Source organism: Frondihabitans sp. PAMC 28766 (genome assembly GCF_001577365.1).
Lineage (GTDB): Bacteria > Actinomycetota > Actinomycetes > Actinomycetales > Microbacteriaceae > Frondihabitans.
In genome coordinates this window covers 3,117,336-3,172,916 of the sequence record NZ_CP014513.1, presented here as the reverse complement: position 1 = coordinate 3,172,916, position 55,581 = coordinate 3,117,336, and the positions used below count along the sequence as shown (strand labels likewise).

Genomic DNA, 55,581 nt, shown 5'->3' with positions numbered 1-55,581 from the left:
CGCTCGACGCCGACGACATCGACGGCCCGCGCGCCGCTTTCGACCTGCTCGTCGCCGCCGACCTCGACTTCGCCCCGGTGTTGCACCAGGGACACGTGATCGGCACCCTCAGCCGCAAGGGCGCCCTGCGCTCGAACCTCTACCGCCCCGCGGTCGACGAGGCCGGGCGCCTGCGCGTCGCCGCAGCACTCGGCGTCAACGGCGACGTGGCTGCCAAGGCCAAGGCTCTCGTCGCAGCCGGCGTCGACGTCCTGGTCCTCGATACGGCCCACGGGCACCAGGATGCGATGATCCGAGCCGTCTCGACGGTCGCGTCGCTGAAGCTCGGCATCCCGATCGTCGCCGGCAACGTCGTCACGGCCGAGGCCGTCCGTCAGCTGGTGGGTGCGGGCGCGACGATCATCAAGGTGGGCGTCGGCCCGGGCGCCATGTGCACGACCCGCATGATGACGGCCGTCGGCCGGCCGCAGTTCTCAGCCGTGCTCGAGACCGCCGAGGCGGCCAGAGCCCTGGGCGCCCACGTCTGGGCGGACGGCGGTGTGCGCTATCCCCGTGACGTCGCGCTGGCTCTGGCGGCGGGGGCGGCGAGCGTGATGATCGGATCCTGGTTCGCCGGCACCATCGAAGCTCCGGGCGAGCTCGTGGTCGATCCTGGCGGCGCGGTCTACAAAGAGAGTTGGGGCATGGCCTCGACCAAGGCCGTCCAGAGCCGCTTCGAACGCCTCGACCCGTACGAGCTGGCCCGCAAGACGCTCTTCGCCGAGGGCATCTCGTCGTCGAAGATCTATCTCGACCCGCTGCGCCCTTCGGTCGAAGACCTGCTCGACATGATCACCTCGGGCGTGCGCAGCTCGTTCACCTACGCCGGGGCTCGAAGCCTGGGCGAGTTCTCCGAGCGGGCCCTCGTCGGTATCCAGTCGGCGGCCGGGTACGAGGAGGGCAAGCCGCTCCCTGTCTCTTGGTAGAAGCCTCTCTGGAATCCATGCGGGTGTGCCCGTAAACTGATCGGACAATGGACGACCCTCCCCATACACCTGTCTCGCCCACCTCTCTCCTCCTCCTGTGGAGCGTTCGTCGATGAACGAGTGGATCCTGCTTGCGATCGGTCTCGTGCTGACCATCGGCACCGGCTTCTTCGTCGCCAGCGAGTTCTCGCTGGTCAACCTCGATCGCGCCGACCTCGAAGCCCGGCAGACTCGCGGTGAGAAGGGCCTCGCCACCTCCATCGGTGCGCTGAAGGTCACCTCGACGCACCTGTCGAGCGCGCAGCTCGGCATCACGCTGACGACGCTCCTCACCGGTTACACGATGGAGCCGGCCATCTCGACCCTGATCGAGGATCCCTTCCGGCAACTCGGCCTCGACCTCTCGGTCGTCGACGTGGCTGCCCCGATCGCGTCGATCGTGCTGGCGACGCTTCTGTCGATGATCATCGGCGAGCTCGTGCCGAAGAACTTCGCACTCGCCCTGCCCTTGCAGACCGCGCGGCTGGTCATGCCGTTCCAGGTCGGCTTCACTCGGGTCTTCAAGCCGGCGGTCGCCCTTCTCAACGGCACCGCCAACGTGGTGCTGCGAGCGATGGGCATCGAGCCCAAAGAAGAGCTCTCGGGCGCCCGCACCGCCGAAGAGCTGACGTCGCTGGTGCGCCGGTCGGCGTTCGAGGGCAGCCTCGATCTCGACACGGCGACCCTGCTGGCGCGCACGCTCGTCTTCAGCGAGCACACCGCCTCCGACGTCATGACGCCGCGCCCGCGGGTGACGAGCGTCGCGCGCACCGACTCCGCCGAGACGGTCCTCGAGCAGGCGAGGCGGACCGGCTATTCGCGCTTCCCGGTCACCGACGACGACATCGACGACATCGTCGGCCTCGTGCACGTCAAGCAGGCCGTCTCGGTGCCCCGCGAGAAGCGCGAGGCGGTTCCCGTGTCGGCCCTTCAGACCGAGGCGATCCGTGTCCCCGAGACGATGAAGCTCGACTCGCTGCTCGGCGCCGTCCGCGGCAAGGGCTACCAGATGGCAGTCGTCGTCGATGAGTACGGCGGAACAGCCGGTGTCGTCACCCTGGAAGACCTGATCGAAGAGCTCGTCGGCGAGGTGTCCGACGAGCACGACCGGTCGCGCGTCGACGTGGTGCGGTCGCGCGGCTGGCTGACCTTCCCCGGCCTCCTGCGGCCCGACGAGCTGCTCGAGCGCGCCGGCGTGCGCGTGCCCGAAGAGGGCCCCTACGAGACCGTCGGCGGCTATCTCATGAGCGAGCTCGGGCGCCTGCCCGTCGTCGGCGACATCGTGTCGACCGAGGCGGGGGAGTTCCGCGTCGAGCGGCTCGAGGGCCGGCGGATCGACCGCGTGCGGTTCACCCCGGTCGTCGACGAAGCAGCGGGCGCAGCCGAGGCGACGGTGCAGGATCCGGTGGGCCGACAAGACGCTGCGACCCGCCTGGCACACTCGGCCGAGGGGGTGCAGCGATGAGCGACTGGCTCGGAATCATCTGGCTCGTCGTGCTGCTGCTCGGCAACGGCTTCTTCGTCGGCGCCGAGTTCGCCGTCATCTCGGCCCGGCGCTCCTCGATCGAGCCGAAGGCCGAGCAGGGCAACCGCGCGGCCAAGACGACGCTGTTCGCGATGGAGCACGCGACGCTGATGCTGGCGACGAGTCAGCTCGGCGTCACCGTCTGCTCGCTGCTGATCCTGAACGTCTCCGAGCCCTCGATCCACCATCTGCTCGAAGGCCCGCTGCATTTGACGGGGTTGAGCTCAGGCGCGATCGAGACCGTCGGCTTCGTGATCACGTTGATCATCGTGTCGTTCTTACACGTGGTGTTCGGCGAGATGGTGCCGAAAAACCTCTCGTTCTCGGTGCCCGACCGCGCCGCCCTGCTGCTCGCGCCGCCTCTCGTCTTCATCGCTCGCATCCTGCGCGTCGTGATCGTCACGCTGAACTGGCTGACGAACGCCGTGGTGAAGGCGTTCGGCGTGACGCCGAAGAACGAGGCCACGAGCGCGTTCACGGTCGAAGAGGTGCAGACCATCGTCGCGCAGTCGCAACGCGAAGGCGTGCTGATGGACACCACCGGCACGTTGCGGGCAGCGTTCGAGTTCACCGAGAAGACGGTGGCCGACGTCGCTCTGGCGCTCGACCAGCTCGTGACACTCTCCGAGGCCGCGACCCCGGCCGAGGTCGAGCGGGCGGTCGCACAGAGCGGCTTCTCGCGGTACGTGCTCGTCGACGATGCCGGCGAGCCGACGGGTTACCTGCACCTCAAAGACGTGATCGACCTCGACATGAGCGAGTACTTCGAGCCGGTGCCTCCCAAGCGCATCCGCCAGCTCATCTCGATCTTCGAGGGCACCGAGCTCGAAGACGCCCTCGCGACTATGCGTCGAGCCGGCGTGCACGTCGCGCGCTCGTTCGACCCGGAGGGGACGACGCGCGGTGTGCTCTTCCTGGAGGACATCCTCGAGGAGCTCATCGGCGAAGTCCAGGACGCCACGCGCCGCCGCTAGCAGTCACCGAGCCTTACCAAAACGGCACGTCCTGACCTCCGTGGAGATCAGGACGTGCCGAAAAGGTGAGGCTACGGGGCTACGCGAACGAGGGGGCGTGGAAGGGTGCGCGGTGATACTGCTGCGGGTAGTAGTCGAGCTCGACGCCCAGCTCGAACGCGGCGCGCAACGCGAAGTGCGGGTCGCGAAGGAACTCGCGGCCGACGAACACCACGTCGGACTGCCCCGACGAGACGATGTCTTCGGCCTGCTGCGAGTCGATGATGAGGCCGACGGCGCCGGTCTCGACGTCGCCGTCGCGGCGCACGCTCGCGGCGAGCGGCACCTGGTAGCCGAGGCCGACCGGAATGACCGCGTTGGCGGCGATGCCACCCGACGAGATGTCGAAGAGGTCGGCGCCCGCGTCGCGGGCCCAGGATGCCACGGTGGCGGTCTCGTGCTCGTCCCAGCCGCCCTCGATCCAGTCGGTGGCCGAAAAGCGGACGATGATCGGGAACGACTCGCCGAGGGCCGCCCGGATGCCGCGGACGATGTCGAGCACGAGGCGGGCGCGGTTCTCGAGCGATCCGCCGTACTGGTCGGTGCGCTGGTTGCTGAGCGGCGACAGGAACTGGTGGATCAGGTAGCCGTGGGCGGCGTGCAGCTCGACGAAGTCGAAGCCCGCATCGCGCGAGCGGATCGCGCCGTCGACGAACGCCTGGACGACGCCCGCGACCTCGTCAGTGGTCAGCTCGCGGGGCACGTCGTAGCCCTCGAAGGCGATGGCCGACGGGGCGACGATGGGCCAGCCGTGCTCGGCCTCCGAGAGAGTGCCGTTCTGCGGCTCCCACGTGCGGGGGGTCGACGCCTTGCGACCGGCGTGAGCGAGCTGCACGCCGATCTTCGAGCCCTCGGCGTGGACGAAGTCGGTGATGGGGCGGAAGGCGTCGCGCTGGTCGTCATTCCAGATCCCGAGATCCTGAGGCGAGATGCGGCCCTCGGGCACGACGGCCGTGGCCTCGGTCACGATGCCGCCGGCGCCGCCGACGGCGAACGAGCCGAGGTGCACGAGGTGCCAGGGGGTGGGCACCCCGTCGCGCTTCTCGACGGAGTACTGGCACATGGCCGGCACCCAGAGGCGGTTGCGGAACTCGGTCTGACGCAGCGTGATTGGCGTGAAGAGCTGAGAGGTCATGACAACGACAACGCGTGTCTCGCAGAATGATTCCGGCTCGGTCTCCCGGGCCCGGATTCAGGAGGCGAGGGTCTCGAGAAAAACTCGCAGCTCGGGCGGCGACGTGAAGACGTGTCCGACGATGCCGAGCGCCTCGGCCCCTTCGACGTTGATCCGCTTGTTGTCGATGAACACCATCTCCTCCGGCGTGATGCCGAGTTCGGTCAGCACGTGCCGGTAGATCGTTTCGCTCGGTTTGAGGTCGTGCAGCTCGGCGCTGACGAAGACGTCGTCGAAAAGCGATCCGACGGGGGAGTAGCGGAGGGGCGCGCCATAGTCGAACCCGGCGTTGGACAGCACCGCGAGTCGGGTGCCGCCGGCCTTCAAGTCGGCGATGACGTCGATCGTGCCGGGCTCGGGGCGCAGCCAGGCGGGGAAGTCGGCGGCCCACAGCTCGTGCACGCGCGAGATCGGCCAGGTGGCCCCCGTGTCGGCCGCGATGGCGCCCCAGTAGTCGACGACCGACTGGCTGCCCTCGTCGAGGGCGTCGCGGTGCTTCTCGTAGCTCGCCCACAGGGCGGCCGACTCGACGCCGGCGAGCTCTTCGATCACCCGGCGATACTCGGGCGCGGGCGTACGACTGATGACCTCCCCATAGTCGAAGACGACCGTGCGGCCGGGGATCGAGAGCGGGCGGCGTGCGAGTGGTTCGGACATGAGAGCCACGCTAGCGGCACCCGCCTATCGTCGGAGCCATGACCGACTCTGCATCCTCGACGTTCACCACCTGGGCTCCCGCCGACGCGAGGGCCTGGATCGCCGTGCCGAAAGACGACGACGACAAGTACAGCCGCGGCGTGCTCGGCGTGGTGACGGGCTCCGACCAGTACCCGGGCGCGGCCGTGCTCGGCGTCGAGGCCGCGCTGCACACGGGAGTCGGCATGCTCCGCTACCTCGGCCCGTCTCGAGCCTCTGACTTCGTGCTGCACCGGCGCCCCGAGGCGGTCACGAGCCCGGGCCGTGTCCAGGCGTGGCTGCTCGGGTCGGGCATCGACCCCGACGCCCTCGACGGCGTGACCACGAACCGCTTCACCGAGGCCGCCGCATCCGGCCTGCCCATCGTGCTCGACGCGGGGGCGCTCTTCCTCCGCGAGCAGACCACGGGGCCGATCGTCGTGACGCCGCACTTCCGCGAGCTGGCCAAGGCGACAGGGCGAGAGGTCGCCGCCATCGCCGACGACCCGGCTTCGGCTGCGGCGCAGGTGGCCGAGCAGTGGGGCGCGACGGTGCTGCTCAAAGGGCACCGCACGTACGTCGCGTCGCCGGGAGGGGTGCGACTCGCCGCCGAGAGCGCGCCGTCCTGGCTGGCGACTGCCGGGGCCGGTGACGCGCTGGGTGGCATCCTAGGGGCGCTCGTCGCCACGCACAGTGACGAGATCGCGCACGATGCCGACGCCCTCGCTCGCATCGCCGCCACCGCCAGCGTCGTGCACGGCCTCGCCGCGGCGCGGGCCTCGGCCGGCGGCCCCATCACGGTACTGTCGCTGATCGACGCCGTACCCGCCACGATTGCGGCGCTGCTCTCGTAGCGCGCAGCTTTCCCGTCGCGAGCGACCGCTACCCTGGGCGCATGAACTCGCGAGGGCTCCGTACGGCCGCGCTCTGGCTCGCCTTCGCCGTCGTGCACGCATGGCTCTGGACGACGTCGTTCACTGGCCCGAACACTCCCCTCAACGACGTGACGACCGTCTATCACAACTGGGTGCAGGAGGGTACGCACGGCCTCGGCTGGGTCGGGGTCGACCAGACCTGGGTCTACCCGTCGGCGGCGCTCGCGCCCATGCTCCTCGCGGCCGTGTTCGGGCTGGCGCACTACTCGGTGACGTGGCTCGGTCTCGTCGTGATCCTCGATGGCATCGCTCTCGCCTACCTGACGCGCGGGGGCCGCGAGCGCCAGCCGCTCGGCTGGTGGTGGCTGGCCTTCATGGTGCTGCTCGGCCCGATCGCCGTCGGCCGACTCGACTCGATCAGCGTGCCGCTCGCACTCGTCGGGCTGTTGTACGCGGTGCGGAGGCCGGTCGTCGCGGGCATCCTGCTGGCTCTGGCCACCTGGATCAAAGTGTGGCCCGCGGCTCTCGTGGTCGCTGTCGTGATCGCGTCGAAGCGCAGGATCCCGGTTCTGGTCGCCGCCCTCGGCACGAGTGTCGTGATCGTGGCGGTCGTGCTGCTCTTCGGCGGCTCGCTTCGGGTGATCTTCGGCTTCGTCGGGCAGCAGGCCGGGCGCGGGCTGCAGATCGAGGCGCCCGTCACGACGTGGTGGCTCTGGCTCGAGGGCCTGCACGTGCCCGGCGTCAGGACGGCGTTCGACTACGGGTTGCTGACCTACCAGACGACCGGGCCCGGCACGGCCCTCGTCTCGCAGCTCATGACGCCGATCATGGCGGTCGTGCTGCTCGGCGTGATCCTGCTCGGGGTGCGCGCGATGCGCCGCGGGGCGCACTCCACCGCCGTGCTGGCGCCTCTCGCTCTGGCCCTCGTGACCGCTTTCATCGTCACGAACAAGGTGGGCTCGCCGCAGTACGAGACGTGGATCGCGGCCCCGATGATCCTGGGCCTGCTGCTTGCGCGCCGCGGGGGAGCCTCGTTCGTCGTGCCTGCGTCGATGGCCCTCGTCGTCGGCGGCCTGACTCAGGTGATCTACCCCTGGAACTACGACGCCCTCGTGTTCGCTCAGCCGTGGATGCTCGTGGTCGTGACGGCGCGCAACCTGCTGCTGGTCGGGCTGCTCGTCGTCGGTGTCGTGCAGCTCGTGCGACTCGGTTCGGTGCGGCAGGATGCAACGCGCCCGTCACCGGTCTCCTCGTCGGAGTCGGTGCCGACGGTGGCAGGATGAACCCATGCTCGTAGCCTTCAGCGTCTCGCCCAGCGGCGGCCCCCCGGCCGGCTCCGAACCCGACTCCGTCCACACCGCCGTCGCGGCAGCCGTGAAGGTCGTCCGCGACTCGGGGCTCCCCAACCGCACGACCTCGATGTTCACCGAGGTCGAGGGGGAGTGGGACGAGGTCATGGCCGTCGTCAAGGCGGCCACAGAGGCGGTCGCCCCCTTCGGCCGTCGCGTCTCGCTCGTGCTCAAGGCCGACATCCGCCCGGGCCACAGCGGCGAGCTCGACGGCAAGATCGAGCGCCTCGAGCGGGCCATCGACGAGTCCTGACCCGCGCGCGTTCGCTCTACCCCCGCCGGCGGCGTGGGCGCAATGCCTAGGCGTTGCGTGTCAGCCGGCGGCGAGGGTTCGAGTTGCGCGACGGGGGTGCCGGGCACGGTCGGCGAAGCCCTAGCATTGGCTGTGAGCTTCGGCGCGGCCGTTCGGCGGTGCTGCGAGCCCGATCGACTCGATGGAGAGCCGCAACCTGTTCGCCCCGAGTCGTGAAGGCCCCACCCCTGTGACCCAGACCGCCGCCCCGTTCCCCGGCAGGGGCGCCGCCCCGATCTCTGCGGCGCGACGCCGCTTCGCGCTCCTCTCGCTCGCCATGGGCGGTTTCGCCATCGGCGCGACCGAGTTCGTCGCGCTGGGGCTGCTGCCGAACATCGCTCGCGACCTCATGCCGGTCGCCTTCGCGCATTCGCCCGAGGATGCGACGGCGCACGCCGGCATCCTCGTCTCGGCGTACGCGCTGGGCGTGGTGGTGGGCGCGCCCACGATCGCGGCGACCACGTCGCATGTGCCGCGGAAGAAGCTGCTGCTGATCCTGCTGGCGGCGTTCGTGGTCGGAACCGTCGCGTCGGCGATCCTGCCCACCTTCGGTCTGGTCGTGCTGGCGCGGTTCGCAGCTGGCCTGCCGCACGGCGCCTATTTCGGTATTGCGGCTCTGGCGGCCGGCAACCTCATGGGGCCGGGCAACCGGGGCAAGGGCGTCGCGTTCGTCTTCACGGGCCTCACGGTCTCGAACATCGTCGGCGTGCCGCTGATCACGGCCCTGGGTCAGGCCGCCGGGTGGCGAGTCGCCTATTTCGTCGTGGCTGTGATCTTCGCACTGACGTTCGTCGCCGTGGCGTTCGCGCTGCCGCCGCAACCGGCCGAGCACGGAGCCTCGATCAAGCGTGAGCTCAGCGCGTTCTCGAAGCCGCAGGTGTGGCTCGTGATGGGCGTCGGGGCGATCGGCTTCGGCGGCTTCTTCGCGGTCGAGAGCTACATCTCCGCCGCCGTGACGCAGGGCGCAGGATCACCAGAGAGCGTCGTCCCGTTCGTCCTGGTGGTCGTCGGCATCGGGATGACGATCGGCAACCTCCTCGGTGGCTGGGGCGCTGACCGCAACATCGCCCGCACCATGTTCGCGGGCTTCGCGGGGCTCCTGATCGCCCTGGCCGGCTACGCCCTCACGGCTCACACGCTGCCAGGCATCTTCGTGTTCGCTTTCCTGCTCGGCTGCGCTGGGTCGGTCATCAGCCCTGCCATCCAGACCCGGCTGATGGTGGTCGCCGGCGACGCTCAGGTGATCGGCGCCGCGCTCAACCACTCGGCGTTCGACATCGGCAACAGCCTCGGCGCCTACCTCGGCGGCGTCGTGATCGCTGCGGGTCTCGGGGTCGGCGCGCCGGCCTGGGTGGGCTTCGGCCTCGCGATCCTGGGCGTCGCCCTGACCGTCGTCAGCTTCTCGCTCCAGAAGCGGTCACACCAGCGCGACGGCATCTCCGGCCCGTCGCCCACGACGCAGCCTGTTCCCATCGGCGGCCTCTGAGCGGGTGAAACCGCCACAGCCTTACCTTTTCGGCTGATCCTGACCGTCTGGACGATCAGGACGTGCCGAAAAGGTAAGGCTGACAGTGACGTACGGTTGTCGAGGGCCGGCTAGAAGCCGGAGGGCGCGGCGTCGTCCGTCTGCAGCAGGATGCCGTCCTGGATGGCGCGCTTCCGCAGGGCCACCTTGGTGCCCACGTCGAAGCCCGCGACGCGGTACTTCTCGCGGATGCGCTTGAGATAGCTCTTCGCGGTCTCTTCGGAGATGCCGAGCTGGTAGGCGACGGCCTTGACAGGCTCACCGCCGCCGTAGAGCGCCATGACGCGGCGCTCCTGGGCGGAGAGCTTCGGCACGCCGCCGACCTCGGCGGCATTGAGGGCCAGGTCGAGCTCGGCCGAGATGTACGACTCTCCGTTGGAGGCGGTGCGGATCGCCTCGACGATCATCTCGGCGTCCTCGCTCTTGACGAGGTAGCCGAGGGCGCCGGCCGCCAGGGCCTCGCGCACGACGTTGGGCTCGGAGTAGGTGCTCATCAGCACCGTCTTCACGCCCGCGGTCTTCAGCGTCGAGATCTTGAGCGAGATCGGCAGGTTGTCTTTGAGGTCGAGGTCGAGCAGCACGACGTCGACGGGGAACTCGGGGTGCGTCAGCAGCTCGGGCCACGAGGCGACCGCGCAGACCATCGAGATGTCGCTGGCGGCGCCGCGGATCCACTCGCTGAGAGCACCGAGGAGCATCTTGTGGTCGTCGACGAGGGCGAGGCGGATACGGCCTTCGGAATCAGGCACGGGTGTTCTCTCTTTCACTGAGGGCTGGGTGGTGCACAGTGTTGACCGAATCTTAGGAGTCTGCGGGGTTTTCGACGGAACACCGGATGGCGAGCCGCAGACTTCCGTCTTGGGACGACGTCGAATAGTCGCCGACGCGCTGCAGCGCGCTCCACGTCGCGGGGGTGACGCGGTTGCGGCGGATGCCAGTCGTCGTGACGTCGATCGGCACCTCGACGGTGCGCCCGGCCATCGAGGCGATCGAGTTCGACTGCACGACGGGGCCGAGCGTGAGGGTGACGCTGACGCCGGCGGCGCGCGTGCGACGATCCCCGAGCAGCAGCCAGACCGCCTGCAGGAGGCCGTCGCGCTGTTCGGGCGTGAGCAGGCCGGCGAGCGACGACGGGTCGGCGAGCTTGACCGCACGGCCGAGATATTCGGACTCGGTGACGGCGTGGTACAGCCAGGTCTCGCGACGGCCTTCGATGAGGTGCAGACGCAGCTCGGTCGCGAGCGAGGCGGCGGTGGAAGCGACCTGCGGCTCGAGAGGCAGCGGCACGTCTCCGGTGGCGACGCCGTCGAGCAGTTTCTCGGCGGCGAGGTCGAGGCGCGCCAGCTCGTCGCTGGCGAGCATGCCGACGGCGAAGCGGGGCTGCGACACGTTGCTCTGCACCAGCACGCGGTCGAGCTCGATCTGGATCATGCGCCGGAAGCCCTGCACGGCGAAGATGGCGATCGTGGCGGGCAGGATCGCGAGGCCGATCATCGACACCTGCTGGGGGAACGTCTTCGGAGTGATCGGAGTGGTCAGGATCACGGCGACCACGAACATGACGAAGAGCACGCTGGTGGCGATCACGAGCTCGCGGGCCGGCCGAAGCGTGATGAGGGGTAAAAGCCCGAACCCGACCGAGATGGACGCCGTCGCGTAGGCGCCGACGTTGTGCAGCGGCCAGATAGCGACGAAGTCGAGCACGACGACCACGGCGAGGGCCGCGCAGACGACGATCATCACCGTGCCGGTCAATCGCTCGCCCTGGATCGCCACGAGTGTGACGACACCGATGAAGACAGCGAGGTAGATCAGCCAGGCGACGATCGCGGGCGCTGCGACGGGATACGCCGACAGGTGCACGAGGAAGAAGATGAGGCCGTAGATGGCCTGGAGGGCGGTCACGGCGGCCGCGCCCATGCCGAGGTAGCCCGTGCCGAGCGTGGCGCCGGCCTGCTGGGCCTGGCGCAGTGAGCGGGCTCCGGTCGACGACGTCGGCAGGCCGCGGGCGGCCCGACGGTGGCGGGGCACTCCGAGGGTGTTCTCGTCGATGCTCATCGCGGTGCCTCCAGGACGACGGTGGTGCCGGCTCCCGGCGCGGAGAAGAGACGGGCGCCGCCGCCGACGTCGCGGAGGCGTTCGACCACGCTCTCCTTGAAGCCGAGTCGCTCTTCGGAGATGCCGTTCAGTTCGAATCCGACGCCGGCGTCGGTGACCATCGCGCGCACCATCGTCTCGTCGTGGATGATCGTGACGTGCGCCTCGGTGACGCCGGCGTGTCGGCGCACGTTCTCGAGGCATTCGGCGAGGGCGAGCAGGAAGGCGTCGAGCACGTTGGTGGGCAGCAGCACCTGGCCGGTGCCGTGCCAGCTGACCTCGAGCCCCATACGCCCGAAGCGCTGCTTGACCGACTCGAGGGTCTGGCCGAGAGGGCTCTCTTCGGCGGTCTCGAGGTTGTACTCGCCCGACTCCTGCGGCTGCGGCGTCGAGCCGAGGCGGAGGTGTCGGAGCAGTCGCGCGTCTTCTGCCGCCTGCGCCTGCAGTGCCTCCGGCGTGACGCCGAAGCCGGAGTGCGCGAGGAGGGTGAGCGTGGCGAGCACGGTGTCGTGCAGGAGGCGCGCACCCTGGCGACGCTGCGCTTCGGTCTCGGAGGCCTGCCGCTCGGCACGGTGGGCGTTGCCGATCGAGTAGATGCGGCGAGCGGCACGCGGCACGCTGTTGCCGATCCAGAAGCCGGCGACGAAGCAGAGCACCCAACCGAGCAGGACGGCAGCCACCTGCACGGTCAGCACCGAGTGCATCCCGACGATCACCATCGCGACGACGATGACCGCGGCGACGGCGGCCAGCACGACGCGCTTCTTGCTCGCAGAGAGCAGCAGGGCGAAGGATGCGACGGCACCGCCGACGAGCGGAATGACCGCAGTCGCGAGAGGGCCGTCGACGTGCCCGGGCAGGAGCGCGATGCCTCCCGCGATCAGACCCGAAGCAAGCCCTAAGACGACCCACAGCATGTTTCCACTTCGGCCGATCAGGATGAAGAAGACGATCATCACCAGGCCGAAAAGCGTGATAGCGGCCTGCCGAGGCAGGTCGGTCACACCGGGGTAGCCGATCGACACCAGAGACACGACGGTGCACGCGATTCCGAGAAAGCGCGTCGTCGTCCGCAGGAGACGATCGCGCTCCTGGGCGAAGAGATCCATCTGTGTCCTGGAGGGTCGAGAGGCGGCGTCGGTAGGGCGCCTAGACACATCGTTCCATAATCTGAGGCCGAAAGAGGCCGATAGCACCCAGATCCGTTGCCGATTATGGCTCGGAGGCCCCGAATTCAGCCTTCAAGCAGCGCTTGAAGGTGCTGGCCGACGTATTCGTTCTCGATCAAGAACCCGTCGTGACCGAATTCGCTCTCGATGACGACGGCGCCGGGGGTGTCGGCAAGGTACCGCGAGCCGGGGCGGAGGCCCTCGGCGATCCTGTGCTGATCGGCCGGAGGGAAGAGCCGGTCGCTGTCGATGGCGACGACGAGCGAGCGAGCCGTGATGCGCTGCAGCGCCGACTCGACACCGCCGCGGTCGCGGCCCAGGTCGTGCGAGTTCATGGCGGTGGCGAGCGTGATGTAGCTGTTGGCGTCGAAGCGGCGCGTGAACTTGTTGCCGTGGAAGTCGAGGTAGCTGGCCACCGCGAACCGGCCCTCGCCCACGAGGGGCGACAGCTCGGACTGCCAGCTGCGGCCGAAGCGGGCGTTGAGCTCGTCGGGCGAGCGGTAGTTGAGCAGGGCCATCCGACGCGCCAGTGCGAGGCCGCGGTACGGGCCCTCGCCGTCGGCGGCGTCGTAGTAGTCGCCGTCGGCGAAGAAGGGGTCCATGTGGATCGCTTCGATCTGCACCGTGTTGAGGGCGATCTGGTCGGCCGACGTGAAGGCGGTGGTCGAGAGGGCGGCGACGCGCTCGACACGATCAGGATGCATGACGGCCCACTCGAGCGCGTGCATCCCGCCCATCGACCCGCCGATGACGGCTGCGAAGCGGTCGATGCCCAGCCGACCGGCGAACGCCGCCTGCGCGGCCACCTGGTCGCGAATAGTCAGCACCGGGAATCGGGCGCCCCACTCGAGCCCGTCGGCGTCGAGGGTCGCGGGCCGGTCGAGCCCTGGCAGCCGCCGAGCATGTTGGGCGCCACGACGAACCATCGGTCGGTGTCGATCGCGAGGCCCTCGCCCACGATGCCGCCCCACCATCCTGCCGTCGTGTGCCCCGCGCCCGCATCGCCCACGACATGGCTATCGCCGGTCAGGGCGTGCAGGATCAGGACGACGTTCGAGTCGTCGGATGCCCGAGTGCCGAACGTCTCATAGGCGATGCGCGGCCGCTCGAGCACCACGCCGCTCTCGAGTGCGAGGTCGTCGAGCGTGACGAAGAGGCGATCGCCCGCGGGTCGCCCTCGCGCCAGGCGCCGGTGACGGGCGGTTTGCCGAGAAGCGCCTTGCGCGTGCGCTCGGTGACGACGCTCGACGGGACGGTGTCTTCAGAAGTCGTCTGCCAGTCCATGTTGTTCTCAGTGTGACAGGAGACGGGCCGCGACCGCCGCTGTGTTACACGGTGACCACGGCCCGTCTCGGGGAGCTTGCGCGACGGATGTCGTCGGCTCCTGGCGCCTAGCTGCTCTTGAGGAGCTTCTCGGTCGTGGCCTTGGCCGCAGCGAACCCCGCGTCGAGGTCGGCTTTGAGGTCGTCGATGTTCTCGAGGCCGACGGAGAGACGCACGAGACCGGGCGTGACGCCGGTCGTGAGCTGCTGCTCGGGGGTGAGCTGCGAGTGCGTCGTCGAGGCCGGGTGGATGACCAGCGAGCGGACATCGCCGATGTTGGCGAGGTGGCTGAACAGGCTGAGGCCGTCGACGAGAGCCTTGCCGGCATCGACGCCGCCCTTCAGCTCGAAGCTCAGCACCGCGCCGACGCCCTTCGGTGCGTACTTGTTGGCGGCGGCGTACCAGGGGCTCGTGGGGAGGCCGGCGTAGTAGACGGTCGAGACGTCGTCGCGGGCGTCGAGCCACTCGGCGATCTCCTGGGCGTTCTGCACGTGGCGCTCGATGCGGAGAGAGAGCGTCTCGATGCCCTGGATGAGCGAGAACGCGGTGTCGGCCGAGTTCGACGAGCCGAGGTCGCGCAGCAGCTGGACGCGCGCCTTGATGATGTAGGCGAGCGGATCGCCGACCGCGGTCGTGTAGCTGGCCCCGTGGTACGACGGGTCGGGCTCGGTCAGCTCGGGGAACTTCTCGACGTTCTTCGACCACTCGAATTTGCCGCCGTCGACGATGAGGCCGCCGATGACCGTGCCGTGGCCGCCGAGGAACTTCGTCGCCGAGTGCACGACGATGTCGGCACCGTGCTCGAAGGGGCGGATCAGGTAGGGCGTGGCGATCGTGTTGTCGACGATCAGCGGCACGCCGTTGTCGTGGGCGACGCCCGAGGCGAGCTCGATGTCGAGGATGTTGATCTTCGGGTTGCCGATCGTCTCGGCGAAGAACAGCTTCGTGTTCGGGCGGACCGCGCGGCGCCACTCGTCGGCGTCGTCCTGGTTCTCGACGAACGTGGTCTCGATGCCGAGCTTGGCGAGCGTGTACTTGAAGAGGTTGTACGTGCCGCCATAGATCGACGACGACGACACGATGTGGTCGCCGGCGCGAGCGATGTTGAGCACGGCGAGCGTCTCGGCAGCCTGGCCGGACGAGACCAGAAGTGCACCTGAACCACCTTCGAGCGCGGCGATGCGCTGCTCCACGACGTCGTGGGTGGGGTTCATGATGCGCGAGTAGATGTTGCCGAACTCGGCCAGGGCGAAGAGGTTCTTGGCCTGTTCGGCGCTCTCGAACACGTACGAGGTCGTCTTGTAGATCGGGGTGGCGCGAGCGTGGGTCGTCGGGTCGGGCTGAGCGCCGGCGTGGATCTGCTGCGTCTCGAACTTCCAGGCGGTCTGGTCGGTCATGGGGGCTCCTGACGTTGGGTTGCGCCGAGCCTAGGGACTCCGGCTCGGAGTCGGCCAGTGAGGCGGACATGCGGCGTAACCTCCGGGTGCCTGCGGTCTGCCGCGGCACCCGGCGGCGGCCATCCCACCTGCGGGCGGCGTGCCGCACCCTGCCGAGGCGAGGTGCGGCATGCCGAAGGATGGTGCGAGTTGCTGAACGGAGCCGAGGAGGAGGCACAGCGGCGGCCCGCCGTGCCTCCTGCGCTCAGGCCTCTCGAGTCGCGGCCCCTGCGCCGGCCGCGGCACCCGCCGGTTCGGCGGGGTCGCCGAAGTCGGGGATGGGCAGTCGCGCGCCGTGCTGCTTCGCCGACTCGTGCGCGACGATGCCTGGCAGCGTATAGCGGGCCGCGACCCACGCGTTCACCGGTGGCAGGGTCCCGTCGACGACGGCTCGGACGAAGTCGTCGACCAGGAAGTGGTGGCTGCCCTCGTGTCCGCTCGGAACCCCGCGGTACTCGTCGGGCAGGCGGCTGGTGTCCTGCACTTCGGCGTACCCCGAGACGAACGCGTCGCGAAGGGCAGGATCCACGTTGGCCAGTGCCGGGTCGTCGTGCGACAGCGTCGGCTTCGTCGTGATCTTGTCGCTGACGTCGATCACATCGTGCTTGTCCTGCCAGACGCTGACCGTCGCGAGCTGTTCGAAGCTCGCCTCGGTGCCGAAGAACCGGAAGCGCGATTCGCGGATCTGCGACGGGTACCCGACGCGACGCATCTCGTTGGTGCGCATCACGGCGCCGTTGTCGAGCTCGAACAGGGCGCTGGCGTTCGAGAAGTCGTTGCCGAACTGGCTGACCTCCTTGTCGAACACGCCGTCGCCGCGGTCGTCCGTGATGCCGATGCAGCTGACGCTGACAGCGTGCCCCGGGATGGCGCCGAGGACTCCGCCGATCGCGTGCGTCGGGTAGAGCATGGGCGGGTAGCTCGCCGTGGCCTTCCAGTTCTCGCCGCCCGAATACTGGTAGGCCGCGTAGAAGCCGAGGTCCATGTCGTGGACGTAGTCGCCCTCGGCGTAGATGATCCGGCCGAACGCGCCTTCGGCCACCTTGTCGCGCGCGTAGATCGTCGCGGGGTTGTAGTAGCTCGTCTCTCCCATCATGTAGGTGAGGCCTGTTTCTTTCACCGCCTCGATGATGGCCGCGATCTCGTCTTCGGTGATCGCCATGGGCACTGCCGAGTAGACGTGCTTGCCGGCGCGGAGGGCGCGGACCACCAGGGGCCCGTGTGTCCAGCGCTGCGTGAAGATCGCGACCGCGTCGACGTCGGATTCGAGCATGGCGTCGAAGTCCTCGACGAAGCCGGCGAGGCTCTCGCGCTCGACCAGTTCGTGGGCGCGTTCGGGCAGGAGGTCGGTGACGTACACCCCCTCGACGTCGGGGTGGATGTCGAACAGCTTGGCGAACGAGCCGGCGAACTGCCCGGCTCCGATCATGCCGATGGAAACCATGGGTGGTCCTTTCTGGGGGTGGACTTCAGGAGGTCGCGTAGGAGATGCGGTAGTCGAGGATCTCGGTGGCGCTGGCGAGCCCGCTCGACACCGACGCCTGGCCGAGGAAGGTCGGCCCGAGCGCGGTCGCGACATCGGTCAGCGCCTCGTTCAGGCCGGTGCCGACCGGGAAGTTGACGGTGTGGCCTTTCGCCTCGGTGAGGAACGGCGTGACGTCGACGCCCTTCTTCTTCCAGTACGACTGGAAGAGCGGGTCGAGCCGCTCGATGGCCGGCCAGACGTAGCCGCCCGAGCCGAGGATCGTCTGCGACTCGGCCGACCCGAGCCACTCGACGAGCTTCCACGCCGCCTCGGGGTGCCGGGTGTTGCTGGCGATCCCGTCGATGAGCCCGTTGATGAGGCTGATGCGCCCCTTCGGGCCGGACGGCAGCGGCATGACGCCGACGTGGAAGTTCGAGAGCTGGCTCACCGACACGGTGTTCCAGTCACCCGCCTGCCACATCGCCATCCGCCCCGAGGCGAAGATCGTCTCGGAGTTCGTCGAGTCGCCGTTCGGCCCGGTCTCGCCGTTCGGCACGATGACGTGCGCCGCGTGCAGCATGTCGGTGAGGAACGACATGGTCGCCCGGTTCTCGGCGCTGTCGAAGATCGACTTCGTGGCATAGGACCGGGGGAGGACCCCGCCGCCGTTCATCGCCATGTAGTTGCCGAAGATGGCCTGCAGCTCGTTCGTCATCGCCGTCGCGTACACGGCGATGTCACTGTGGTCGAAGGAGGCGTCGAGGGCGTTCCGGCCCTTGCTGTCGAGGGTGATCTGCTTCAGGAAGTGCAGCCATGTCCCGCCGTCCGTCGGATTCCAGGCCAGATCGGTCGGCGCCGTCCGGAATCCCGCCTTGGCGAGGTGCTCCTTGTTGTAGTAGATCGCGATCGTGTCCCAGTCCTTCGGCAGGCCGAAGAGCTTCGAGCCGTCGCGGTGCAGGTCGACGAGTCCGTCCACGTACTGGCCGAGGTCGATGCCCGCGGTCTTCACGCGCCCCGCGATGTCGGTGAGGAGGCCACCGGTCGCCCAGTCGCCCAGCCACGGCGTGTTCACCCAGAACACGTCGGGCGCGTCGCCCGAGATGTACTGCGCCGTGATCTTCTGCTGGAAGTTGTTGTACGGGATCTGCTCGATCGTGACGTGGATGTCCGGGTTCCGCTTCTGGAACACGTCGATCGACTGCTGGTAGCCGACCTGCTCGTGAGGGTCCCACAGGGCGTAGGTCAACTCGGTCGACGTCGAGCTGCCGCCGCGGAAGCCCCAGCCGGCCGCGCTGCATCCTGACAGGGTCGTCGCCCCCGCAGCGATCCCGACGAGCCCGAGGAACTGCCGACGGCTGACCCGCGACGTCTTCGCAGCGTTCATCGGTTCGCCCCTGAGAGGTTCACCGAGTTGACGATGTGCTTCTGGAAGAGGACGAAGAGCACGACCATCGGTATCAGAGCGACGAGAGATCCGGCGAGCACGAGATTCCACTGCGACGCGAAGTTCGAGTTGAAGTTCGCCACGCCGACGCTCAGCACCTGGAGATCGTTGGACGAGGTGGCGATGAGAGGCCAGAGGAAGTTGTTCCACGAGAAGATCACGGCGATGATCGTGGCCGTCATGATGATCGGGCGTGACATCGGCACGACCACTCGGCGGAGGACCCCCAGCTCAGAGCAGCCGTCGAGCCGCGCCGCCTCGATCACCTCGGACGGGATCGACTGGATGTACTGCCGCATGAGGAAGATCGTGTACGGGGTGCCGAAGACGTACGGCAGGAACAGCGCCCAATAGGTGTCGGTCAGGCCGACCTTCGACATCATCACGTAGAGCGGGATCATCGTGACGACGTTGGGCACCATCAGCATGCTGAGGTAGCCCCAGAAGATCGCCTCGCGGCCCGGGAACTGGATTCGCGCGAAGGCGTACGCCCCCAGTAGAGAGAACAGCACCTGCCCGACGGTGATGATGATGGTCACCCCAGCCGTGTTGAGCAGGAAGGTGCCGAACTTGTACTGCGTGAAGATCGTCACGAAGTTGTCGAAGGTGGGGTGGCTCGGCAGATCCCACGCGCGGTCCGCCTGGATCTCGGACAGCGGCTTGAAGGCCGCCATCACCGAGAACAGGTAGGGCGTGATGAAGATGGCTGCGATCGCGAGAAGCACGATCACATAGACGAAGCTGCGGATGCCTCGGGCGGCTGGCGGCCTGGTCTTCTTCGCGGTGGACGTCTTCGTGAGACGGGCGGCGGCGGGTTTCGTCAGTGTCGTCATGATCGCGCCTCAGACCAGCTCGTAGACGGTGCGCCGGTTGAAGTACCGGAACTGGACGAGGGTGACCACCAGGATCACGGCGAACAGGATCACCGAGAGCGCGGAGGCGGCGCCGATCCTGAAGCCGATGAAGCCGTTCTGGTAGATCAGCATGTTCATGACCGTCGTGCTCTTGCCGGGCCCTCCGTTCGTCATCACGTAGACGGAGTCGAACACCTGGAACGAGCCGATGGCACCGGTTACGAGCACGAACAGCATCGTCGGGCGCAAGAGCGGCAGCGTCACGCGGAAGAACCGCTGCACGGTGCTGGCCCCGTCGATGGCGGATGCCTCGTAGAGCATCGGTGGAATCGCCTGCAGCCCGGCGAGGAAGAACAGCATGTTGTAGCCGACGAACTGCCAGATGTTCGCGAAGGCGACGACCGGCATCGACCACCCGGGGGAGTTCAACCAGTCGGGCCCGGCGATGCCGACGGTGTGCAGCAGCGTGTTCACGACGCCGGTCTGAGGCGCGAAGATCCACTGCCAGACGACGCCCATGGCGACCGGGGTCGCCAGGTACGGCAGTACGCACAGGACGCGGATGAGGGCGGTGAAACGCCCCTTGCGGTTCATCAGCAGCGCCATGCCGAGAGCGAGTGCCGTCTGGACGGGGATGTTGAGGAGGAAGTAGTAGACGGTGACGAGCAGTGCGTGCCCGGCGCCCTCGTGCTGGAAGACGTCGAGGTAGTTCGAGAGCCCGACGAACTTGGGGGCCGTGAGCAGGTTCCACTTCAGGAAGGAGAAGATCACGACCAGGATCACGGGGATTCCGAGGAAGATCGTGACGCCGAACAGACTCGGCGCCAACAGCCCGTAGGCGGTCAGAACGCGTCTTCTCTCGGCGGGGCGTGCGACTTTCGGGGGCTTGGTCGTCGGTGTGACGACCGGTGCGCCTGTTGCGATTTGCGTCATGCGAGATTTCCCATCATCTACTCCCTTGTAGGTGGAACCTGTCTGAACGACGAGACGCAATCTACTCGTGTAACTCTGGCCGAGGCAAGCGTTTTTCTCGCCGTGACGGGCCGAAAATGAAAATCTGCAACACGTGTAGATCAATCGATAACGCCAGTGCGTGTAGATTCGGGAACGACTTCCATTGACGGTCGCAGGAGAGAGGGAGCGAGCCATGCCTTCGTCTGAGCCGACGCTTCGCGGCAACGTCACTCGCTCGGACGTGGCGCGCTACGCGGGGGTCTCGACTGCGGTCGTGAGCTATGTGGTCAACGGGGGGCCGCGGGCCGTCGCGCCGGCGACGGCGAAGCGGGTGACGGACGCGATCAGCATCCTGGGATACCGGCCCAACGTCAGCGCCCGAGCGCTCCGCACCGGCTCGACGAAGATGCTGGGCCTCGTCCTCCCCGAGATCGGCAACCCTCTGTACGCCGAATGGGCTCTGGCGATCGAATTCGCTGCGGCCGAACGCGGGTACACCGTCCTTCTGGCGAACAGTGAGGGCGACGCCGGCTCGGAGCACAGGGCCATCGCGCAGCTCGGCGGCCGGCAGCTCGACGGTCTGCTGCTGATGACGACGCTGTCGCGGCCCGACCTGGCCAGCCTGCCTCTCGAGGGCACTCCGACGGTCCTTCTCGGTGTCCTCGAGCAGATCCCCGGTTTCGTCAGTGTCGGGCTCGACGCCCGGGCAGGCGCCTACGAGGCGACGAAGCATCTCATCGGTCACGGCCACGCGTCGGTCGGCCTGATCATCGGTGCCGATGCCGGTGGCAGTCCCGAGTTCCGCGAGCGAGGGTGGCTTGCGGCGACACGCGAAGCCGGTCTTCTCGACGGCCCGATCGCCCGTGAACCGTGGTCGCGGGCGGGCGGATACGCCGGCGGCCTCCGCATGTTCGATTCTCCGAACCATCCGACCGCCGCCTTCGTCAGCTCCGACATGCAGTCGGTCGGGCTCCTCCGCGCCCTCGGCGACCTGAAGCTGCGAGTGCCGGAGGACGTGGCCATCGTGTCGTTCGACGGCACCGAAGACTCCGAATACACCGTCCCTCGCCTGACCGTCGTGCGGCAGCCCGTCCAAGAGATGGCGGTCGAGGCCGTCGCCGCGGTCCTCCGACCGGCACCGGACGCGCTCGACGCGCTCGACTTGCACGAGCTGCACGAGCCGCGCCTGATCCTGCGGGAGTCGTGCGGTTGCGTGGCGCCCTGACTCGGTACGTGGCGGGCGCCGCGTAAGCCGTGAAACCCCGGCTATCGGCCATGGTCCCCGCGCCGCGGCGGTGGGACCTCGGCCGAAGTTCGGGGTGTCGCTAGGGGGGCTCGGCCCGGCGACGTCAGCCAGCGCGGGCAGCGGTTCGAGTTAGCGTGGAGGCATGCGAGCGGTGATCCTCGGAGTGAACGGTGTGACGGGCCGAGCCATTGCGCTCGACCTCGCGGCCGTCGGCTGGGACGTCGCGGGAACGGGCCGAGACGCGGGTCGATTCCCCCACGAGCTGCGCGACATCGGCGTCACATTCGTGCGCTCGGAACGCCGCGACGAAGGCCAGCTGGCGAGCGTCCTCAGCGAAGGCGCCGACGTCGTCATCGACTGCGTCTGCTACACCGCCGAGGACGCCCGCGCATTGATGACACTTCGGCGGGACTTCGGCTCAGCTGTCGTCCTCTCGAGCAAGGCCGTCTACGTCGACGACCGAGGTCGTCACAGCAACAGCGACGAGGCTCCGGGCTTCGGTGGCCCCGTCACCGAGATGCAGGCCGTTCTCGAGCCGGACTTCTCGGGCGACTACCGGTCGCGCGAGGGCTACGGGGCGAACAAGGTCGCAGCCGAGACCGTTCTGCAGGATGCCGACGTGCCCGTCTCGATCCTGAGGCCTTCGCGCATTCATGGAACCGGGGCTGATCCTGCCCGCGAGTGGTTCGTCGTGAAGCGTCTGCTCGACGGTCGGCGGCAGATCCCGTTGGCGCATGGGGGCCTCACGGGCAATCACCCCACTGCGGCCACCAACCTGGCGCGCTTGGTTCGTCTGTGCGCGGAGAGACCGGGCGACAGGATCCTGAATGCAGCGGACCCCGGGTCGCCGACGGCTCGCGATGTCGTCCTGGCCATTGCGGCGGCGACGGGCATTCAGGCCGAGGTCGTGCCCCTCGGCGACGACGCCCCGCCGCAGTTCGGCGCGAGCCCGTGGGACACGTGGCCGCCGTTCTTTCTCGACACGTCCGCGGCGGCGCAGCTGGGTTTCGAGGCGGTCGGGACATACGCAGCGACCGTGTCTGCAACGGTGTCAGATCTTCTCCGCCTGGCCAGACGACAGCAGGATGCCCTGTCGGCCAGCGAATATTTCGCCGATGTTTTCGGCTATGCCCTCGACGACGCCGCCCTCGCCTGGAACGAGCAGCACCCGGCTGGGTGACCCGAGCGGGCCGCGTCCGACCTTTTCTCGCCGACGACCTTGCTTTACGAACGCAGGGTCGAGGGCCTGCATCGGGCCCGAACGAGCCTGGCGAGGGCGATGACCGCGAGTGCGAGGAAAGCTGTGAAGCTCGTCGCATAGAGAACGCCGGCCCAGATCGTGTGATCTTCGCCGCCGATGCCGTACGCGTCGGCCACGTCCATGCCCAGGGCGATCCGTTGCCGAACGTCATGACGGCCCCCAGAGTGATGATCCCGAGAAAAGGGAGGCCTATGTCGAGGGGAGCCAACCGTTTGCGCAGCCCGAGTAGTGCCGCAACGACAGCGAGAGCAACCCCGATCGCGGCGATGACGATGACGATGACGATGTCCCCTGTCACGTCCATTCCGTCTTTCAGCAGGCGGCCGTGGATCTGGCCCAGGCTATGGCCCGGCACGGCAGCGAGCGGATCGAACACAAGCGACTCCAGGGCCTGGACCGTCGCATAGACGACCACGAAGGCGACCCCTGCCGCGGCGATTCCGATTCGCTGGTTCATTCCTGCACCGTATGGCTCGGTGGGCGGACATCGCCACCCTCGACAGATGTATTCGTCGACTCGCGGGGTGGAAGATGAGGGCATGGCCCTCCATCCGCTGTGGCGCCCGTTCGCGCCGGGCAGCAATGCGGTTCGCCAGTCGCAGCGGGTGGCTCATCGTCAGACGGAGCCAGGTGCCCTCCGCCCGCATGAGGAGTCCTGGGCCACCGACTTCGACCGGGTGTGTCGTGTCATCGAGGCTGCACTGCCGGGTGGGATCCATCGGTTAACGCATGTCGGCTCGACCGCGATACCAGGCGTCGTCGCGAAACCCGTCATCGACATCGATCTGGTCGTCGACGACGTCTCTGACGAGATGACCTACGTGCCGCAGCTCGAAGCGGCCGGCTTCACGCTCATCTTCCGGGACGACATGGCAGGCGATCCTCACCGCCAGCTGACTTTCGCCGCACCCAACACCAATCTGCACGTGTGGAGCCCGTCGGCCGTCGAGCCGCGTCGGCACGAGCTCTTCGCGGAATGGCTCGTCTCGCACCCCGAAGAGCGTCAGCTCTACTCGGACGCCAAGACGGCAGCCGCTGCTGATCCGTCTCGTCGCTACAACGACGCGAAGGCTGCGGTCGTCTACGACATCTACGAGCGCGCATTCGCCGCCGACCCGCTGCACGAGCACACTCCGCAGCCGCGTCACTGAGCCGATGGCGCGGTGAGCCCCACCGGGTGCTCGCGGGCGTAGCGACGGGCGCGTCGGATGCGCGTGATCTGCAAGGGAACCAGGATCACGAGAATCGCCACGAAGAGGGCGATGAGAGGGACCGCCAGGTGATCGGAGTCGCCGTCTCGCAACTGGTCGACCTGCTCGAGCACGATGCCCGCATACAGCAGGATGAAGTAGGCGATCTGGAAGGTCATCGTGATCGGGATGAAGGCCGCGTACCGGGCCGCCGCCTCGAGATCCTGCTCGTCGAGGTCCTCTTTCTTGTTGCGCAGAACGACCCGAGCGACTCGGCGGAGCCGGGACGGGTCGCGGTCGGTGATGTCGCGCATCCGGCGGTTCCAGCCGACGGTCGAGAAGATGGCCACGAAAGCCGAGACGAAGCAGGCGAACTCCACCGCGAACGCGAAATCCTGCCCGATCGTCAGTGAGTGAGGAGCGACGCCATCAAGGATTGTGAAGGCGATGACACTCAGCGCGAGGACACCGAGGAACGTGATCGCCACAGCCACGATCCGGCGACGGATGAGCGCTGGTTCGATCGCCACCCAATCGGAGGACGCCGGCCGTCGAGCCTCGTCGTAGCGGTAGAGCGCCGGCCCGATGAGAAGAGCCAGCGCGGTGAGGACGACTCCGCTGCCGATGAAGAGAACGGGGATCAAGGCGCTTGCTGCGGTGGAGAGGGCGTAGACGACGATGACGACGGCCGCCAGGATCTCGAGGCCGACCACGACGCAGACCGTGCGCCGGAAGTAGCGGCGAGAGCTCGCTGATCCTGCGACGTTCCAGTAGGCCCGAAAGGACCCGAGGGTCAGCGGCCCGTAGACGAACATGATCATCGCGAACGTGGCGACGAACACCCACACCTGATGGGCGTCGTCGGTCCGCGTGATGAGGAGGAGAGCCCCACCCATCAGCAGCGCGGTCGCGATGACGATGGCCAGGATGAACGCGACGATGCGCATGAGCCGTCTTTCGGGTCGGCGGGAAGGGTCCATTCAGCTTGGCACGGCCAGCGGGATGAGACCCGTTTCGGGGTGTGGCGACAGCGAAGGCCGGCCGATACGCTCCGAGGATGAACGTGGGGCGGGCGGCACTGGGGGTATCGACGGCATTGGCCGTCGTCGGAGCGATCGGTCTCGGCGTCGCGACCAACACCTCCGAGCCCATCCAGGTGCCGAGCATCGGGGTCTGCGGGTCTCCGCCCGATTCGGCTGCGGCCCACTTCCGTTCGATGGCGGCCAGCTTCGTCATCAAGAACACGTCGGGTTCGCCCGTCACGATCCGAGGTCTGCGGGCCACGATGCTGGTCGGTCTCGCCTCCGCCCGAGTGACGATCAAAGCCGGCGCGGATGCGGATGAGATCCGCCACTACCGTCTGGAGGCCACGGTGGCCGTCTCCTCGAGCGAAGTCGCGAAGAGCTCACCGGTCGCACCCGACGGTTCGACCACGATCGCTGCGCACTCGTTCGCAACGGTGATCACGAGCATGACGCTGGCCGACGGCGCCATGGCCGGGCGCGCTACCGACTTCCAGTTGGCCACGACCGGCGCTCTCGGCACCATCCGCACTCAAACCATTCCTGCGTCCGTCGGCCTCGGCGTCGATGGCGCTGCCTGCACGGCCCTCGACCAGTAGAGAGGTCTCCGTGCACCGATCTGACTCGTCGTCGGTGGTCGACACCGCGCCGTGACGGCCATGAGGCAGGATCGACGTCATGCCTACTTTCGATGCCGCCGTGGAGGACTACGACGTGAGACAGCTCGTCGTCGGAGGCACCGAACGAGGCTGGCGAGTCGACACCGCTCGAGCCGCCGTGCTGATCCACGATCTTCTGCCGTACTACGTCGATGTGCTGCCGCCGCGTGTACGCCGTGTGGTCGTCGAACAGTCTCAGAGGGTCGTCGACTGGGCGCGCAAGAACGGCGTTCCGGTCGTGGCATCAGCGCCGCGGCCGGCTTCATCCATCGATCAGCGCGGTCTCGGCGGCAGCCTGTGGGGCCTCGGCCCGTCACACGCCGAGGCCAGCGTCTCCTCACTGGGTGATCTCGGGGACGCCGTCTGGGTGGGCAAACGCTCGTAAAGTGCGTTCTTCGCAACGGATCTCGCCGTCGAACTTCGACGGCTCGGGCGGGATCAGCTGGTCATTGCGGGGGTTTTCGCGTCGGCCGGCATCCTCGCGACGACCTTCGATGCGCTCGCAAACGACATCCAGGCGTTCGTCGTGGCCGAGGCGTCGGCCGACTACACCCCCGCCCGGCACCGATCGGCCCTCGAGCTGATTCGCGCGACCACGGGCGAGGTGGTCTCCGTCGCATCACTCGGCTCCAGCCCCGCCGACAAGGCCGGATGATGCCGGGCGCGCCGGACGACATCGACCCGCAGAGCCGCACACTCGTCGCCGAGGGGCTGGCCAACGCCCTCGACCTGGGCGGCCTTCGGAGGCGCGACAGGACGGAGACGACTCGCGGAGTCTTTTTCCGCAGTGAGAACGTCGACCGGCTGTCCGATGCGGGCTGGGGCGCGCTCTACGACGTCGGATCCGCACCATCAGCCCGCGGAACGACGACCGAGGGGGCTTTCCGATCGGCTCTCTCAGGCCTGGATCTCGACCACCCTCTCGCGCGGGCAAGCATGGACCGAGACGATCGAGACGCCCTTCGGACCTGGCGCGGGCGGCTCTCGTAGCTCAGGGCCGCAGCGGTCAGGCGCGGCCGCTCAGCGATGCGAGCAGCTGAAGTCTCTCGGCAGATGCCGACCCGGCTGCGGGGTAGTAGACGACGAGCATGAGGTCGTCGATCTGAACCTTTTCGCGATTCAGCTGCAGAGGGCCGACCACGGGGTGCAGCACGTCGGCGGAGCCTCCGGCGAGGGGCCGGCCGCCTGCGAGACCGGCTCGCTCGGAGTCACCAACCCGCGGCGGGCGCTCAAGTACTAGCCGATCCGATTCGTCGTCTCCGGAAGCACCGTGTCGTCGGCGGTCGGAACATCGCAGGCATTCAGGATCTCGAGACGGTCACCGTCGACGTCACCGACCCCGGCTCCGTCGTGACCGTCACGTCCGGAATCGCGTTCCTGCCGTTCCCGATCATGCCGACCTACGGCGCGTCGAAAGCCGGCGTGCACGCCTACACCGAGGCCCTGCGCCCGCAACTCGCCGACTGAGGCATCCGCGTGACCGAACTGATTCCGCCGGCGGTCGCAACCGAGGCGCAGGGCGGCATGAACCCGGCCGCACTCCCGCTCGACGACTACCTCGACGAGGTCATCGCCCTCCTGACCGCGGCCGATGCAGCCGACGAGATCGTCGTCCGGGCGGCGCAGCGACTCCGATGGGCCGAGCGCGACGGCACCTACGCCGACCTCCTCGCCCAGCGCTCTCAGGCCCTCAGCATGCTGCCGGGCCGCGACTGACGGCCGCGCCTGCGCTGACCCGCTGGTTTTCGGGTATGCCGAACGAGGGTCGCATCGTCATCGCCTCCTCCTCAGTTCTCCGCCGTCGTGGCTGCCGTCGGATTCGCAGTGGTCACGGTGGGCACCGGACGTCCAGGTCGACAACGGCACTAGCTCGTGCATGGCGAGCACGGGCAGAGGGAGCGCCCGTCCCGGCGCACTCGCGGGTCGCCATCGTCATCTTTCCGAGGTTCGCGAGTAAGGCCGACTCCGGCAACGCGCGAGACTTCACGATCCGGATGACCGCCTCGGGCGGCGTCCAGCACGCCTACGTCGCGGAGACGAACGTCGGCTTCTACCCCGCTCGTGACAAGAGCATGCCCGACGGCGACCGCTGAGGTCGGGCGTCGAACCCCGGGCGCGCGGCACGTCGGTTTCACGCGTCCATCAACGGTCGATTCTCCTGGCGACCTGCCTCCCCGGGGAGGAAGCCGGTAGGCCGGGTGCTGGCCTTTCGGCCGCGTTTTGTTCAGGAGGAAAGCAGGGGGTGGCATCCTCCCGGGGCTGTGCTGAGGTGGGCGATCTCCTCCGCAGATCGCGCGAGCGCGGCTTTTACCTCCCTGCGGCGCGGGGCTTCCTCCCGAACCGGGAGGCACCGACGGCCACAGCCCCGGGGCAACGCCACCACAGCCGGGCGCGCTAGCTTTGACGGACAGCAGTCGACGACGGAAGGCACAAGCGCAGCATGGCGAAGAGAGCACTGGTCACAGGGGCGAGTTCGGGCATCGGAGAGGCCACGGTGACGCTCTTTCGTGAGCACGGCTGGGACGTGCTCGCCGTCGCGCGCCGCGAAGACCGCTTGAAAGACCTCGCTGACCGCACCGGCGCATCCTGGTTCCGGGCCGATGTGACGAGCGACGACGACATCGCCGCCCTCAAGCAGCACGTCGAAGAGACCGGGCCGCTGCACGTGCTCGTCAACAACGCCGGCGGTGCGTCCGGCCTCGACACGGTCGAAGACGGCAGCGTCGACGACTGGCAGAAGATGTTCGACGTCAACGTGCTCGGCACCAAGCGTGCGATCAGCGCGCTGCTGCCGTCGCTGCGCAAGGGGGCGCAGGATGCAGGGTCGGGCGACATCGTGACCATCACGTCGATCGCGGGTCACGCCGTGTACGAGAAGGGCGGTGGCTACAACGCGGCGAAGTTCGCCGAACACGCGCTCACCGCGGTGTTGCGGCTCGAGCTGAACGGGGAGCCGCTGCGAGTGATCGAGGTGGCGCCGGCATGGTCAAGACCGACTTCTCGCTGATCCGCTTCGACGGCGACCAGGCGCGGGCCGACGCGGTCTACGACGGTGTCGTCGCGCCGCTCTCGGCCGACGACATCGCCGAGGCGATCGTGCACTCGGTCGAGCTGCCGAGCCACGTCAACATCGACCTGGTGACCGTGAAGCCGGTCGCCCAGGCCGCCTCGACCAAGCTGGCCCGAGGCGAACTCAAGGTGCGCGAGTAGCGCCGAGAGTGCGGAAAGTGCGGCCTCGGCCGAAAGTGAGCCGCGAGTTGCGCACTCTCGGCACGGGGCGTCAGCCGATCGAGACGAGCTCGGTGACGTCGTCGCGGGGCAGCACGTCGACGACGGCGCCGACCTCGAGATCGAGGAGCTTCACCCAGCCTCCGGACGAGGAGAGAAAGGCGGTGTCGGAGGCGTCCCGACCGGTCGCGATCCTGATGAGGCTCTGACGCGGGGCGAGCGCCGTCGCGTCGACGGCGTACCACCGGCCGTCGACGAGGGCTTCGGCCACGGCGTGGAAGTCCATCGGCCAGAGGCCCGGCGCGTAGACCGAGACGAGTCGGGCGGGCACGTCGAGGGCCCGTAGCAGGGCGACGACGAGGTGCGCGTAGTCGCGGCAGACGCCGCGCCGGTCGAGCAGCGTCTGCACGGCGCCGTCGGTCGGGGTGCTCGCACCCGGCACGTACGAGAGGCGGGCGCCGACCCAGGACGAGACGCCCGTCACGAGGTCGAGCCCCTGGAGGCCGGTGAACTCGCTGCGCGCGGTCGGGAAGAGGGTGTCGGATTCGCAGTAGCGGCTCGGGCGCAGATATTGGATGGTGTCGAGGTCGGCGACAGCGATCGGATCCTGTCGCCCCTCGACCTCGACCCGGTAGTCGATCTCGCAGCGCCCGGCCTCGATGGTGACCGTGTGGAGGCGTGTGCCGCGGTCGTCCACGATCTCGTGCACGTCGAGTTCGGTGCCGCCCTGGGCGACCAGCAGCGTCTCGGTGAAGCTCTGCCCGGCGGCCGCAGCGATCGAGAGCACGAGGTCGGCGGGGGCGGCGGCCGAAAGGACCATTCGCGAGAAGGCGCTGCGATTCATCCGCCGAGCATGTCATGGCTGGGGTCGGCTCGCCCGTCGACCAGCTCGTACGCCACACCTGTCGCGTCGATCTCGACGAAGCGCGCGCCCCAGTGCTGGATCGTGCCGGCCGAGATACTCCACAGCGTGCGACCGCTCGAGAGGTCGAACGCGGTCAGCGACGAGCGGCCTCGGGCCGTCGATGCGTCGAGGGCGAAGCCGGTGGCGATCGACTCGGCGACGACGTCCGACCCGCGGGGGATCACCGCGGTAGCTCGCGTCGCCCCCGTGGCGCCGTCGAGCGTGACGATGCGCAACGTCGTGTCGCCCGTCTTGACGGGGCCGATCGTGGCGATGTCGTCGGTCGTCGAGCCCTCGGGCGTGCCGTCGGTCAGCCCGGTGAAGTCGACCGACCAGCGCTCGTCGCCCGTCTTCGGGGCGATGCAGGTCAGCTTGGACGTCACCGACGTCATCGTGATGCAGGATCTCGACGACTCCAGACTCGAGACCGCCAGCGCCGGCACCTGCCACACCGACTTGCCGTCGGCGTCGAGCAGCTCGACGAACGAGCCGAGCCCGACACCCTGGGGGATCGTGACACCGAGGATCCCGCCATCGACGACGCGCGCGCCCTCGATGCCGGTCAGGTCGCTCGCCCAGGGGGTCTCGCGGCCCGTGCGGCCGTCGACCGACACGGTGCCCGGGCTGAGGGGCACGATCAGGCGGTCGGGCAGAAGCTGCGGCTGCGCCGACGAGGTGAGCTGCTTCGACCAGATCTTCTTCGACAGGTGCCTCGCGTCGCGCAGCTCGTAGACCTCGAGTGCGCCGCCGGCATCCGGCTCGGCGCTCAGCACGAGGTTGCCCTCGACTGCGAAGTTGATCGCGGCGTCCGGCGAATCGACCTGGGCGCTGTCGATGAGGCGCCCCGTTCTGCCGTCGAGGTCGACCAGAAAGGCGCCCCGCGAGCCGTTTACGCCCACCACGATGTCGCCGCTGGCTGCCGATCGGTGCCAGACGAGCGACGACACGGTCGTGTTCAGGTCGCCGCCCAGGCTGCGGAGCCACTGGGGGTGCCCGGTCCGTGGGTCGATGGCCGCGAGTCGACCCTCCACCTCGCTCGTGCCCGGGCTGCAGAGCGCGTTCTCTTGCGTCGAGCTCGTGATCGGCACCGTTGCGCTCACGAGCTCGAGCGTCGGCGACAGCGCACCCGACTGGAACGAGAGGCAGGATCCGGGCACCCCCGGCGCGAAGACGGCGCCGAGGTCGAGCGACCAGCCGGTCGGTGTCGGGGCCGAGCGCAGATCCAGCACGGACACGCCGCCTTCGGGCGGCAGCGACCCGTAGCTGGGCTGCAGCGCGGTGCCGATGACGGCGATGACGGCGATGGCCGCCGCGAGGATCGCGTAGGCGACCGCGACCCGACGCCCGGGCGCGCCGCGTCGAGTCGCCCTGCTTGCCGTGCGGTTCATCGCGTCGCCTCCTGTGGAGCCCATGGTAGGTGGCGGGCGCGCGCGTGCCGAGGTGCCGGCCGCGTTCAGGCGACGTAGGGTCGAGCCGTGTCTTCGCTCTCCCGCCGCACCTTTCTCACCGGCTCCGCCGCCATGGGTACCGCCGCCGCTTCGGCCGTCGTGCTCGCCGGCTGCACGCCGTCGTCACCGACTCCACCTCCGACCAGCAGCAGTGCGGCGGCGACGCCGACCGGCCCCGACAGCTGGGCTTCTCTCTCGAGCGCGGTGCGTGGCATCCTGCTGCGCCCGTCGAGCGGCGGCTATGGAGCGGCCAAGCTGACGGAGAATCCGCGATTCGACGATGCTCAGCCCTCGGCATCCTGCAGGCCGCGTCGGCAGCTGACGTCGCCCTCGGGCTGGCATTCGCGCGCAACACCGGCACACCGCTGGCTGTTCGCTCGGGCGGGCACTGCTACGCGGGCTGGTCGGCCGGCGGGGCGAGCGGCACCGACGTGAAGCCCTCGCTCGTGATCAGCACGGCGGGCCTCGACAGCGTGACGCTCTCGGCCGACGGCAGCACGGCGACCATCGGGCCGGGGGCGCCGATGGCGAAGGTCTACGAGGTGCTGGGGTCGGCGGGCCGCGCTCTGGGCGCAGGATCCTGCGGCACGGTCGCCATCGGCGGCCTCACTCTGGGTGGGGGAGTCGGCGTGCTCGTCCGCTCGTTCGGCCTCACCTGCGACCAGCTCACCGGCGTCGAGATCGTGACCGCCGACGGGGTCGTGCACCAGGCCTCGGCGAGCCGCGACAGCGACCTGTTCTGGGCGTGCCGGGGCGGTGGCGGGGGAGTCGTGGGCATCGTGACCTCGCTCACGTTCGCGACGCAGCCGGCCCCGAGCGTGACGATGTTCGCCCTGACCTGGCCGTGGACCGCCGCCGCCGAGGTGATCGACGCCTGGCAGACCTGGGCGCCGGGTGCGGACGACGAGTTGTGGTCGACGCTCAAGCTGCTCGGCGGCACGACGCACCCGAGCGGGCCGGTCCTGACGGTGTCGGGCACGTGGACGGGGTCCGCACTAGTGGCGACAGTGCTCGCCCCCTTCCTCTCGGCGGTGAAGACGAAGCCGCTGACCAACGTCGCGACGGCCCACACCTATCAGGATGCGATGCTCCGCTACGCCGGATGCGCCGGCGAACCCGCCTCTAAGTGCACGACCGGCACCGGAGGGGTGCTGACGCGCGTCGCCGAGTCGGGCGCGTCGACCATGCCGACCGCGACGCTCTCGGCCGCGGGCATCACCGCTCTCGTGCGCTCGGTCGAGGCGGCACAGCAGGTCGTCGGCATGACCGAGGGTGGCATCTCGCTCGACGCCCTCGGCGGCAAGGCCGGCGCGATCGCCGTGGCCGACACGGCCTTCCCGCACCGGACGGCGCTGATGAGCGTGCAGTACACAGCGACCTTCGCCGACGGGGCGCCGACCAAGACGTTCGACCAGTACGTGCACGGGTTCCGCACGACGATGTCGCCGTACTGGGGCGACGCGGCGTACGTCAACTACGCCGACCCCTCTCTGCCGTCACCCGGGCAGAGTTACTTCGGGATGAACCTCGCGCGGCTCACGGCCATCAAGAAGAAGGTCGACCCGCACTCGATGTTCTACCAGCCGCACCTGCTCACCTGAGCCCCGACTAGAACATACGTTCGAAGACGCGTATCGTTCTCGTCATGTCGATCTCCTTCCAGACCTCGCTCTTCGACGATTTCGAGGCGCCCGCGGCCGACGGTGTCGCCGCGCCGCGGCTGGGCGCGCTCGGCGACGCGGTCGAGCGGATCGACCTCGGCGAGGGCGCCTGGCTCGACGTGCGGCCCGGGTGGGTCACCGGCTCGGACGAGCTGTTCGAACGACTCGTCGACGAGGTGCCGTGGCACGCCGACCGCCGCGAGATGTACGACCGCGTCGTCGACGTGCCGCGCCTGGTGTCGTGGTTCGGGTCGGACGACGCCTTCCCCGACCCGCTGCTCGTCGAGGCCCAGCAGAAGCTCAACGACCACTACGGGCGGCCGCCCCAGCAGGTCTTCGAGACGGCGGGGCTCTGCTTCTACCGCACCGGCGACGACAGCATCGCCTGGCACGGCGACAAGGTGGGCCCGGCCATCGACCGCGACACGATGGTGGCGATCGTCTCGGTGGGCGCTGCCCGGTCGCTCGCCGTGCGATCGCGTTCGGGCGGCGAGGTGCGGCGATTCCCCGTCGGCCACGGCGACCTGCTCGTGATGGGCGGCAGCTGCCAGCGCACCCACGAGCACTCCATCGCCAAGACGAAGCGGGCCGTCGGGCCGCGCATCAGCATCCAGTTCCGGCCGGTCTGGTCGCGCGAGGCCTGACACCGTCGATCGTCGCTCGAGGCGGCGATCGACCGTCGCCCGGGGGCACCCGCGCGCACTACGGTGGACTCCATGGTTCTCCTCCCCGAAGACGCCCCGATCGATGCCGGGCGGGATTCCACCCGCGAGATCCTGGGCTGGCTCGAATTCGGCGAAGCCGCCCGTGAGCTCGCCCAGGACGTCCTCGCCTCGGGGTTCCGCCCCGACGTGGTGGTCGCCATCGCGCGCGGCGGTCTCGTGCTCGCCGGGGCGATCTCGTACGCGCTCGACACCAAGATGTGCGGGTCGATCAACGTCGAGTTCTACACCGGGGTCGATTCGGTGCTCGACAGGCCGGTCATCCTGCCTCCTGCCCTCGACGCTCCTGCCCTCGCCGGCAAGCGCGTGCTGCTCGTCGACGACGTCTCCGACTCGGGCCGCACGCTCGAGCTCGTCCGCGGCCTGCTGCGCGACATCGGCGCCGACGTGCATACGGTGTGCCTCTACGCCAAGCCGCGCACCATCCTCGAGCCGGATCACGTGTGGCGCCACACCGCCGACTGGATCACCTTCCCGTGGAGCGCCCTGCCCCCCGTGACGGTGAGCACGTGAGCATCCACCTCGTCGGAGGCGGCTGGTCGATCGAGGCCACCGAGGTCTACGAACTTTTCGTGGCCGAGGCCGCGACCCGCGCTGCCCGCATCGGCCGCGCCGTTCCCCGCATCGCCGTGCTCATCGTCGTCGAAGACGACGTGCCGTCGGCCGAGTTCCGCAGCGGATTCCCCGCGATGCTCGCGTCCGTCGGGCCGTGCGAGCCGCTCGTCACCGAGGTCGTCTCGAGCGACGTCTTCGACACGATCGTCCTGTCGGACATCGACGCGCTGCTGATCGGCGGCGGCAACACCCCCGCCTACTTCGAGGCGGTCGTGCCACTCGTCGACCAGGTGCGCCTTCTGGTCGCCGACGGGCTGCCGTACCTCGGCTTCTCGGCGGGGGCGATGATCGCGGCCGACACGGCGATCCTGGGCGGTTATCGCATCGGCGGGGTCGAGGTGTGCCCGCAGGATTCCGGCGAGGATCTCGACGAGGTCACCCTGGCGCAGGGCCTCGGCCTCGTCGACCTCGCGATCGACGTGCATGCCGCCCAGTGGGGCACCCTGACGCGTCTCATCGCCGCGACCGAGGCGGGTCTCGTCTCGGGCGGGGTCGCCATCGACGAGAACACGGCGCTGGTCGTCGGCGAAGGCGCCCTCGCAGTCATCGGCGATGGCAGCGTCTGGCGGGTCGAGCCGCAGCTCGACGACGAGTCGGGCGACATCGTCGGCGTCAGCGTGGGCACTCTCGGCGTGGAGTGACCGTGGAGCCGCGACCTCTCTCCGAGCTCGTCGACCCTGGTTGGGCACGTGCTCTCGAGCCCGTGGCCGGCCAGGTGGCGACGATGGGCCAGTTCTTGCGCGACGAGGTCGCCGCCGGGCATCACTATCTGCCGGCCGGCGCCGATGTCCTGCGCGCCTTCACCTACCCGTTCGACGACGTCCGGGTGCTGATCGTGGGGCAGGATCCCTACCCCACGCCCGGTCACCCCATCGGCCTGTCGTTCGCGGTCGACCCGCACGTGCGGCCGGTGCCACGGAGCCTCGCCAACATCTACCGCGAGCTCCAGTCGGACCTCGGCATTGCACCGGTCGCTCATGGCGACCTCCGCACCTGGTCGTCGAGGGGCGTGATGCTGCTCAACCGAGTGCTCACCGTGCGGCCGGGGAGGCTGCGTCGCACCGCGGTGAAGGGTGGGAGGTGGTGACCGACCAGGCCATCCGGGCGCTTGCGGCGCGCGGGAAGCCGCTCGTCGCGATCCTGTGGGGTCGACCGGCCCAGGAGTTGAAGCCGCTGCTCGGCGACGTGCCGACGGTCGAGTCGCCGCACCCGTCGCCGCTGTCGGCGTCGCGGGGGTTCTTCGGGTCGAAGCCGTTCAGTCGGGTCGACGAGCTGCTCGTCGCGCAGGGCGCCGAGCCGGTGGACTGGCGGCTGCCGGACGTGGCAGGGTGAGCGGGTGCTCGAAGAGGAATACCAGCCGCGTCGCCAGCTGCCGCGCGCGCTGAGGCCGAAGCCGCGACCCGAGCAGCCCTTCTCGTACGATATTCTTCCGGCTCTCCTTGCCGATCTGCCGGCCGTGCGCGACGTCTACAACCTCTACGTCGCGAACTCGACGGTGACGTTCGACGCGCGGCCGAAGTCGATGGGCGAATGGAAGACCGTGTTCGCGCGCTCGACGCAGTTGCGCCTGCCCTTCCTGGTCGCCGTGTCGCCCGCCGGCACCCTTCTCGGCTACGCGCACGTCGAGCCGTGGTCGGGCCGCGGCGTCAACCGCACCGTGGTCGAGCTCTCGATCTACCTGGGCCCGGCGTCGACAGGCAAGGGCCTGGGGCGCGAACTGCTGGCCGCTCTCTTGGCCGCGTGCGAAGAGGTCGGCATCCGTCAGGTGATCGCGGTCATCGCCGACCAGGGCGCTGAGGCGTCGATCCGGCTGCACGCGTCGTTCGGCTTCGTCGAGATCGGCCGGATGGGCAGGGTCGGCTTCAAGTTCGACCGGTGGCTCGGCACGGTCACGATGCAGAAGACGCTGAAGAAGCGGTCGCGGCGTCGCGACTGACGTGGCTGTCCCGTGTGTTCGTGGCGCGTTCTTCTGGCGTCAGGATGCTGTGTGGTGCCGGCCGCCGAGCTCGAGCAGAGCCACGCCGGCGATGACGAGCACCATGCCGCCGATCTGCACGAGGGTCAATGACTCGTGGAAGACCAGCCATGAGATCACGGCCACCAGGATCACGCCGATCCCGGCCCAGATCGCGTACGAGATGCCGAGCGGAATGCCCGTGTTGAGCGCCCGCTGCAGGAAGACGAACGAGGCGACATAGCCGATCACCACGATGACGTAGGGCCACACCGGCGCTTTCGGCCCGCTCGTCACCCGGAGAAACGTGGTGGCAATGACTTCGCTCACGATCGCGAACGCCAGCAGCAGGTAGCCCATGGTGATCACCGTAGTGGCTCCGGATTTCTCGGCCGGTGCCTTGCCCCGGCCGGGCAAGGTTTCTGGTGGTGCCGACTTCACTTGCGCCTGAATTCAGGCAGGACTGAAGTCGGTCGTAGAGGAAGGAGCACCCGGAGGCGGCGGCTGGCACGAGTACGTGCCACTTCATCGTTCGGATTGACCAGACGACGGGCAGGCCGTATTGTTTCGTATGTCGGATTCGGGGTGAATCCGTTGATCAGGTCAATCGGGGGTAGCGTGTCGTCCTTTTCCGTCTCGTCGGAGGCCGTCGAACAGGCGTCCGCTCGCCTCGCCGATCGTTCAGCCGAGTTCGAGCGGCGCGTCGTCGCTCTCAACTCGTTCGTCGTAACCGTGATCGACTCCGAGTGGTCGGGCGCTGCTGCCGAAGCCTTCGGGGCGATTTCGTCGAGTGGAATCACGGTGCGCACGAGGTCCACGCTGCACTCTCACGGATCGCAGCGCTGCTCGCCGAGTCGTCCGGCGTGTATGCGACGACCGAGAGCGATGTGACTCGGGCGTCCAGCGATTCGAGCGTGACTGTCACGCGCGCGTCCGCTGTCGTCTCCACCGAAAAGCGAGGGGCGTGACATGGCGCGTCACAGGGTCGACAGCGGCACGATGGCCGAGCTGATCCGCGAGCTAGGTCGCATCACGGCGCTCGGAAACGAACTGATGAGCGAGGCCCAGGCGGCGACCGAAGCCGTTTCGGCCGAGTGGACCGGCTCTGCCAATGCGCAGTTCCGAGAGCTCCACGCTCTCTGGGCCACGGGGGCCCAAGCGATGATCACCGCCTCGCAGCACATCACCGACCGCGCCATGGCCGCGAACACGAACTACGAGGCCGCAGCCGATCATTCGGCGCGGGTCTGGAGCTGAAACATTGACGTATTCCGTTCTCGACGTCGATCCCGACCGGTACGTCGACGTCAGCCATAACGCCCGACGGGCGGCGGCCGATGTCCGCGAGGCCGTGCAGCACGCCATCGGCGGTCACGCGGACTCGCACAACTCGGCGGGCAAGGGGCCCGCAGGCGATGCGTTCGCCGACGGCCACGACGAGAGTGCACGACAACTGATCCGCAATGCGGCGACGCTCGCGTCCGCTCTCGACGGAATCGCCGACCGGATGCTCGTCTCGGCCCACACTCACGCCGCCGCCGAGTGGGCGTCGGCCGGCCATTCGGGCGAGCCGGCCGGCTACGAGCTGCCCGCCGGGTCGTCGGCCACCACGTTCGGCTCTATCCCCTCGCTGCGGGGCGGCCATGGGAATGCTCCCGACGGCTGGCAGATCGTCCAGATGGTGATGTCGCTGGAGTTCCCGGATGCGGACACTGGCAAGATCCGCAAGGCCGGCACCGTCTGGGCCCGCCTGGGCAATGATCTCAACCGCATCACGAGTCAATCGATCGCGCCCCTGCTCGACCCGCTCTCGTCCATCAAGGCCCCCGACATCGCTCGCATCCACGACGCGGTGGAGCCCGTCATCGACTTCGCGCGTCGCATCTCGCAGGCCCCGAACGACCTCTATGACGCCTGCGAGGAGTTCGCCAGGATCGCCGACGAGACGATCGACCTGATCACGACGATCCTCGAGCAACTGCTCATCGCCGTCGGCGTTCAAACGGCTGCCGGCTTCGCTCTGACGTTCTTCACCGCGGGCCTCAGCGATGCAGTTGCGGAGGGCGCCGACGCCGCCGAGGCCTTTGCGGCCGCCTACAAGGTGGCCTCGACCCTCGAGAAGTTCCGGCTGCAGATCGGTCGGGCGCTGCTGGTGATGGAGAAGGTGTCGAACGTCGTGACGTCGATCGGCGACCGGTTCGAAACTTCTGGATTCGGGAATCACGTCCTCTTGGTCGCTGCCAAAGGCCTCGTCGGCGGAGCGGAGGGGGCCGTTCTCGGAGGCGGATACGCCGCTGTGAAGAACCTGCCCGAAGCAGGAAGCGAGAGCTACTGGTCGGAAGTCTCCGTGTCTGTGGCAATCGGTGCCGCTTCGGGGGCAGTGGGAGGCGGGGTGGGCGACGGAGGGTTTGGCCTCTGGCGGGGTGCCCAAGAAGGCAAGGAGGTCTCACCCCTGCTAAGGGCGGAGGCCGAGTCAAGCGACCTTCCTCTTGTGAACTCGACAAAACCATCGACAGATTCGGCCGATGTGCCCACCCGGCCGCGTTCTTCAGTCCGGGCGGCAGAGAAGCATGAAGAGCAATCAAAGGCGGCAGAGAAGTCACACGGAGATCTCGTGGCAGGTCATTTCGGAGGCGCCGGCGCCGCGGCCGGCGCCGCAACAGGTTTCGTTGTCAATAAGGCACTCGGGCGCGATCCCGAAGTGATTGACCCAGGGATCGACCTAGACCCGAACGTCGCCCGGGGCGTTAAGCCGGGCATCGACACCACCTGGGATAGCCTGATGCAACAACTTGAGAAGGGTTTTGTCGCCAAGAATTCGAAGAGCTGAAGAGGAAGAGGGTTTGTGGAAATCGACGCAACACCACTAGGCCTCGAACCGATGAAGTCCGATGTGAGTGCCTTCCTTAACGAAGCTAAAGCCTCGCGTACTCGCCTTCCCGTTCAAGTCACTGACGTCGTGACAACTGCCGCTGTCGCCTTTGGAGGCGGCCTTCTCTTCATCGTCATTGGACTCGTCAACAGAGGCTTCTCGGACTCGGTTCTCCAGGCGGTTCTCGGCTCAGCGCTTCTCATTGCAGGCACATTGGCAAGCCTTTATGCCGTCGCATACGGGATTCCGAGGATTGTCAGTCTTGCACGGGCTCAGCCTCGACACCTGTTTGTCGAGAAGGGGTTCGCGATCGCGAACGGGTTCGATTTTTTTCTCTCTCGATCTCATGCGAAACCGCCATTCACGGGGATCCCTTTCCGGCTGGGGACGGATCGGGTGTCCTTCGAGGTGATGCGTTCGAACCGGTTGCCGTTTGTCGAGTGGGGCAACTACCGGTACAGCCTGAAGCCCGCGGGGGCACGTAACGTGACGTTCGTGGCGTGGGGTTACCTGCGGGTGCCCCTGACAGACAATGTGCCGAACGCTCTTTTCTGTTTGTCGAAGGTCAAGCAGATGCGCCGATTGACCCGGATCGAGCTTCCTCGGAATCCTGAGCCATCCGGCGCGTTCGACCTGTATTGCGAGCCGGCCGATCGACTCGTGGCAACGGCGATCCTCGACGACGAGACCGTTGAACTCCTGCGGAAGAACAAGTTCAGTTTCGAGTTCGCGGACGGCTACTTCTACGTCTACTTCGCTGGCCTCTTCCGCTTCTGGAAACCCGAAACGGTAAACCTTCTCGCCGACATCGTGACGCGCGTCGAGAACACGCGGGTGGTCGGCAAGTGACAGGGCCCTGTGGGCGCGACCGGCAGAGACGACCTTCCTCGAGCCCCCTTGTCCGGCGTCACGATTGTGAGCTAAGGCCGTGTGGATCGATGCGACGCAGCTAGGTGAAGCGGGGTCAAGCCCGCTGTCGACATGGCTTGAGATAACCCGATGCGGCGACTCGAGCGCAGTTTCGTCGCCAACGCGTAGTAGCCAGGAAATAGGGGGCAAGTGAAGCTCGAAACTGCGCCGCTTCTCGAAGCGCCGAAGAAAATTAATGTGGCGACTTACGTCCAGGAAATCCGATCGTCAGATACGCGACCTCCCATCAAGGTGAGCGACGTCGTGACGACGCATGCAGTAGTCGCGGGCGGCGGTCTTATGTTCGTCGGCCTCGGGTGGCCGGGTTGGGGCCCCACCGAGGAGGGACCGATTCGCGTCCTCGGATACGTCTTGGTTTCGCTCGGCGTGCTTGCGTTCGTCTTTGCCGTTGGTTATGGCGTTCCAAGGATCGTCGGCCTAGTTAAAAACCAGCCCAGGCGACTTCTCGTTGAGAAACGGTTCGCGGCTGTGAACGACTTCGCCTTCTGTCTCTCTCGCCCTCACGATAGGCCGCCTTTCACCGGGATTCCGTTCCGAATGGGTGAGGACCGGGTGTCCTTCGAGGTCATGCGATCAAACCAGCTGCCATTCGTGGAGTGGGGTAACTATCGATACAGCCTCAAGCGCAATGGAGGTCGCAACGTCACGTTCGTGGCATGGGGCTACCTTCGCGTGCCATTGGCCGGAAACGTGCCGAATGCACTCTTCTGCCTCTCGAAGGTGAAGCAGATGCGTCGCCTGACGCGAATCGATCTCCCTCGGAGTCCCGCGTCTGTCTCGCCCTACGACCTTTACTGCGAACCGCGCGACGAGAAGGTAGTGATGTCGGTGCTGGACTCGGATATGGTTGCGCTCTTGCGGAACAACAAGTTCAGTTTCGAATTTGCTGAAGGCTACTTCTACGTCCATTTCGCCGGCCTCTTCCGCTTCTGGAAGCCCGAGACGGTGACCCTGCTCGCTGAAATTGTGTCCCGCGTCGAGGCAATTCGACTGTCGGAGAGCTAGGAGCGTCTCCTGGAAATGGAAGATGGCGCTTCGTGAACATCGACACCAGCATGCTCGAGCGACAGCCCTCGCAATCCGACATCCGGTCGTTCCTCGACGACGTCAATTGAGTCGGCTCCCGGCTCCCTGTGCGCCCGCAAGATTCGCTCCTTCTTGTCGCCGCACTTCTCATTGGTAGCGTCGTCGTGATTGCTGTCGGTGCCTGGAGTTTCTTTCTCGATCCGACGCGGACTTTCCACTACCTGGGCTTAGGTGTGGCCATCGTCGGCATCCTCCTTTTCGCTTTCGGCCTCGGGTGGGGCATCCCCAAGCTGCTCGATGTGTGTGTCCGGCAGCCGAAGCGAGTTTTAGCCGAGTCCAGTTTCGCCGAGGCAAACAGCTTCGACTTCACGCTTTCGAGATCCGACACTCGAGCTGCTCATTCCGGGATCCTCTTCCGGCTCGGGCAAGAGCGAGTTGCGTTCGAAGTCATGCGGCTTCGCGGGGCGCCATTCGTCGAGTGGGGAAATTATCGCTTCAGTACTCCAACAAATAGGGGAAAGAATTCTACGCCTTGGGCCTGGGGCTACCTCATGATCCCGGTGGCCAAGAAGATTCCGAACGCATTGTTGCGTCTCAAGTCCGTGAAGCAGATGAACTCCCTCTCCGCAGTTGAGTTACCCATAGCTGCAACGTCTGTCGAACCCTTCGAGTTGCGGTGTAGCCCGGAGGATCGTCCAGCGATTGATTCACTCCTTGGCGGGCATTTATTGGAATCGCTTGCAAGGCAGCACTTCACTGCCGAGATCGCGGACGGCTACCTTTACCTCTACCGGGCGGAGCTGTTCGCTCTGTCGAAACCCGAGACGGTTGCGAGCCTGGCTCGTCTTGCCACCGCGCTGACGGAACGCTTCGGAACCTCCCAATGCAGGGCGTGAAATCGCAGTGCAGTGGTCTTTGAGCGAGTCCCGCCGGCATGTAGTCATTCCTCCGCACAGTGCCGACCGACGGCGAGAGTGCTCAGGAGGACCAGTGCGACTGAATCCTGCGGGTCCGAGGCCGATCTCGTCCATACCGGAATGGATCTTGAGTCGACTCACGTTCGCGGGGTTGGACCTGAGAACGACATCGCTTGGGACGGCCAGACGCTGCTACTCGAGAACATCCAATCGGCAAGAATTTGAAGCTCTAGGTGAAGTAGAGGGCCTGTGGAAATCGATGCGACGCCGTTGACAGATCTGTCGTCGAAGGCAGAAGCCCAGGCGTTCGTCAATAAAGCAAGGTCTTCCGGCACGCGGCTTCCGGTGAAGGTCACCGATGTCGTCGTGACCACCTCCGTGGTCGCTGGTGGCGGCGCGCTGTTCGTCCTGCTCGGTGTGTTCAATTGGGCCTACGCTGCGTCACGCTGGCAGGGTGTCCTCGGTTCCGTGTCCTTCGTGGTCGGCGTACTGCTCTTCCTCTTCGCCTTCTTCTACGGGGTTCCGAAGATCATTGGGCTCGCCCGTGATCAGCCTCGGCACCTGGTTGTCGAGCAGCGTTTCGCAGCGGCGAACGATTTCGATTTTTTCTTATCTCGGTTTCACGCAAAGCCCTCCTTCATGGGCATCCTGTTTCGCCTCGGCGTGGATCGGGTGTCATTCGAAGTCATGAAGTCGAACCGGCTGCCGTTCGTCGAATGGGGCAATTATCGCTACAGCTTCGTCCACAACCGGGGCCGGAACAGGACACCGATCGGGTGGGGCTATTTGCGCGTCCCCATGGCGAAGCGCGCACCCGATGCGCTGTTCTGTCTTTCACAGGTGAAGCAGATGCGTCGGCTCACACGCTTCGAGCTCCCTCAGAGCCGCGAGCCCCTGGGCGCCTTCGACGTCTTCTGCGAAGCCGCGGACAGACCGGCGGCCACGGCGGTCCTCGATGCCGACACCCTGGAACTCCTGAGGCTTCACAAGTTCAGCTTCGAGTTCGCCGACGGCTACTTCTCCGCCTACAAGGCCGGGCTCTTTCGCCTCTGGAAGCCTGACACGGTGCTCCTGCTCGCCGACGTCGTGTCCAGGATTGAGGGCAGCCACCGCGCCGACAACTAGGGTCGGCAAAAACTTGGACGCCGACTCGCTGAATGACGAGCCTGGCCGATTCGACATGAAGTCATTCCTGCCCGCGCCCAACCCGGTCGTATCACGGCTGCTAGGGCTTTGTGGCGGGGTATCCAAAGATGTGAAAGAGGTCGAGGATCTATGGAGATCGACGTACTGCCACTGGGTGAGGCGCCGTCAGAGGCTAGCGTCAAGTCGTTTCTTGACGAGGCGAAGGCGTCCGGCACTCGTCTGCCAGTCAAAGTGACCGACGTCATCACGACGGTCTCTGTGGCGACCGGAGGTGGGGCGCTTTTCATCTTTCTCGGCTTGGCCAATCAGGGTCTCGCCATGTCGAGCTTCCAGAAAGGCCTCGGGTGGCTTCTCTTCACCGTCGGTGTCGCGACGGTTCTGTTCACGCTCGGTTTTGGGCTGCCAAAGATCTTCGGCCTGGTGCGAAATCAGCCTCGGCATTTGGTCGTCGAGTCATGTTTCGCCGCTGCCAAAGGCTTCGACTTTTTCCTTTCGCGCTCGCACAGCGAGCCGCCCTTCGGAGGGATTCTCTTCCGGCTCGGCCGTGACCTGGTGTCGTTCGAAGTGATGCGGTCTAGTCGGCTGCCGTTTGTCGAATGGGGCAATTATCGATATAGCTTTACGCGGAACGGCGGAAAGAATTGGACGCCGATCGGGTGGGGCTATCTCCGGATGCCCCTGGCCGCTTCGTTGCCCAATGCGCTGTTCTGCCCCTCAAAGGTGAAGCAGATGCGCCGCCTGAGTCGGATCGAGCTTCCTCGGAACCCCGAGTCGTTCGGCGCCTTCGACGTGTATTGCGAGCCGGCCGATCGAGCGGCGGCGACGGCGATCCTCGATGCCGACACCGTGCAACTCCTGAAGAAGAACAAGTTCAGTTTCGAATTCGCGGACGGCTACTTCTACGTCTACTTCGCCGGTCTCTTTCGCCTCTGGAAGCCCGAAACGGTGAAGCTACTCGCCGACATTGTGACGCGCGTCGAGGGCTCGCCCGTTCTCCACAGCTGACCTCGACCTCAAGGCCGCACGGTCATCGTGAAACGCGCGCCGCGCGAGCCGAAGAACGATCGGCTTCGGACTGCCGTCGATCTGGAGCTCATTCGCCCGATCGACCGCGCTCCGCGGAGATAAGTGGCCGATCGGCCCCGGAGGTGGTCCGCGGACTATCTCGACGGCCGACGAACCCCTCTCGGGCTCGACCGGTGCGAGGTTCGCTGGCTCCAACAGCTCTTCAGTCAGGGCGACGTCACTTGCGCCTGAATTCAGGCAGAACTGAAGTCGCTCGCAGAGAAAGGGATACCCCGGAGGCGGGGCGGGCATGCCGGATCGGCCCGGCCGGCACCTGAGGGTGCCGGCGGGCCGATTGGCCGTGGGATGGTAGTCGGTGCGAAGGGCGGCTAGCTGCGCAGGCGAGCCCTGATCAGGAGCCCGAGACCTCCCAGCAGCAGGAGCAAAGCGGTCACGATCGCGACCAGCGGGTTGGCGCTGCCGGTGTAGGCCAGGGTGCCGTCGGCGGCGAGCGCGGTGTTGCCGCCCAGGGCTGCTGCGGTCACGTCGGCCGAGGTGGCTCCGGCGAGCGAGGTGTCGAGAGCACCGGTGACGACGTCACCCGAGCCCGTCGAGGTGCTGACGGTCGTGCCGGCGGGGTCGGTCACCGGGGTGCTCGGCGTACCAGGGTTGCTGGGCGTACCAGGGTTGCTGGGCGTGCCGGGGTCGGACGGGCCAGTCGGGCCGGTGGGGCCAGTCGGGGTGCCGGGGTTGCCCGGGGTCGACGGGTCGCCGGTCGTGGAACCGGTGGTGGTGCTGGTGCCGATCACCGAGACGGCGTTGCCGCCGAGGTCGATGGGCAGCGACACGATCGGTGCGATCTGGGTGCCGCCGAGGATGCTGCCGGTGCCGGTGGTGGTGCTGCCGGTGCCGGCCGTGCCCGAGCCGGAACCACCGGTCGTGCCCGTCGTGCTGCCGGTCGAGGTGGAGTCTCCGAGGACGGAGATCGCGTTGCCCGAAGCCGTGACGGGAGCCGTCACGTCGGGAGCGATCTGGGTGCCCCCGAGGGTGCTGCCGTTGCCGGTGGTGGTGCTGCCGGCACCGGTCGTGCCCGAGCCGGAACCACCGGTAGAGCCCGCTGCGGAGCCAGTCGACGAACCAGTCGACGACGAGTCACCGAGCACCGAGATGCCGTTGCCGGCGACGGTGACCGGCACGTTCAGGCCGACGAGGGCCTGCGTGCCACCGAGGGTCGAATCGCTGCCCGAGGTGCTCGGGGCAGCGGTCGTGGTCTCGGTCGGAGTCGAGGCGGCCGGCGAACCGGACGTCGAGCCCGTCGACGACGAGTCGCCCAGCACCGAGATGCCGTTGCCGGCGACCGTGATCGGCAGCGTCACGTCCGGCAGCACCTGGCTGCCCGAGGCAATCCCGTTCGAGCCGGTCGTGCTGGCCGACGAGCCTGCACCGCTGGTGGCGGGCGCAGGAGCCGACGTGGTCGAGGACCCGGTCGACGTGCTGTCACCGAGCACCGAGATCGCGTTGCCACCCACCGTGACGGGGGCGGTGACGCCGACCACGGCCTGTGTTCCGCCAGCCGTCGAGTGCGCACCCGAGGTGGTCGGCGCGGCAGCGGGAGCGGCGGCGGTGGGAGCAGCCGGAGCGGCCGCAGCAGCAGGCGCAGCCGGAGCGGCAGCAGCCGAGTGCGACGATGCCGAGTTGCCGGCCACCGAGACGGCGTTGCCGCCGACCGTCACCGGCACGTGCACCGAGATGATGCCCTGGGTGCCGCTGAGGATGCCGTGACTGCCCGTGGTGGTCGGCGCGTCAGCGGGTGCCGCAGCCGGCGCCGCAGCAGCCGAAGCAGCAGCGGGGGCAGCGGCGTGCACGGCCGACCCGGTGCTGGTCGAGCGGCCGATCACGCTGATGGCGTTGCCGGCGGCATGCACCGGTGCGGTGATGGCCGAGGCGACCTGCGTGCCCGACGCGAGGGCGTCGGATCCTGTGGTCGTGGCGGCGTTGGCCGCCGTTGCGCCGACGGCCCAGAGGCCTCCGACGAAGCAGGCTCCGATGAGCCCGCGGAAGACGTACTTGTTCATGGTCGTACTCCTGAAGTCGCACGTGCCTTGGCACGCGTATGAGTGACACGGTGAGCGCTGAGCGCCCGGGGAGATGCCGCACGAGGCGGCGAGGGTCAGTGACCGCGACGAACGCGGCGGTGACCCGTCTCAGTCAGGAGTCGTGTCGGAGTCGAACGTGGGCGCGGCAGGCACGATCTCGCGCTTGCCGGCGCCGGTGGAGAGCTGAAGGAGGGCCGGACGCACGAAGGCGTCGCCGGTCAGCGCGGTGGCCGAACCGCCCGCGGCAGGGGAACCGGCGCCCGCCGAGCCGCCGAGGCTGCCGTCGGGAAGGGCGGGGGCACGGTCGGGCGACGCGGGGGAGGCCGGCGCGGGTGCAGGGGTCGAGCCGTTCGCGGGGGTGGAGCCGCCCGTGTTCGACGTGGCGGAGGCACCCAGCGGGCTCGCCGCGGGGACGGACGGGGTCGTGGCGGCGACGACGGCGGGAGCGCCGGTCGCCGAAGACGAGTTGCCCGAAGCGGCCTGGGCGACGGCCGAGGCGACGAACGAGGAGCGCAGGATGCCGGGGGCCGGGTAGTCGGTGTGTGTCACCGGCGCGATCGGCGAGACGCCGACGACGGGAACGGTGACGGTCACAGGAACAGTCGTGGGGCCGGTCGGCGCGGTCGAGGCGACGCCCGACGAGAGTGCCGCGACCGTCGTGTCGACCGTGCTGACAACCGGAGTCGTGAGCGTGCTGACCGGGGATTCTCCGGTGATCGCAGCGACGACCGGGACGCTGTTGACGACCTTGTCGACCGTCCTCGCGACCGGGGCCACGATGTGATCGACCGGCTTCGCGGAGGACACCGCAGTGAGCGTCTGGGGGACGACCGGGGCGACGGCCTGGACGACGTGCTGCACGGCAGGGACGGGGGCCGTGGCCTGCGTGGCGACGTGTGTGACGGTGGAGACAGTTGATCCTGCGGTCTTCGCGACACCCGAGACGACCGGGGTCGTGAGGTGCGTGACCGGGGTGGTGACGTGCTCGACGACCTTCGTCAGCGAGCCTGCGAGGCCGCCGGAGGTCGGGGCCGGTGCGGCGGCTGGCGGCGCGGCGGCAGAAGGCGCGGCGGCCGGAGTCGCCGCGGAGGCCGATTGCGACGACAAGAAGACGCTCAGCACGATCAAAGCCGCCCCGACGAAGCCCGCGATCAGCAGCAGCCGGACCAGCGCGAAGGCGCGCGGCGACGTCGGAAGACGCCTGTCGCGCACTGCCGTCTGATCCACGGCGATCACCTTCAACGGTCGATCGAGCCTTCGAGAACTTGCCTGTCGGAGTTGGTTGGACTCCATCGCCGAGGTGGTTGGCCTCGACGTTGACTGAACCATACGCTCTGGTCCGGCCCGGTGTCCACCACATCTCGGTAGGCTCGCAGGCGATGTTCGAACTCCATCATCTGAGCGCCCAGGAGCAGTACGACTGGCTGCGCCGCGGCGAGGTCTCGCCCCGCGAGCTCGTCGACCACTACCTCGACCGCATCGACCGAATCGACGGCGCTCTCGGCGCCTTCACGACCGTCACGCCCGAGGCCGCGCGCGCTCGAGCCGACGCGCTCGGTGCAGTGGGCCGCACGGCCGCACCGCTGTGGGGCCTGCCGCTCGCCGACAAAGATCTGTACGACCGCGAGGGCGTGCCGACCTGGTCGGGGTCTCGCCTGTCGAAGGGAAGGACGCCGAGGGTGTCGTCCGGCATCGCACACGACGTCGACGAGGCGGGCGCCATCAGCCTCGGCAAGACGGCGACGCCCGAGTTCGGTCTGACGAGCTACACCGAGACGCTGATCGGGCCGCCGACGCGCAACCCTTACAACCTCTCACTCGGGCCCGGCGGCTCGAGCGGAGGGGCGGCTGCTGCGGTCGCGGCCGGGCTCGTCCCGTTCGCGCCGGGCTCCGACGGCGGCGGCAGCATCCGCATCCCGGCGGCCGCCACCGGGCTCGTCGGGCTCAAGCCTTCCCGTGGGCGAGTGCCGTCGCAGTCGGGGATCGCGAGCCTCGGCGGTCTCTCGGTGGGCGGGCCGCTCGCCCGCACCGTGGCCGACGCGGGGATGCTGCTCGACGCGATGGTCGCACCCGACTCCGGGGTGCCGCGCGACCTGTACGCTCTCCGGGCCCCGTCGAATCCTGAGGGCTCATGGCTCGGGTCGGCGGTGCGCGGCGAGGGCCGGTTCCAGATCGGCGTCATGACGACGAGCCCCTGGGACGACGTGTACGACGTGCGGCTCGACACCAGCGTGCTCGAAGCCCTCACTGTCGCAACGACCCAGCTCGAGCAGATCGGCCACGGCCTCGACGAGGCGGCCCTCGCGCCCTCCGACTACGGGCGCTGGTTCACGGTGCTCTGGCAGGCCGGCGCCGCGTCGATCCCCGCCGAGGGGGCCGACCTCGACCTGCTCGAGCCGATCACGCACTGGCTCGTCGAGCGCGGCAGGGCCCTGTCGGCGAGAGACCTCGGGCAGGCGCTGGCCGGGTTGACCGCATACGAGCGGTCGGTGATCCGGCAGTTCGACGCCTTCGACGCGGTGTTGACGCCCACCCTCGCGCTGCCGTCGAGGCCGATCGGCTGGTACGACAGCGAGGACGCCGAGAAGAACTTCGAGCAGCAGTGCCTCTACGCGCCGTTCACCTCGTTCGTCAACGTGGCGGGGCTGCCGGCGATCTCGCTGCCGGTGCACGTCGACGCCGCGGGCCTGCCCGTCGGGGTGCAGCTGATCGGGCGGCCGGGGCGCGAAGACGTGCTGCTCTCGATCGGGGCGCAGCTCGAGCGGCGGCTGAAGTGGCAGAGGCGGTACCCGCCGCAGTGGTGATCCGCCGATCGAGAGTGCGCAAATCGCGACCTTCGACGAAAGTGAGCCGCGAGTTGCGCACTCTCGGGGGAGGCGCGCGCTACTCGCGCGGGGGAGCGACGTCGAGCGTGGGCACGGCGGCGATCAAGCGCCGCGTGTAGTCGTGCTGGGGCGCGTGCAGCACCTGATGAGTCGAGCCCTGCTCGACGATGCGGCCGCCCTGCATCACGGCCACCCGGTCGGACAGGTGGTTGACCAGCCCGAGGTCGTGCGACACGATCAGCAGCGACAGCCCCATCTCGTCGCGCAGCTCGGCGAGCAGCGTGAGGATCTGCGCGCGCACGGTCACATCGAGCGCGCTCAGCGGCTCGTCGCCGACGAGCAGCCGCGGCCGGTGCACGAGTGCGCGGGCGAGGGCGATGCGCTGCCGCTGCCCGCCCGAGAACTCGTGGGGGTAGCGGTCGAGGCTCCACGTTCCGAGGCCGACTCGGTCTAGCATCGAGGTGACCAGGGCACGGTGGTCGCCCTCGACGTGGAGCGCCTGCAGGGGCTCGGCCACGATGTCGAAGGCGCGCATCCGTGGGTCGAGCGAGGCGTAGGGATCCTGCAACACGATGCCCGTCTGCCGCCGCAGCCACCGCAGATCGCGAGCACGCCCGGGTCGCACCGGCTGCCCGTCGAACGAGACGGTGCCCGCGGATGCGGCGTCGAGTGCCAGCAGGATCCGCACGAGCGTCGATTTGCCGCTGCCCGACTCTCCGATGAGCCCGACGCTCTCGCCCTCGCCGACGGTCAGCGACGCGTCGACGAGAGCGTGTCGCACGACGCCCGGTGTGAAGATCGACCGCCGGGGCAGGACGAAGTCGCGCGAGATGGACTCCGCCGACAGAAGGGTGCTCAAGAGGCGCTCCAGGTGGTGTCGCGGGCGGCGGCCACGAGGCTCTGCGTCACGGGGTGCACGGGGGAGTGCAGGATGCCGGCAATCGGCCCGCTCTCGACCGAGCGCCCGCCCGAGAGCACGACGACGTCGGTGGTGATCTGCGCGAGCACCGCCAGGTCGTGGGTCACGAACACCAGCGACATGCCGCGCTCGTCGACGAGGCGCTGCAGCAGGTCGAGGATCTCGGACTGCGTCGTGACGTCGAGGGCCGTCGTCGGCTCGTCGGCAAGCAGCAGGGACGGCCGGCTGATGAGCGCCGTGGCGATGCCGACGCGCTGTCGCTGCCCGCCCGAGAGCTGGTGCGGGTAGAGGTCGACGATGGTGGACGGGTCGGGCAGACCGACCTCGTGCGCGGCCTCGATCGCGCGATCGCGAGCCGCCTTCTTCGAGAGACCCTCGTGGATGCGCAGCGGTTCGCCGATCTGCCGGCCGATCGTGTGCAGCGGGTTCAATGCCGTCTGGGGGTCTTGGAAGACCACTGCCACCTGCGCACCCCGCAGTGCTGCCCGCTGCCGCTCGGAGAGCGCTAGCACCTCGTCGCCGTCGAGCCGGACGCTTCCGGTGACGGTCGCCTCCTCGGGGGCCAGACCGATCAGCGAGAGCACGGTCAGCGACTTGCCCGACCCGGATTCTCCGATCAGCCCGAGCCGCTGCCCGTCGGCCACTGTGAACGAGAGGTCGTCGACCACGACGCGGCCGCCGATCTCCACCGTGAGCCCGGTCACCTCGAGAGTCATGAGCGCCGCCTTCCACGCCGGAGCTGCGGGTCGGTGGCTTCGCGCAGCGCGTCGCCGAGCAGGTTGAACGCCAGCACGCTCAGCGTGATCGCCGCTCCCGGCCAGACCACGCTGCCCGGGTGGATGGCGATATAGACCTGCAGGTCGTTCAGCAGCCGGCCCCACGACGCCGTGGACGCCGAGGCGCCATAGCCGAGATACGACAGCCCGGCCTCCGACAGGATCGACGTCGCCATCGCCAGCGACAGCTGCACGATGAAGACCGGGGCGACGTTGGGCAGGATGTGCCGCATCAGCACTCCGGGCGACGACAGCCCGCTCGCTCTCGCCGCGAGCACGTAATCGGTGCCGCGCACCCGCCGCACCTCGCCACGCGAGACCCGAGCGATGTTGACGCCGAAGCCGATCCCGACCGAGGCGATCACGACGCCGAGCGAGCCGCCGAGGATCGACGAGAGCAGCATCGCGATCAAAATCACGGGGAAGGCGATCAGGATGTCGAGCAGCACCGCGGTGCCCTCGCGCACCCAGCGCGCCGTGAGCGACCCGAGGGCTGCCAGGCCGATCCCGACGAGCGACGCCAGCGCGCCGGCAAGCACCGACACGATCAGTGTCGTGCGCGTGGCGGCGAAGACGTAGCTGAAGATGTCACGGCCGATGCTGTCCGTGCCGAAGAGGTGCGCCGCCGAGGGCCCCTGCCACGCCGCGTACGGGTTCGTCGCGAACGGGTCGTGCGGGGTCCAGAAGCTCGACACGATCGCCGACGCGACGAGCAGCAGGATCCAGACGCCGGCGCCGACCCCGGCCGGCCGCCGCAGCAGCTCGGTGAGCCACGTCTGCCGACGGCGGGGCTCTCCGCCCGTCCGTCTCTCGTCGGTCCGAGTCTCGACCGCGCTCACGAGTCACGCTCCCGCAGTCGCGGGTCGACGAGACGGTGAATCAGGTCGACGGCGAAGCCGAGCACGAGCACCAGCCCCGTGAGTGCCAGCAGCTCGCCCTGCACCTTGGTGAGGTCGCGCACCCCGACGTCGGAGACCAGCATCCTGCCCACCCCCGGCAGCGCGAAGAGCTGCTCGACCAGCACGGCCCCGACGAGCAGCCCTGCGATCTGCACGCCGAGCACCGCGACGACGCTCAGCATGACGTTGGGCAGCCCGTGGCGGATGACGGCCTGCGTGCGGGTCAGCCCCTTCGCTGCGGCGGTGCGCACGTAGTCCTCCCCGAGGGCGCCGAGCGTCGCCGAGCGCGTGAAGCGCAGGATCACGGCCCCCTCGATCACTCCGAGGGTCAGAGCCGGCAGGATCAGACTCCGCAGCGCCTGCCCGGGCTCGGCCCAACCGTCGGTCGGGTAGCCCTGCGTCGGGAAGACGCGGATCGCGACGGCGAACACGGCGATCAGGATCATCCCGCCCCAGACCGCCGGCACCGCGGCGAACGCCTGCGCGATGATCGAGATCACCGTGCCCGAGAGCTTCCGCCTCTTCAGTGCCGACAGCACTCCGAGGGGGATGCCCAGCACGAGGCCGAACACGAGCGAGAGCCCGGCGAGGGGCAGCGTCACCGAGAACTTCTGCACCAGCTGCGACGAGACCGACGACCCTGTCACCAGAGAGGTGCCGAGGTCGCCGTGCACGAGGCCGCCGAGCCACTCGAGATACTGCAGGATCAGCGGGCGGTCGAGCCCCAGCGACTTCCGGATCGCCGCGACCTGGGCCGGCGACGACTGGGTGCCCGCGATCACCTGCGCGACGTCGCCCGAGAGCAGGCGCAGCGTGAAGAAGATCAGCGCGCTGGCGACCAGCAGCCCGATCAGCAGCAGGACGACCCGCCCCAGGACGAATCGCGTCACTACGACTTCTGCAGGTTCGCCAGGTCGAGTCGCGCCGAGGTGCTGGAGTAGGGGAAGCCCGTGATGCCCGAGTGGACCGCAGTGAGTGTGGTGGCCGTGTAGAGCCACTCGCCGGCCGCGTCGTCGGAGACGATCTTCGCCGCCTGCGCGAGCTTCGCATCGACGACCGAGTCGGAGGTCGCGGCGAGGGCCTGGGCGTAGAGGCCCTGCACCTGCTTGTTGTCGTAGCCGAAGTAGTACTGCGGGTTCGCCCAGTTGCCGAAGTCGTGCGACTCGGCGTGGTCGACGATACTCAACTGGTAGCTGCGCGGCGAGCCGTTCGTCGGGGCGGTGAACACCGTGTTGAGCCAAGTGGTGAAGTCGACCTGCTTGACCTTGAGCGTGATGCCCACGGCCTTGAGCTGAGTGGTGAGCACGTCGCCGATCGACGCCGGGTAGATGTTCGGATACGTGAGGTTCAGTGTGAGGCCGGTCTTGCCCGCGGCCTTCAGCAGCTTCTTGGCGCCCGACGGGTCGTAGGCGTCGACGCTGTCGAGGTTCTGATAGCCGGGGTCGAGTTGGGGGATGGGGCCGCCCTGCTGCACGCCGGCGCCGCCGAGCGCCTTGATCAGGGCCTTCGTGTCGATGGCCTCGCGGATCGCCTCGCGCACCCGGATGTCGGTGAACGGCGCGATCGCGTCGTTGAACGCCAGCGTGTACTTGTCGGTCGTCTTGCCCGACTTGAGGCTGACACCCGAGACACCCTTGAGCTGCGCGTCGAGAGTCGGGTCGACGGCGGTCTGCACGTCGACGTCGCCCGAGATCACGGCGTTGATGGCCGCCGACGGGCTCGTGTAGTACTTGAAGACGACTCCGGCGACCTTGGCCTTGGTGCCCCAATATGTCGAGAAGCGGGTCAGGTGGATGCTGTCGCCCTGCTTCCAGCTCTGCAGCTTGTAGGGGCCGGTGCCGTTGGCGGTCGTCTTCAGGTCGTTCGTCGCGGCCTTCTCGAGCACGAGGCCGGCGCGGCCGGACAGCGCCCACAGCAGCTGCGAGTCGGGCTTCGCGAGCTTCAGCTCGACGGTGTCGGCCGTGGGGGCGGTGATGCTCGTGACTCCCGCTAGATCGGTGCTGTTCTGGTAGGTGTCATTCGACTTGACCTGTTCGAGCGACCAGACGACATCCTGCGCCGTCATCGTGGCGCCGTCGTCGAACGTCACACCCTTGTGCAGCGTGAAGTCGTACGTGAGGCCGTCGGACGACACCGTGTGGCTCGACGCGAGGACGTTGACGATCTTGTTCGTCGAGGTGCGGCCGACGAGACCCTGGTAGACGTTGTCGATCAGCACCTGGTCGAGCGAGATGCCGGCCGTCGTGCGGATGTCGAGGTCGGTGGGCTCGAGCACGAGGCCGACGTTGACCGTCGCGCCCGTGTCCGCGGCTCCAGTGGACTTCGTCGTGGTGCCCGACGACGAGCAGCCGGCGAGCACGAGGGCGGCCGCCGCAGTGACGGCGGCGAGTGGGAGGAGGCGGGTGGAGCGAAGGCGCTGGGTGAGGCGCATGGCTGGGGCAGACCTTTCGGGACCGGCTGCGATCGTCGCGGGGTTCGTGGCCACTGTTCGTCGCAGGACAGGCGGACCACCGTGTCGTCGGTGAGCACGGTGCTGTGGAGGGGCGCCCTGTTGCTGTTGAACAGGATGCCGGTGCTGAATCGCTCGTCGCTGGTGAACGCCCGATCGCCCTCCACCGCGGGTCGCTGCTGAACCCGGGGCCACTGAGAAAAGTATCACGAGGCCTGCGAGTTTCCTCGGATGTGACGAACGACGTAGCGCAGAAGGTAAGCCTTACCTATATTGAGAAGGACATGTTCCTCGACACCCGTGAGCCCGCCCTCCAGCCCAGCGCCACTCGCATCCTGTTCGCAGGCGACGCCTCGTCGATCGACGGCATCCAGACGATGCTCGAGGTGTTGCCGATCTGTGCCCGCGGCCAGGTCTTCATCGAGGTCGACGACGCGTCGCAGATGTTCCCTCTCGAAACGCCCGGCCGTGTGTCGGTCGCGTGGCTCGACCGATCGCGCCGCAGCGGCCGCCCCGGCACCGGCGAGGGCTGCGCGCCCGGCATGGCTCTCGAGCGGGCCGTGCGCGCGTGGCTCGGCGAGTTCTTCGTCGACCGCGAGGCCCTCGTCGACAGCGACTACGTCTTCTGGATCGGCGGTGAGGCCGGGTTGGCGTACGACCTGCGGCACGATCTCGCCGAGCTGTTCCAGGCGCCGACCTCGACCGTCTAGCCCCCTTCGGAGCTCCGGCAATCGGTTTTCGGTGAGGCCTTACAGGTTTCTCAGCGGCCGTCTGACAGAGTCGTGCCGTGGGGATCCTGCTTGCCTTCGTCGGCGCCGTCTGCCTGGCCATCGGCACCGAGGTGCAGAACCGTGGCGTGCACGCGACGTCCAGTGACCGCACCGACTCGCTGAGCGGACGCAACTTCGGTCGCCTGCTCTTCAACCCCGTCTGGCTCGGCGGTGCGGCCCTGATCGGCATCTCGATCGTGATGCAGCTGACGAGCCTCCTGCTCGCGAACCTCGTGGTGGTCCAACCCATCGGCGTCATCGGCCTGATCGTGACGGCCTTCCTCGGCGCCCGACGAACGCACACCGGCCTCTCGCGCCGACGCCTCCTCGGCATCGTCCTCTGCATCGTCGGCATCGCCAGCTTCGTGATCACGGCAGGTTTCGTCGGCCGCACGCCGACGGTGACGACGGGCGAACTCATCGTCGTGCTCGGCATCCTGGTGATCGTGGCCGCTCTCGGCCTGCTGCTGCACCGGGTCAACCGCAGCGCCCTCGCCTACTCGCTGGCGGGGGCGGTCATGTTCGGCTTCGTCGCGACGCTCGCCCAGCAGCTGCTGCACGACCTCGTCTCGTTGAACTTCAGCGTTCTCTTCGTCGTGGCACTCCTCTTCGTCGGCGCCGCCGGCCTCCTCGGGTCGTCGTGGGTGCAGAACGCCCAGGCGAAGGGCACCTCGACTCTCGTGCTCGCCGGCTTGACCGTCGTCGACCCGCTCACGGGCGTGCTGCTCACCGGCCTCGTCTTCGGCGAGCTGACCGCTGCCCCGGCAGGCGCGGTCGCCTGGATGCTCGTCTCGGGCGCGATCGCCGTCGTCGGCGTCCTCTTCGTGTCGCAGGACTGACCCGGCCTGCCGCATGCGGCAGGAGCGG

General features: G+C 68.1%; 54 protein-coding genes and 3 pseudogenes (1 of these 57 cut by a window edge). 33 read left to right on the top strand and 24 right to left on the bottom strand.

The annotated features are described in order from the left end of the window. The 3 genes from AX769_RS15145 to AX769_RS15135 form a co-directional block, all read left to right on the top strand. Nucleotides 1–965: the 3' portion of a GuaB1 family IMP dehydrogenase-related protein gene (locus AX769_RS15145; RefSeq protein WP_066280967.1), read on the top strand. Its footprint begins 475 nt before the window's first position; the window shows 965 of its 1,440 coding nt (coding positions 476–1,440); its start codon lies beyond the left edge, outside the window; the stop codon is at nt 963–965. A 112-nt stretch (nt 966–1,077) separates the two neighbouring features. Further along, complete coding sequence (locus AX769_RS15140) at nt 1,078–2,469, top strand: hemolysin family protein (RefSeq protein WP_082763847.1); 1,392 nt, start codon at nt 1,078–1,080, stop codon at nt 2,467–2,469. Next, the gene (locus AX769_RS15135; protein WP_066280965.1) at nt 2,466–3,503 is read left to right on the top strand and encodes a hemolysin family protein; all 1,038 of its coding nucleotides are present in this window, start codon (nt 2,466–2,468) and stop codon (nt 3,501–3,503) included. The genes AX769_RS15140 and AX769_RS15135 overlap by 4 nt, the downstream gene beginning before the upstream one ends. A 79-nt stretch (nt 3,504–3,582) precedes the next feature. Here AX769_RS15135 and AX769_RS15130 read toward each other — a convergent pair whose 3' ends face one another. Together AX769_RS15130 and AX769_RS15125 are read right to left on the bottom strand one after the other, a co-directional pair. Next, nucleotides 3,583–4,677, bottom strand: coding sequence for an NADH:flavin oxidoreductase/NADH oxidase (locus AX769_RS15130; protein WP_066280962.1), 1,095 nt, complete (start codon nt 4,675–4,677; stop codon nt 3,583–3,585). Between the two features lie 57 nt (nt 4,678–4,734). Then, nucleotides 4,735–5,373: an HAD family phosphatase gene (locus AX769_RS15125; RefSeq protein WP_066280960.1), complete on the bottom strand. Its 639-nt coding sequence runs from the start codon at nt 5,371–5,373 to the stop codon at nt 4,735–4,737. 38 nt (nt 5,374–5,411) lie between these two features. Here AX769_RS15125 and AX769_RS15120 point away from each other — a divergent pair, with 38 nt between their 5' ends. From AX769_RS15120 to AX769_RS15105, 4 genes are all read left to right on the top strand, one after another. After that, nucleotides 5,412–6,245, top strand: a complete 834-nt coding sequence (locus AX769_RS15120) for an ADP/ATP-dependent (S)-NAD(P)H-hydrate dehydratase (protein WP_066280957.1) — start codon at nt 5,412–5,414, stop codon at nt 6,243–6,245. Between the two features lie 41 nt (nt 6,246–6,286). Beyond that, complete coding sequence (locus AX769_RS15115; RefSeq protein WP_066280955.1) at nt 6,287–7,549, top strand: glycosyltransferase 87 family protein; 1,263 nt, start codon at nt 6,287–6,289, stop codon at nt 7,547–7,549. Between the two features lie 4 nt (nt 7,550–7,553). Beyond that, on the top strand, nt 7,554–7,868 hold the full coding sequence (locus tag AX769_RS15110) for a thiamine-binding protein (RefSeq protein ID WP_066280952.1): 315 nt from the start codon (nt 7,554–7,556) through the stop codon (nt 7,866–7,868). A gap of 316 nt (nt 7,869–8,184) precedes the next feature. Then, nucleotides 8,185–9,393 (top strand): MFS transporter, encoded by a 1,209-nt coding sequence (locus AX769_RS15105; RefSeq protein WP_239452051.1) that lies wholly within the window; start codon nt 8,185–8,187, stop codon nt 9,391–9,393. A gap of 110 nt (nt 9,394–9,503) precedes the next feature. Here AX769_RS15105 and AX769_RS15100 read toward each other — a convergent pair whose 3' ends face one another. The 9 genes and pseudogenes from AX769_RS15100 to AX769_RS15060 all read right to left on the bottom strand — a co-directional run bounded on the left by AX769_RS15100 (nt 9,504) and on the right by AX769_RS15060 (nt 20,153). After that, nucleotides 9,504–10,130, bottom strand: a complete 627-nt coding sequence (locus tag AX769_RS15100) for a response regulator transcription factor (RefSeq protein ID WP_066280950.1) — start codon at nt 10,128–10,130, stop codon at nt 9,504–9,506. Nucleotides 10,131–10,233: 103 nt separating this feature from the next. Further along, on the bottom strand, nt 10,234–11,490 hold the full coding sequence (locus AX769_RS15095) for a hypothetical protein (protein WP_066280947.1): 1,257 nt from the start codon (nt 11,488–11,490) through the stop codon (nt 10,234–10,236). Next, nucleotides 11,487–12,638, bottom strand: a complete 1,152-nt coding sequence (locus AX769_RS15090; protein WP_066280944.1) for a sensor histidine kinase — start codon at nt 12,636–12,638, stop codon at nt 11,487–11,489. Before AX769_RS15090 ends, AX769_RS15095 begins: the two co-directional genes overlap by 4 nt. A 125-nt stretch (nt 12,639–12,763) precedes the next feature. Then, a pseudogene (locus tag AX769_RS15085) lies at nt 12,764–13,982 on the bottom strand (homoserine O-acetyltransferase). A 107-nt stretch (nt 13,983–14,089) separates the two neighbouring features. After that, nucleotides 14,090–15,418: a bifunctional o-acetylhomoserine/o-acetylserine sulfhydrylase gene (locus AX769_RS15080; protein ID WP_066280941.1), complete on the bottom strand. Its 1,329-nt coding sequence runs from the start codon at nt 15,416–15,418 to the stop codon at nt 14,090–14,092. A gap of 244 nt (nt 15,419–15,662) precedes the next feature. Then, nucleotides 15,663–16,901: a Gfo/Idh/MocA family protein gene (locus tag AX769_RS15075; RefSeq protein ID WP_066280939.1), complete on the bottom strand. Its 1,239-nt coding sequence runs from the start codon at nt 16,899–16,901 to the stop codon at nt 15,663–15,665. Between the two features lie 25 nt (nt 16,902–16,926). After that, on the bottom strand, nt 16,927–18,306 hold the full coding sequence (locus tag AX769_RS15070; protein ID WP_066280936.1) for an ABC transporter substrate-binding protein: 1,380 nt from the start codon (nt 18,304–18,306) through the stop codon (nt 16,927–16,929). Beyond that, on the bottom strand, nt 18,303–19,199 hold the full coding sequence (locus tag AX769_RS15065) for a carbohydrate ABC transporter permease (protein ID WP_066280933.1): 897 nt from the start codon (nt 19,197–19,199) through the stop codon (nt 18,303–18,305). The genes AX769_RS15070 and AX769_RS15065 overlap by 4 nt, the downstream gene beginning before the upstream one ends. Nucleotides 19,200–19,208: 9 nt before the next feature. After that, nucleotides 19,209–20,153 (bottom strand): carbohydrate ABC transporter permease, encoded by a 945-nt coding sequence (locus AX769_RS15060; RefSeq protein ID WP_082763845.1) that lies wholly within the window; start codon nt 20,151–20,153, stop codon nt 19,209–19,211. Nucleotides 20,154–20,367: 214 nt separating this feature from the next. Between AX769_RS15060 and AX769_RS15055 the strand changes: the two genes are divergently transcribed. The 3 genes from AX769_RS15055 (at nt 20,368) to AX769_RS15045 (ending at nt 23,832) form a co-directional block, all read left to right on the top strand. Beyond that, on the top strand, nt 20,368–21,399 hold the full coding sequence (locus tag AX769_RS15055) for a LacI family DNA-binding transcriptional regulator (RefSeq protein ID WP_066280928.1): 1,032 nt from the start codon (nt 20,368–20,370) through the stop codon (nt 21,397–21,399). A 163-nt stretch (nt 21,400–21,562) separates the two neighbouring features. Then, complete coding sequence (locus tag AX769_RS15050) at nt 21,563–22,600, top strand: NAD-dependent epimerase/dehydratase family protein (RefSeq protein ID WP_066280926.1); 1,038 nt, start codon at nt 21,563–21,565, stop codon at nt 22,598–22,600. Between the two features lie 620 nt (nt 22,601–23,220). Continuing rightward, entirely contained in the window at nt 23,221–23,832 is a 612-nt protein-coding gene (locus AX769_RS15045) for a GrpB family protein (RefSeq protein ID WP_157887659.1), read from the top strand. On the opposite strand, the gene AX769_RS15040 is transcribed toward AX769_RS15045, so the two are convergent. After that, nucleotides 23,826–24,818: a hypothetical protein gene (locus AX769_RS15040; RefSeq protein ID WP_066280922.1), complete on the bottom strand. Its 993-nt coding sequence runs from the start codon at nt 24,816–24,818 to the stop codon at nt 23,826–23,828. The genes AX769_RS15045 and AX769_RS15040 overlap by 7 nt on opposite strands. Nucleotides 24,819–24,928: 110 nt before the next feature. Between AX769_RS15040 and AX769_RS15035 the strand changes: the two genes are divergently transcribed. The 4 genes from AX769_RS15035 to AX769_RS15025 all read left to right on the top strand — a co-directional run bounded on the left by AX769_RS15035 (nt 24,929) and on the right by AX769_RS15025 (nt 26,542). Further along, nucleotides 24,929–25,492: a hypothetical protein gene (locus AX769_RS15035; RefSeq protein ID WP_157887658.1), complete on the top strand. Its 564-nt coding sequence runs from the start codon at nt 24,929–24,931 to the stop codon at nt 25,490–25,492. 79 nt (nt 25,493–25,571) lie between these two features. Further along, nucleotides 25,572–25,937: a hypothetical protein gene (locus tag AX769_RS15030; RefSeq protein WP_157887657.1), complete on the top strand. Its 366-nt coding sequence runs from the start codon at nt 25,572–25,574 to the stop codon at nt 25,935–25,937. A gap of 57 nt (nt 25,938–25,994) precedes the next feature. Next, a complete protein-coding gene (locus AX769_RS24105) occupies nt 25,995–26,207 on the top strand; it encodes an isochorismatase family protein (RefSeq protein ID WP_304440149.1) in 213 nt (70 codons plus the stop codon). Beyond that, nucleotides 26,204–26,542, top strand: coding sequence for a tyrosine-protein phosphatase (locus AX769_RS15025; RefSeq protein ID WP_239451809.1), 339 nt, complete (start codon nt 26,204–26,206; stop codon nt 26,540–26,542). The genes AX769_RS24105 and AX769_RS15025 overlap by 4 nt, the downstream gene beginning before the upstream one ends. Before the next feature lie 16 nt (nt 26,543–26,558). Here AX769_RS15025 and AX769_RS24100 read toward each other — a convergent pair whose 3' ends face one another. Further along, entirely contained in the window at nt 26,559–26,705 is a 147-nt protein-coding gene (locus AX769_RS24100; RefSeq protein WP_157887656.1) for a hypothetical protein, read from the bottom strand. A gap of 197 nt (nt 26,706–26,902) precedes the next feature. Here AX769_RS24100 and AX769_RS24760 point away from each other — a divergent pair, with 197 nt between their 5' ends. From AX769_RS24760 to AX769_RS15015, 3 genes and pseudogenes are all read left to right on the top strand, one after another. Then, on the top strand, nt 26,903–27,019 hold the full coding sequence (locus AX769_RS24760) for an SDR family NAD(P)-dependent oxidoreductase (RefSeq protein ID WP_204249220.1): 117 nt from the start codon (nt 26,903–26,905) through the stop codon (nt 27,017–27,019). A gap of 9 nt (nt 27,020–27,028) precedes the next feature. Next, entirely contained in the window at nt 27,029–27,268 is a 240-nt protein-coding gene (locus AX769_RS24755) for a hypothetical protein (protein ID WP_066280910.1), read from the top strand. A 724-nt stretch (nt 27,269–27,992) separates the two neighbouring features. Continuing rightward, nucleotides 27,993–28,762 (top strand): annotated as a pseudogene (locus AX769_RS15015) (SDR family oxidoreductase). A 70-nt stretch (nt 28,763–28,832) separates the two neighbouring features. Here the strand turns inward: AX769_RS15015 and AX769_RS15010 are convergent. Further along, the gene (locus tag AX769_RS15010) at nt 28,833–29,624 is read right to left on the bottom strand and encodes a transglutaminase family protein (protein WP_066280908.1); all 792 of its coding nucleotides are present in this window, start codon (nt 29,622–29,624) and stop codon (nt 28,833–28,835) included. Next, on the bottom strand, nt 29,621–31,072 hold the full coding sequence (locus AX769_RS15005) for a PQQ-binding-like beta-propeller repeat protein (protein ID WP_162269018.1): 1,452 nt from the start codon (nt 31,070–31,072) through the stop codon (nt 29,621–29,623). The genes AX769_RS15010 and AX769_RS15005 overlap by 4 nt, the downstream gene beginning before the upstream one ends. A gap of 29 nt (nt 31,073–31,101) precedes the next feature. Here AX769_RS15005 and AX769_RS14995 point away from each other — a divergent pair, with 29 nt between their 5' ends. The 6 genes and pseudogenes from AX769_RS14995 to AX769_RS14970 all read left to right on the top strand — a co-directional run bounded on the left by AX769_RS14995 (nt 31,102) and on the right by AX769_RS14970 (nt 36,066). After that, nucleotides 31,102–32,733 (top strand): FAD-binding oxidoreductase, encoded by a 1,632-nt coding sequence (locus AX769_RS14995; RefSeq protein ID WP_082763843.1) that lies wholly within the window; start codon nt 31,102–31,104, stop codon nt 32,731–32,733. A 44-nt stretch (nt 32,734–32,777) separates the two neighbouring features. Further along, nucleotides 32,778–33,437 (top strand): alpha-ketoglutarate-dependent dioxygenase AlkB, encoded by a 660-nt coding sequence (locus AX769_RS14990; RefSeq protein WP_066280898.1) that lies wholly within the window; start codon nt 32,778–32,780, stop codon nt 33,435–33,437. A 72-nt stretch (nt 33,438–33,509) separates the two neighbouring features. Continuing rightward, on the top strand, nt 33,510–34,028 hold the full coding sequence (locus AX769_RS14985; protein WP_066283771.1) for a phosphoribosyltransferase: 519 nt from the start codon (nt 33,510–33,512) through the stop codon (nt 34,026–34,028). Then, on the top strand, nt 34,025–34,771 hold the full coding sequence (locus AX769_RS14980; RefSeq protein WP_239451808.1) for a Type 1 glutamine amidotransferase-like domain-containing protein: 747 nt from the start codon (nt 34,025–34,027) through the stop codon (nt 34,769–34,771). The genes AX769_RS14985 and AX769_RS14980 overlap by 4 nt, the downstream gene beginning before the upstream one ends. 2 nt (nt 34,772–34,773) lie before the next feature. Further along, a pseudogene (locus tag AX769_RS14975) lies at nt 34,774–35,462 on the top strand (uracil-DNA glycosylase). Between the two features lie 4 nt (nt 35,463–35,466). After that, the gene (locus tag AX769_RS14970; RefSeq protein WP_066280896.1) at nt 35,467–36,066 is read left to right on the top strand and encodes a GNAT family N-acetyltransferase; all 600 of its coding nucleotides are present in this window, start codon (nt 35,467–35,469) and stop codon (nt 36,064–36,066) included. Between the two features lie 39 nt (nt 36,067–36,105). Here AX769_RS14970 and AX769_RS14965 read toward each other — a convergent pair whose 3' ends face one another. Both AX769_RS14965 and AX769_RS24095 read right to left on the bottom strand, forming a co-directional pair. After that, on the bottom strand, nt 36,106–36,444 hold the full coding sequence (locus AX769_RS14965; RefSeq protein WP_066283768.1) for a multidrug efflux SMR transporter: 339 nt from the start codon (nt 36,442–36,444) through the stop codon (nt 36,106–36,108). 77 nt (nt 36,445–36,521) lie between these two features. After that, complete coding sequence (locus AX769_RS24095) at nt 36,522–36,902, bottom strand: hypothetical protein (protein WP_157887655.1); 381 nt, start codon at nt 36,900–36,902, stop codon at nt 36,522–36,524. Between the two features lie 151 nt (nt 36,903–37,053). Here AX769_RS24095 and AX769_RS14955 point away from each other — a divergent pair, with 151 nt between their 5' ends. The 7 genes from AX769_RS14955 to AX769_RS14925 all read left to right on the top strand — a co-directional run bounded on the left by AX769_RS14955 (nt 37,054) and on the right by AX769_RS14925 (nt 43,980). Beyond that, nucleotides 37,054–37,341, top strand: a complete 288-nt coding sequence (locus AX769_RS14955) for a WXG100 family type VII secretion target (protein WP_157887654.1) — start codon at nt 37,054–37,056, stop codon at nt 37,339–37,341. A 250-nt stretch (nt 37,342–37,591) separates the two neighbouring features. Continuing rightward, nucleotides 37,592–38,914: a hypothetical protein gene (locus AX769_RS14950; RefSeq protein WP_157887653.1), complete on the top strand. Its 1,323-nt coding sequence runs from the start codon at nt 37,592–37,594 to the stop codon at nt 38,912–38,914. 15 nt (nt 38,915–38,929) lie between these two features. Further along, complete coding sequence (locus AX769_RS14945) at nt 38,930–39,805, top strand: hypothetical protein (RefSeq protein ID WP_157887652.1); 876 nt, start codon at nt 38,930–38,932, stop codon at nt 39,803–39,805. A gap of 210 nt (nt 39,806–40,015) precedes the next feature. Beyond that, nucleotides 40,016–40,891, top strand: a complete 876-nt coding sequence (locus AX769_RS14940) for a hypothetical protein (RefSeq protein ID WP_157887651.1) — start codon at nt 40,016–40,018, stop codon at nt 40,889–40,891. Nucleotides 40,892–41,019: 128 nt separating this feature from the next. Continuing rightward, complete coding sequence (locus tag AX769_RS14935) at nt 41,020–41,808, top strand: hypothetical protein (protein WP_066280884.1); 789 nt, start codon at nt 41,020–41,022, stop codon at nt 41,806–41,808. A 270-nt stretch (nt 41,809–42,078) separates the two neighbouring features. Then, a complete protein-coding gene (locus AX769_RS14930; protein WP_157887650.1) occupies nt 42,079–42,954 on the top strand; it encodes a hypothetical protein in 876 nt (291 codons plus the stop codon). 150 nt (nt 42,955–43,104) lie between these two features. Continuing rightward, on the top strand, nt 43,105–43,980 hold the full coding sequence (locus AX769_RS14925; protein ID WP_066280879.1) for a hypothetical protein: 876 nt from the start codon (nt 43,105–43,107) through the stop codon (nt 43,978–43,980). A gap of 389 nt (nt 43,981–44,369) precedes the next feature. Here the strand turns inward: AX769_RS14925 and AX769_RS14920 are convergent, their stop codons facing one another. Both AX769_RS14920 and AX769_RS14915 read right to left on the bottom strand, forming a co-directional pair. Continuing rightward, nucleotides 44,370–46,055, bottom strand: coding sequence for a chaplin family protein (locus tag AX769_RS14920; RefSeq protein WP_066280877.1), 1,686 nt, complete (start codon nt 46,053–46,055; stop codon nt 44,370–44,372). A gap of 129 nt (nt 46,056–46,184) precedes the next feature. Continuing rightward, a complete protein-coding gene (locus AX769_RS14915) occupies nt 46,185–47,303 on the bottom strand; it encodes a hypothetical protein (RefSeq protein WP_157887649.1) in 1,119 nt (372 codons plus the stop codon). 152 nt (nt 47,304–47,455) lie between these two features. On the opposite strand from AX769_RS14915, the gene AX769_RS14910 reads away from it, so the two are divergent. Next, on the top strand, nt 47,456–48,880 hold the full coding sequence (locus AX769_RS14910) for an amidase (protein WP_066280873.1): 1,425 nt from the start codon (nt 47,456–47,458) through the stop codon (nt 48,878–48,880). Between the two features lie 79 nt (nt 48,881–48,959). Here AX769_RS14910 and AX769_RS14905 read toward each other — a convergent pair whose 3' ends face one another. Genes AX769_RS14905 through AX769_RS14885 form a run of 5 tightly spaced genes read right to left on the bottom strand, consistent with a single transcriptional unit; the run spans nt 48,960 to nt 53,926 of the window. Then, a complete protein-coding gene (locus AX769_RS14905) occupies nt 48,960–49,760 on the bottom strand; it encodes an ABC transporter ATP-binding protein (protein ID WP_066280871.1) in 801 nt (266 codons plus the stop codon). Continuing rightward, a complete protein-coding gene (locus AX769_RS14900; RefSeq protein WP_066280866.1) occupies nt 49,757–50,536 on the bottom strand; it encodes an ABC transporter ATP-binding protein in 780 nt (259 codons plus the stop codon). Before AX769_RS14900 ends, AX769_RS14905 begins: the two co-directional genes overlap by 4 nt. Further along, nucleotides 50,533–51,435 (bottom strand): ABC transporter permease, encoded by a 903-nt coding sequence (locus AX769_RS14895; RefSeq protein WP_369824031.1) that lies wholly within the window; start codon nt 51,433–51,435, stop codon nt 50,533–50,535. The genes AX769_RS14900 and AX769_RS14895 overlap by 4 nt, the downstream gene beginning before the upstream one ends. Then, entirely contained in the window at nt 51,432–52,385 is a 954-nt protein-coding gene (locus tag AX769_RS14890; protein ID WP_066280864.1) for an ABC transporter permease, read from the bottom strand. The genes AX769_RS14895 and AX769_RS14890 overlap by 4 nt, the downstream gene beginning before the upstream one ends. Beyond that, the gene (locus AX769_RS14885) at nt 52,385–53,926 is read right to left on the bottom strand and encodes an ABC transporter substrate-binding protein (protein WP_066280861.1); all 1,542 of its coding nucleotides are present in this window, start codon (nt 53,924–53,926) and stop codon (nt 52,385–52,387) included. Before AX769_RS14885 ends, AX769_RS14890 begins: the two co-directional genes overlap by 1 nt. 302 nt (nt 53,927–54,228) lie before the next feature. On the opposite strand from AX769_RS14885, the gene AX769_RS14880 reads away from it, so the two are divergent. Both AX769_RS14880 and AX769_RS14875 read left to right on the top strand, forming a co-directional pair. Continuing rightward, nucleotides 54,229–54,654 carry an SIP domain-containing protein gene (locus tag AX769_RS14880; protein WP_066280860.1) on the top strand — a complete coding sequence of 142 codons (426 nt, stop codon included), beginning with the start codon at nt 54,229–54,231 and terminating at the stop codon, nt 54,652–54,654. A gap of 77 nt (nt 54,655–54,731) precedes the next feature. Beyond that, nucleotides 54,732–55,553: a DMT family transporter gene (locus AX769_RS14875; RefSeq protein WP_066280857.1), complete on the top strand. Its 822-nt coding sequence runs from the start codon at nt 54,732–54,734 to the stop codon at nt 55,551–55,553. Nucleotides 55,554–55,581 lie beyond the last annotated feature (28 nt).

What these genes read in the sequence shown, in the direction of transcription:
- AX769_RS15075 (WP_066280939.1), bottom strand. Translation starts at nt 16,901, where the DNA reads ATGGTTTCCATCGGCATGATCGGAGCCGGGCAGTTCGCCGGCTCGTTC.
- AX769_RS15005 (WP_162269018.1), bottom strand. Translation starts at nt 31,072, where the DNA reads ATGAACCGCACGGCAAGCAGGGCGACTCGACGCGGCGCGCCCGGGCGT.
- AX769_RS15010 (WP_066280908.1), bottom strand. Translation starts at nt 29,624, where the DNA reads ATGAATCGCAGCGCCTTCTCGCGAATGGTCCTTTCGGCCGCCGCCCCC.
- AX769_RS15055 (WP_066280928.1), top strand. Translation starts at nt 20,368, where the DNA reads ATGCCTTCGTCTGAGCCGACGCTTCGCGGCAACGTCACTCGCTCGGAC.
- AX769_RS15070 (WP_066280936.1), bottom strand. Translation starts at nt 18,306, where the DNA reads ATGAACGCTGCGAAGACGTCGCGGGTCAGCCGTCGGCAGTTCCTCGGG.
- AX769_RS15095 (WP_066280947.1), bottom strand. Translation starts at nt 11,490, where the DNA reads ATGAGCATCGACGAGAACACCCTCGGAGTGCCCCGCCACCGTCGGGCC.
- AX769_RS15110 (WP_066280952.1), top strand. Translation starts at nt 7,554, where the DNA reads ATGCTCGTAGCCTTCAGCGTCTCGCCCAGCGGCGGCCCCCCGGCCGGC.
- AX769_RS15105 (WP_239452051.1), top strand. Translation starts at nt 8,185, where the DNA reads ATGGGCGGTTTCGCCATCGGCGCGACCGAGTTCGTCGCGCTGGGGCTG.
- AX769_RS14925 (WP_066280879.1), top strand. Translation starts at nt 43,105, where the DNA reads ATGGAGATCGACGTACTGCCACTGGGTGAGGCGCCGTCAGAGGCTAGC.
- AX769_RS15025 (WP_239451809.1), top strand. Translation starts at nt 26,204, where the DNA reads ATGATGCCGGGCGCGCCGGACGACATCGACCCGCAGAGCCGCACACTC.
- AX769_RS15090 (WP_066280944.1), bottom strand. Translation starts at nt 12,638, where the DNA reads ATGGATCTCTTCGCCCAGGAGCGCGATCGTCTCCTGCGGACGACGACG.
- AX769_RS15125 (WP_066280960.1), bottom strand. Translation starts at nt 5,373, where the DNA reads ATGTCCGAACCACTCGCACGCCGCCCGCTCTCGATCCCCGGCCGCACG.
- AX769_RS15100 (WP_066280950.1), bottom strand. Translation starts at nt 10,130, where the DNA reads ATGCTCCTCGGTGCTCTCAGCGAGTGGATCCGCGGCGCCGCCAGCGAC.
- AX769_RS14880 (WP_066280860.1), top strand. Translation starts at nt 54,229, where the DNA reads ATGTTCCTCGACACCCGTGAGCCCGCCCTCCAGCCCAGCGCCACTCGC.
- AX769_RS14985 (WP_066283771.1), top strand. Translation starts at nt 33,510, where the DNA reads ATGGTTCTCCTCCCCGAAGACGCCCCGATCGATGCCGGGCGGGATTCC.
- AX769_RS15060 (WP_082763845.1), bottom strand. Translation starts at nt 20,153, where the DNA reads ATGACGCAAATCGCAACAGGCGCACCGGTCGTCACACCGACGACCAAG.
- AX769_RS14900 (WP_066280866.1), bottom strand. Translation starts at nt 50,536, where the DNA reads ATGACTCTCGAGGTGACCGGGCTCACGGTGGAGATCGGCGGCCGCGTC.
- AX769_RS15130 (WP_066280962.1), bottom strand. Translation starts at nt 4,677, where the DNA reads ATGACCTCTCAGCTCTTCACGCCAATCACGCTGCGTCAGACCGAGTTC.
- AX769_RS15035 (WP_157887658.1), top strand. Translation starts at nt 24,929, where the DNA reads ATGAACGTGGGGCGGGCGGCACTGGGGGTATCGACGGCATTGGCCGTC.
- AX769_RS14920 (WP_066280877.1), bottom strand. Translation starts at nt 46,055, where the DNA reads ATGAACAAGTACGTCTTCCGCGGGCTCATCGGAGCCTGCTTCGTCGGA.
- AX769_RS14950 (WP_157887653.1), top strand. Translation starts at nt 37,592, where the DNA reads ATGCTCGTCTCGGCCCACACTCACGCCGCCGCCGAGTGGGCGTCGGCC.
- AX769_RS15045 (WP_157887659.1), top strand. Translation starts at nt 23,221, where the DNA reads ATGGCCCTCCATCCGCTGTGGCGCCCGTTCGCGCCGGGCAGCAATGCG.
- AX769_RS15135 (WP_066280965.1), top strand. Translation starts at nt 2,466, where the DNA reads ATGAGCGACTGGCTCGGAATCATCTGGCTCGTCGTGCTGCTGCTCGGC.
- AX769_RS14955 (WP_157887654.1), top strand. Translation starts at nt 37,054, where the DNA reads ATGGCGCGTCACAGGGTCGACAGCGGCACGATGGCCGAGCTGATCCGC.
- AX769_RS15080 (WP_066280941.1), bottom strand. Translation starts at nt 15,418, where the DNA reads ATGACCGACCAGACCGCCTGGAAGTTCGAGACGCAGCAGATCCACGCC.
- AX769_RS15115 (WP_066280955.1), top strand. Translation starts at nt 6,287, where the DNA reads ATGAACTCGCGAGGGCTCCGTACGGCCGCGCTCTGGCTCGCCTTCGCC.
- AX769_RS15140 (WP_082763847.1), top strand. Translation starts at nt 1,078, where the DNA reads ATGAACGAGTGGATCCTGCTTGCGATCGGTCTCGTGCTGACCATCGGC.
- AX769_RS14965 (WP_066283768.1), bottom strand. Translation starts at nt 36,444, where the DNA reads ATGGGCTACCTGCTGCTGGCGTTCGCGATCGTGAGCGAAGTCATTGCC.
- AX769_RS15050 (WP_066280926.1), top strand. Translation starts at nt 21,563, where the DNA reads ATGCGAGCGGTGATCCTCGGAGTGAACGGTGTGACGGGCCGAGCCATT.
- AX769_RS14885 (WP_066280861.1), bottom strand. Translation starts at nt 53,926, where the DNA reads ATGCGCCTCACCCAGCGCCTTCGCTCCACCCGCCTCCTCCCACTCGCC.
- AX769_RS15065 (WP_066280933.1), bottom strand. Translation starts at nt 19,199, where the DNA reads ATGACGACACTGACGAAACCCGCCGCCGCCCGTCTCACGAAGACGTCC.
- AX769_RS15030 (WP_157887657.1), top strand. Translation starts at nt 25,572, where the DNA reads ATGCCTACTTTCGATGCCGCCGTGGAGGACTACGACGTGAGACAGCTC.
- AX769_RS15040 (WP_066280922.1), bottom strand. Translation starts at nt 24,818, where the DNA reads ATGCGCATCGTCGCGTTCATCCTGGCCATCGTCATCGCGACCGCGCTG.
- AX769_RS14990 (WP_066280898.1), top strand. Translation starts at nt 32,778, where the DNA reads ATGTCGATCTCCTTCCAGACCTCGCTCTTCGACGATTTCGAGGCGCCC.
- AX769_RS15120 (WP_066280957.1), top strand. Translation starts at nt 5,412, where the DNA reads ATGACCGACTCTGCATCCTCGACGTTCACCACCTGGGCTCCCGCCGAC.
- AX769_RS14910 (WP_066280873.1), top strand. Translation starts at nt 47,456, where the DNA reads ATGTTCGAACTCCATCATCTGAGCGCCCAGGAGCAGTACGACTGGCTG.